The sequence below is a fragment of the Chitinophaga sp. RAB17 genome (genome assembly GCF_052114225.1).
Lineage (GTDB): Bacteria > Bacteroidota > Bacteroidia > Chitinophagales > Chitinophagaceae > Chitinophaga.
In genome coordinates this window covers 403701-455171 of sequence record NZ_JBFREI010000005.1, presented here as the reverse complement: position 1 = coordinate 455171, position 51471 = coordinate 403701, and the positions used below count along the sequence as shown (strand labels likewise).

Genomic DNA, 51471 nt, shown 5'->3' with positions numbered 1-51471 from the left:
CCGGCATGGAGCGCAGGAAGTAGTTGCCATTGCGCTTATACCCAATGAGAGGACCGAGTTTTCCCGTAAAGGGAATGACAGACATTTGTTTTGCCATGGGAGATTATTTTGATTACTATAAATATAACATAATCCGGGGAACCTGTTTCCGGGACGGATGGAAGATTATCTAATGTGAGTGTACCGAGTATTGTATAATGTTCAAGGATAGTTCGATGGATATTTGCGAATGGCAAATATGAGTGTATGGGCATTTAGATAATATTGAAAAAGGATATGATGATGGTTACTTTAAGAAACTATCCAGATATCCCAATATTGTTTTGGTCTGCATCATCAGGGTGACATGCCCCTGCGAAGGAACAATGGCCAATTGCGATTTGGGCATTACTCCAAAATCAGCACATATAGCACCTCCCAGCAGTTGATATGTTTTTATTAACTCAATTTTATCCAGGCCATCATTGTCGCCAGAAATCAGTAATACAGGCGAAGTGATTTTCGCAATATTTGTTTCGCCCAGGTTGAATGTTGTATGGTTATAAGCAATCATCTGCTCCAGGAAACTGGTCCATTTTGTTTTGTCTGGTGCTACTGCATCATATGCCGCTTTCATGGGACTTTTCGTAAATAATTCAGGCTTCATACTTTTAAACGCATTGGTTACTTCGGGCATCCAGCCACTACTTTTATAAGTGGATGAAATGATCACCAGTTTTGTTACGCGTTTAGGGCTTTGTATTGCCAACTGGTACGCCACGCAGCCACCAAAACTATAACCTGTAACAGCTGCACTGTCCACTTTTAAGTAATTCATTACTCCTTCCACATCACTTGCCAGGGTGTGATAGTCTAATTTTCTGTCTGAAAACGGTGTGTGTCCATGCCCCTGTAATTCGATGGCAATTACTTTTCTTGTTTTTGACAATTCAGGTATTAATTGTCCCCAGTTCATCCCAATGGTCATAAAAGCACCATGCAGTAAAACGATAGGTTCGCCCTGACCATATACTTCGTAATAAACTTTAATGCCATTAACAGGTACGTAGCCACTGTCGGCAGGTTTAAGCTGTTGCCCGTCAGACTGAAATGCGGTTAAAAAAAGGACCATAATTATTAATACCTGTTTGAACACATTAGATGTTTTAAATACTCTTTTCATAAAACGTTGTTTAAATTATTTTGAACTTGTTGACACTACAAAGATGACAACCATTTCAGGATTTGACGCTGGGGGATAACGACAACTTTGGGGGTGAATTCCGACAATACATCGCTTTTTTAGGCACCTGATATTTTAAGCTACCCAAAAATGCTATCAGGGGTTCTATTAAAAGCCCTCCCTTTCCGTTGTGATGGATAATCGTAAGATGATCCCTATCGGATAACGGCGTAGCTTTGGGCTTAAATGCCCCTTTTCTTGTCGCAGATGGCCCTCACTTTGATGGATGTATTAATTTATTTTTGACCTGTATATGAGCACATCAGCATAGAAAAATCAAAGATTAAAACCGATCAAATGAGAAATATAATCTATGGTATCAATCTGACTGCAGATGGTTGCTGCGATCATACCCAAATGAGTGGCAGCGAAGAGACCCACGAGTATTTCACGGACCTCATGCGGGATGTTGACCTGATCATCTATGGACGTAAGACCTTTCAGTTGATGGTTCCTTTCTGGCCTGACTTCGAAAAAAAGCAATCCGGGACGAAAGCGATCAATGAATTTGCGAAAACATTTAACGCCATTGACAAAGTTGTTTGTTCCCGGTCGTCAGACAACTTCGAAGGTGTTACGAAGGTTATTCGTGAGCACCTCGCAGCAGAAATTCTGCAACTGAAACAGGAATCAGGAAAAAATATTTCAATTGGTGGTGTAAGTCTGCCTGCGGAATTGATAAAGCTTGGGCTGGTGGATGAATATTATTTTCTTGTTCATCCTGTGATTGCGGGGCAGGGGAGACGGTTGTTAGATGATACCGTTCTTCCCCATCAGCAACATTTAATACTAGCAGACTCGCGGGTGCTTAAATCAGGATGTATATCTCTTCATTACCTGAAACAATAATAGCGGGGGCCATTTCGGCCCGCAACGTAAACAAAAAGCCTTCGGATTTTATCTGAAGGCTTTTTGTTTTATATCTGCATACTAACAATTTTATTAGTATGAAAGAAATTGTTTGCGCAACCAAAAATAGATAATAAAGGTTTATTTTTCCGTATGAAAAAGAAGTTATGAAGAAAATAGGATTTTTATCGTTCGGGCATTGGTCTGATCATCCAGCCTATAAGACCCGTACAGGGAGTGACACATTGCTTCAATCTATTGATCTGGCTGTTGCTGCCGAAGAAATTGGTTTAGACGGCGCCTATTTTCGTGTGCATCATTTTGCAGCTCAGTTAGCATCCCCATTTCCTTTGCTTTCGGCCATCGGTGCCAAAACAAGCAAAATAGAGATTGGAACGGGTGTAATTGATATGCGCTATGAAAATCCACTGTATATGGTGGAAGATGCCGGAGCTGCGGATTTAATTTCGGAGGGGCGATTGCAATTGGGAATCAGCAGAGGTTCGCCGGAACAGGTAATTGATGGGTGGCGCTATTTTGGATATGAACTAGCTGAGGGAGAAACTGACGCAGATATGGGACGCCGTAAAGCGTTGGAATTCCTGGATAAGTTAAAAGGTGTGGGATTTGCCCGGCCTAATCCGTACCCGATGTTTCCGAATCCACCAGGCTTGCTACGCCTGGAGCCATATTCGGAAGGACTGCGGGAACGTATTTGGTGGGGAGCCGCTTCTAATGCTACTGCTGTTTGGGCTGCTGAAAACGGGATGTACCTTCAGAGTTCTACGCTGAAGTTTGATGAAGGTGGCAAACCTTTTCATATCCAACAAGCCGAGCAGATCAGGTTGTACAAAGATGCCTGGAAAAAAGCGGGACACAACCGCGAACCGAGGGTTTCTGTGAGCCGGTCTATTTTCGCATTGGTAAACGATCAGGATCGCTATTTCTTTGGGAAGGAAACCAATAAGGTCGATAAAATCGGCATGATTGAAGCGGACAAACGCGCCATTTTCGGAAGAAGCTATGCTGCAGAGCCAGATCAACTCATAAAGGAGTTAGCTGAGGACGAAGCTATTCAGGAGGCAGATACGATCCTTTTGACGATACCCAATACATTGGGAGTTGATTACAATGTACATGTGTTGTCTTCTATTTTAGAGCATGTGGCACCCGGATTAGGTTGGCGTTGAAGTAACGTTAAAATTGGTATCAGGGATTTAACCGGAATCCCTGCGTTTCCACAAAAAAGCGATACAAAATTCATGATTGAATTTTGTATCGCTTTTTACTTTACACTGGTAGCCGCTGCTTTTTCATTTTAATCTTTCTTAGTTCCAGCAATCGTTTCGGCCAAATACTGAAATGCCAGGTTGCCCTGATTATCCATAATAATAAACCACCGACCCACACAAACCATGCGTGTTATTTATTCACCTCCCCACCCTGGTAGCTACTTAACCATTGAGCACCTGCGTTTTTAGCAACTCATTATCCGAACCATATGTCATTGACGTGATGACCCCGTGCTGAGAAATAATCACCATTGGTATATTCAGGAAACTAAAAACCAAGGAAGCATTCTCCCTATCCACGGATATTTTCCAGGCACCACTTACCGCAAGCACCTCAGTAAAAATCTTAGGACAAGAAAGGTTGGAAATGTTTGCATTCAGGACCTGCATATTATTACTTACTTTTAATGAGAAAAAATCTGTTCTGGCATTAACAATTAATGGTGCGAGAATATTGATTTCCCCATTTACAACTGTTCTTGCATTTAACGTTAGCTGGGAAGCCATGTCCTTTCCAATGGTAACATTCCCTGGCAGATTGCTATTACCTGTTACTTTGAGTGTTGTACCTGACGCCCCCAGGCTTACATTTCCCAACAATTGCGCATTACCGCTTACCTGCAGTGTGTCTGCCTGGATCTGTGGGTTAGCAACAATGACGGTAGTGGTAAGATCCTTTATCACCGTTTCTCCCTGGGAAACCACAATGGCACGTAACAGGAAAGTAACATCATTCGTAATGGGTTTGGATGTCCACTTGCGTACATTGGTAACATCTACCACTTCATTGTTGTAATACATCGCGTATTTCGCCTGGCTGGAGCCTTCCCAGGTAAGTGTGACGGTTTGGTTATCCTGTACCAATGGTATCTGCGGCGTGAAGTTGCTGAAGAAAAAGCCATAGGGAAATTTGGTGACGGGAATATTCACAAAACGGTCGTCTGATCCTGCCGCTGAAGAGGAGGCTGTTTCAATGATACCAATTTGCACCGTACCCACCACCTGGCTAACGGCGATATTGAAAAACTGAAACACAACACCCTCCGTAGTGATAGTCACCGGCTTACCAGAAACGGGCAGAATATTGAATACGCCCGGGCTGGCGGGTGTAATACTCCAGACCCGCTGGGGATCGGCATTGTACAGGATCGATTCCAGGTTGTTCGTCAAATCCGGTGGAATGGTCACCTGTATACTTTCGAGGTTAACGGCGGCGTTACCGCCGTTGGATACTACCAGGATGAGTGCCGCATACATCGTATTACCATTCTGAGGACCGGCCTGTAACGGATCGGGTGTAGTGTTGATAGCGTAATCAAGCAACGTGATTGTTGAGTCGGATGTTTTCATGATGATATTTTTTATAGGTGAAAAATTGCGTATTATTTATTCACCGCCCACCCTGGTAGCATCCGTTCCACTACTTTAGCCATTGAGCACCTGCGTTTTTAGCAACTTATTATCCGGACCATACGTCATTGACGTGATGACCCCTTGTCCGGAAAGCATTAAAAGAGGTTTATCCCCGAACGAAAAAACCAGCGCATCATCTTCTGTATTTACAACGATGTTCCAATTGCCAGATCTGCCAGTAATTCGCAGGTCATTTATGTAAGCAGTCCTACTTACAGTCAGTGAGTCGAACTTTGCCATAACGCTGGAATAAAATGGTCCGTAAACATTCAGGCTTCCATTTGAACCTATGTCCAGTGAACCTTTCACTGTTGTCCGGGAATTGATATCCTTTCCAAGGACAGCACCTCCTATCAGATTACTGAGACCTAACACGGTGAGTGAAGCAGTTGGTGTTCCCAGCTTTACACCTCCCATTAAATTGGTAAGACCATTTACCTGCAGCGATGATGCGTAGATCTGGGGGTTGGCAACAATGACGGTAGTAGTGAGATCTTTTACCACCGTTTCTCCCTGGGAGAACACTACTGCGCGTAACAGGAAAGTAATATCACCTGTTAATGGCGGAGAAGTCCATTTACGTACATTGGTAACATCTTCCTCCTTATCGTTATAATACATGATGTATTTCGCCTGATTAGAGCCTTCCCAGGTAAGCGTGACCGTTTGATCCTCCTGCACTAAAGGTATCTGTGGTGTGAAGTTGCTGAAGAAAAAACCATAGGGGAATTTGGTGAGCGGGATATCCAGGTTACGGTCTTTTAACCCTGCCTCGTCCGTAGCAGCTAATTCTGTGATCCCGATTTGCACTGTACCCACCTGTTCATTAACGCGGATATTGAAAAATTGAAACACAATGCCCTCTGTAGTGATGGTCACCGGTTTACCGGAAACGGGCGTAATGTTGAATACACCCGGGCTGGCAGGGGTAATACTCCAGACCCGCTGCGGATCAGCGTTGTATAAGATCGACCCGAGGTGATCTGTCAGCTCCGGCGGAATGGTTACCCTTAAACTTTCTAAACTTATAGCCCTGTCACTGCCGTTGGATACTACCAGGACGAGTGCCGCATACACCGGATTACCATTCTGGGGACTGGCTTGTAACGGATCCGGGGTAGTGTTGATGGCATAATCAAGCAAAGTGCTTTTTAAGTCGGGTGCTTTCATGACGATATTTTTTAGTGGTGAAAAATCAGGTATTACTTCGTCACCGCACCTTTTAAGGTCAGGAGGCCTTCCCTCATTACAAGTGGAACGTTACTAAACTGCGCAGTGCCATCTGCCGGTGTTATGGTATATGTGTTCCATTCATCAGCGGACAATTGCTGCCAGCTCCAGGTGCCTTTCTTTAGTGCAGGCGCCGGAAATACAATGGACGCGTTATCCGTATCAGGTGCCGGAACAGCAGGGCTGACGAGTACACTCAATAAAGGTCCTATGTGAAAACTGAGATCCATGTTGGCAAATGCAGGCGTAACAAATTCCTGCGGAATAGTAACATCGATCACCGGTAATATGCCGGTGGTAGCATGCACGAGTGTACGCGGATCCATCAGCAGACTGAGATATGCAGGCTCGTCATCGAAAGACAGTTTCAGGGAATCACCATTACCGATGGCCTGTATATAAGTGCCGGCAAGTGTTCCGGCCGGAACACTATCTGTATAAAAAACATCATAACCGGCACCAATAAAATAGCCGATCAATCCATCGGTGCGTTGTACTGTTTCACCCAAACGGATGTTGAATTTCCAGGCAGGCACCAGGCTGATGTCCGGTTGAAAAGTGAAGCGCCAGGACGGATCGGTATCTATAACGGCATTCAGTTCAAACTGTACCCGCAGTCGCACCATTGCCACGGGTTTTCCAGCTAATAACATCAGGCTGGTATCTGTAGAAGTATGTGCCCCGTCAATATTGATGGCTGCTTTATCCAGTGTAGCCAACATAGCGGTAAAGGCGTCTGCTCCTATCTGTTGCATATTTTGCAGCATCAGGCCCAGGTGATTCAATGCAGGTGTATTGATAAGATCAGTAATGGTTTGATATACGCTGCCCACCGCAGGTTGCCAGTGGACTACCCGCTGCGCCTGTTCATTATACACCAGGCTCACCGCACCGATGATATTTCCCGGGGCATCGTAACAGGCAATACTTTGATCCAGGAAATTATGCAGCAGCCATGCACATATAGGATTAGTGCCGGGTGTGAGTCCTAAGATATGCGCATCACTATCTGCTGCTACAAAGTCCAGGTTTAGTCTTGCGGGTTGCAGCAGTCGCGGTGACAACTGTCCAAAACGATAACTTTCATCGGGCAACACCGCGTGTTGCGGTGTTAATGCCGGCGCCAGTATGGGGCCTGTTTTCAGGCTGCTCTGCAAGGTGGTTACATCACAGATCTGTCCGAATTTATCGACAATAGAGAGGCGTTGCACGGTGAACTGCCCTGCTCTCCAGGGTTGAAAACCGGAAGGACCAAAGTCGCCGAACCGTGGTGGTTGAGGGCTTCCCGGAAAAGGAACATAGTTGGCATTGTTGCCAACGAGATCCTGCATCGTGATATGATCAAAATATTCCTTTTTATCTACGCTGGGTGATACATTCGGCGTAGGTACACGCAGTTTCATATAAGGCGTAAGGCCCACAAAAGACTGGGAAAGAAAATCCCATCCATCTACCTGGGAAATAAAATCATTCAGCTCGGGGAGATAGGTGTTGTTGGGATATTCATCGATCATTCTTTGTAATTGCGCACGGAAATTAAAGGACGCCTGTGGGGTCATGAAGATCATGCCCTGATACTCTTCTGTTTTACTTAGCGGATCAAAACCTTCTCCATCCCAGGTATACTCGTTACCATCAAAATTCCACAATGGGAGTCCTCCATTGTCGTGGTTGATGGGATACCAATTGATATCCCATAGCATCACCAATGGCTGCCAGGGCTGTGTCCAGGTAGTTAGAGAAAGATCAGGACAAATGCCCAGTACATTTTTTCCGTCCAGCATATCCTGGTACACTGCATTGATGGTAGCGGGATCCGTAGTACCCAGTGCTGCCTGTGTGATCATAGTAGCGTTGAGGGGATCTAAGAAAAAACATTCCTGCAACAGATTTTCCATCTGTGGTGGTACCCGATTGATATCTGCGGGAATGGGAATGATGCTTTGCAGCATGTTCACGGTAATATCTCCGCCATTATAACTAATGCCTGTTACGAGCTGGCTCATGAAGCGGCATACCAGTGGTGCGGTGGGCGACAAAGGCAAATCATTTTTTATACCCTGCAACAATACCACGGGATCATATGCGTGGGCAAACGGACGCTTTGCATATTGCTTCAACGTTCTGGTATCCGGCAGGTCTTTACCCGCCGCATAGCGCAGTATAGCGGCCTGCAGCTCTTCTTGTGTAACGCCAAAAGGAATGGCCGTTTGCAGTTGTGCTACCTCCTGTAACTGCTGGTAAACCCTCGATATCAAACTGGATGGGAGATTGGGATTCAGTGCATCCTGGAACTGCTGTTTGGAAGTGCCTTGCGGATAAGGGTTGATCAATTTGTTGGTGATCACAAAATTATATTTCCACCAGGTTTGAAAAAGATCATACTGCAGGTTATTCAACACGATAAGTGCCTGCTCATATGTTACCTGCGCCTGGTTTAAAACAGCCAGCCATTCCGCTTCCTTTACTGCTTCCGCCGGATCCAGCGCCGGGGCTATATCGCCGGAAGTAGCAGCATTCACAATATCCCAGCCATATCCGCCATAGGTATATCCATAAGCAGCCGCTTTTAATTGTTGTTGTATTTCAATGGACGCATTGGGCTGATCCAACAATGGCAGCAGCGCCTGCTGGAAAGCATCGATGAGGCTTGTGTAAGTTTGATCCGTGGTTTGATGATTGATCATGGCGGCTAATGCATCGGCGGCTGTATTACCTATCGCCACTTTCACCTGACTTCCGTCCGGGATGTTGGTGGGGGCCGGTCCGTTGATATCCCATTTAATGCCCCATACAAATCCCTGGTAGATGCTCCAGTTGGCCACATCATCAGTGGGTGTTGCCAGCTGCCAGCCGGCATCGTCCATGAATGCCTGAAAGCTGCTTCCCTGCTGCCAGCTACCGGTGATATCTGCCGAGGGATCGCTATACCATCCTCCAACAAAATAACTGATATCATCCGTAGAGGGTACATTATCCAATGGATCAAAAATGCTGAACACATTCCAGCAATAAGGCTGATAAGATGCAAACATATTATTGCCGGGAGCAACAGCGGTGAGAAATAGTGATGGAGGAGGAGATGTTTCCTTATAATTATCCAGCGGCACTACCTGCCCCACAAAAGTTATTTCAATCTGATTGGTGTCTGGATTCAGAAATGGTGAACCGCCGGTGATTGGATCGTTATTATCCAGCGCATCACTTTCCACTACCCATGCTGTGGTTTTACGATTGGACAGAGGGCCGCTATAACGCACCACCAGCCAGCGATTGGGCACCAACGGAAAATTCATGGTCCCATCATCTCCCTGTGTTCCATTCCGGATAATATCGGGTAAGGTCCAGTGCACCACAATGCCGGTTTGTGGTATGATCACCCCTCCTGTAAAAGCTTTGGGTTCCGGTGAGGAATATGTTTTCAGGGCAGGGTAGGCGTATTGCCATTGCTTGATATTGATGCCTGTTAAGGATAATACTTTTCTGTTTACCACGAATGCTTTTGCATCAATCGGCACGAGTAGTGGGTTATTAAAGTTCATGGTTATTTTTTTTACCCGTGAGGGATGCGTTGAATACAATTTGTTCCGGCGTTTTCACCATTTCGATGGTGAATTGAGAAGACGTTAAGGAGGTGGTTTGCGATAAGGCGGTTGTCAAAGCCGGGATGAGGCAACTATGATCATCTTCGTTTTGCGGCACTAAGTTCAGCACCAGTTTGCCGATATCATTGGTCACCGGGCGCATGAACTGCCGGAGATCTCCTGTTTCGGGGAACAAAGGCAACTGCAGTGGCGCACCTAAGTTGCTGCTATCAAGACTGCGTAATGCGATTTTCCATTCATCTTCTACTCCATAACTTAATCCCTGATCAGGTTGACTAATAGTTACCTGGTCCGGTATATCTTTCCATAACAGCAAGAGCATATTGGCAGCGAGATTTTCCATACGCGCGATGTCTACCTGCTCCTCTTTTTTTGTTGCTTCTACCTGGATAGATGGCCAGCTGGTCAGCAATGCAGACCGGAGAATCATACCAGCTACGGGCAATGCGGGCGACACGTCCTCTTCCGTTTTTACTTTCAATAATTCTTTTCTGCGCTTAGCTGCTTTTTGTTTTATGCGCGTTAGCAATATGGGCGCCAGCCATTGATGGATCTGCTGATCTGTTTTACTGAAGATGCCTGCGCTGAATGCGCCTTGTAGTAACATTTCTATCCAGTTGTCATCTATAAAAAAGAAGCGGACACTTTCTACCGGTAACATGCGCTGATCCGGCACCAGGTGATTAAATGGTACGCCTTCCAGTAATGCTAACTTAGCCAGCCAACCGGCGGCCGGTGTGATCTCTTCCTCCAGCTGTGCGGCGATTGCTTCCTGTATGGACGGTTGCTGCAGGAACCAGGTAAATCTTTCTGCCGGATCTGTGGGGATAGCTGCATCCGGGAAAAGTGCGTTTGTATTTCTGGAAGATACCGGAGTAGTTTTTAAAGGCGTATCAAAGGCCAGGGCCAGGTCGTTTTGCAGCTGTGGTAATTTTTCCAGGAACAACTTCCTGGAGATACCCGGTATTATTAAGCCGGCAGCATCCTGTATATGCGACAAATGCGGCATGAAAGATCGTTCGATGATCCGCGCATTGAGTTGGATGACCTTATTTCTCATCTGCTGTAAAGTGCCTACCAACACGGGATCCGCCAATGCCATTGCCCTGCCTATTGTCCATGCGGCGCTATAGCTGTTATCGAAAATACCGGTGGTCTCATCGTATATCATGGCAGCGGCAGGTTGCAGATACCCGATGATATCACCCGGTAAACGCACTGGGGGGAATGGCGTAAACGGACCACGATACCAACAAAAACTGGCCGTGCCGGTGATGGTTTGATAACTTAAAGCAGTGTATCCGTCATTGATACGATTGGCGGCAGCATTCCCATTCTCCGTAACCGGAATACGCAGTAGCAAATTATCGGGATGATCACCGGCAGATGTGATGAGCGCTGTGGCCAATTCTGCGAAAGTCTGGCCCGGTTGCACGGCACTGATAAAGCTCCAGGAAGCCAGGCTTACCAGCTGCACTGCGGCAATTTGCACCGGCCATTCAGGATCGTCTGTCAGATAGTCTGTTAAGCCTTCCAGAGAAACCAGTTGTACATAATTCATAGCGCCTGCGCCATCGCTGATATTACTGGATTGAGGAAACCTGTTGGCCATCACTTCTGCGAAACTATTATTGAGTTGTTCATTATTGATCGCCTGACTGGTAGGATCAATGATGCTCCAGCGTGCTAATGTGGACAGTTCATTTAATCGTGGTGTTACTGCCTGAAATACAGCAGTAGAAATAATGATGGTGTTCACTGCACCGGACAATATATCATCGGATAGGAAGGTGCGGTCGATCATTGGTTTTAAAATCCCATCTGTGGGCTGCAATAATTCTGCTACGGTGGTAGTCACCACCGGTGATTTAGTCTTCGGGTCAATGTTGAGTTCATTTTCACTGAACACCAGTAAGGCCATCCAGGGAATGGTATTATCTTTTGTAATCAGCCGTTCCCAGGGCAGGGCGGTGTTCAGGAAGCTGATCACCGGCAGCACCTGGCTGAAATCTCCATTGGCATTATTGCCTGGAAACATCGCATGGATCTCCTGCGTATCGATACTGAATTGCGGCGCCTGTACATCAAACGCCTGTTTATTGGATTGCTGATAATTATTGGTATCTGCAGCAGGCAGGGAGATATTGACTTCTACTTCGTAATGCCCTGCGGGCAAACCTGGTAATTCATTGTCGTAGAATTGCAGGTATCCCAGTCCATCGATATCGGTTACCTTATGCATAACTGGTGGTTTTAATGATCAATGGAATGGCAGCAAAAATGCTGGGTACAGCCGTGGCGTATTGTAACATACTATCATTTGTGCCTGCATCAATTCCTAATTGCTGCAGGGTATCAAACAAGGCATTGCGTATAGCCGTGGTATCTGTGGAAGCGATATCTTGGCTGATGATGGAGATAGTGTTATCTTCCTTCTCCGCCGGGGTACCCACTGGTTGTTCCTGTGTGTTGACAGGCATTATACCGGCGATTAAAATTACATCTGTCAGATTTTTCACTGCATCTATCCGGCCGGGTGAAGCGCCAAAAATTGTGGCCGGCGCTTTGAGCTGGTAACCGGTGAGTTGGTTGTACAACAACTGCTGATCTTTTTCCGGCATCTGGTCCTGCGGTCCCACTCCCCACATTGCCAGAGGCAGGTTTTCCTCGTTGGCTGTAATCTGCCATGTGCTGGCTTCATCGAGGACGTCGAGTTCCACTCCTTCCTTGCGAACGATGAGGTTCAGGATGGAAGGCAAATTCTTTCCCTGGTCAGGGTTACCGTTTTTGCGGTTATCCTGCATGGCCCGGATGTTAATATTATCGCCCTGTTGCAGGATAGTACCATTGGAGTTCAGGGTAAGACTGGAGTTGGGCAGGGCAGAAGAGATAGAAAAACTGAATGCGGAAGGTCTTACTACCCAGGCCGCGCCGCTGTTGAGATCTGTATTACCATTGGCAGAAAGCCCGTTGATTGGCAGGATCTTTAACACACTATTACCGGCAGGCAGCTGTTGGAGGAAATCGTTCCAGCTGATAGGACCTGGATTACCACTGGCGTTAGCACCAAAGGAAATAGTAAAGGAGATGACCGTCCAGTTGACCCTGACCGTGCCTCCCGTTTCGGGGCCATACAGGTGCAACATGGCTCCCAGCGAAGCTTCTACGGTTACATGGGTAAACAGTAAATTCATGCGGTAAGAAGCGCCTACGGTGATTCCAATGGCTACATCGAAGTGGAATGGGTTCCAGTAGATCAGCAAATTTGCCCAGGCTTTGAACCATGCTTTCAGATCACCATCGTGAAAGGTGACGCTCAGTTCACCGCCGGCCATGATCGCCGCAGGGGTTAATGCAAAATAGGCGGCGCCGGTAATACTGATGGTTGCATCCATCGCCCAGCTGAAACCTACCCGCGCAATGGCCGGATAATAATTGGGAGGATCGAAAGCTGGATGATAACCACCTACTGTAATGACGAAGTCGCCTGTATGATCACTGGGGGAGAACCAGGCATAAAAAGCAAAACCGCCGGTGAGTTTACAGGATGGATCCAGCACATAGGAATTAGCGCTCAACACTGCCGATAAAGCGATGACGCCTTCGGTAGGATCTACCACCACTTCTATCTGTAATTCCACATAACCGTAGGTAACAGGACCTGTAATGGGGAATCTTGCACGGGAGAGCCCCAATAACGCAAACTGAAAATGATTGCCGAATTGTGCTATCAGTAATGCGTTGGTAAAGACCAGTTCAAACGAAGTAAATTGCAGGCCCGCCGCCAACCAGTATTGCCCGATGTTATCATCTATCCATGGGGTGCCACCGTTTGTTCCCATTAATATGCTCAATGCTTCATCGGGTGAAGCGTTGTTGCCACCGATCTTCGCAGGATTTTGTGCGCCTGCTACCAAGGGGAAATTATTGAGTTCACCGAGGCCGGGTATACGCAGTGCGGAGTTGTAACCAAAACCGGCAGCTAAACCTGTAACAAAGAAAGCCGGCACACCACCCAACGTGCCTGTTACCTGTGCAAACAGGAACATAGATGGTTTTGTGGCGGTGTGGGTACTATCCGTATATATGTTGGCGTAACTGCCCATCGCAGATAGGGAGAAGTTAGCGATGCGGGCTACGGCGCCACCGGCAAACTGCCATTCCACATCTCCGGTGGGCGGTATTTTCATCAACGTACCGCCCAGTTCAAATCCAGCTGTTTTATAGTCAATGCCAATGCCGCTGATGGTAAAGTCCGGAGTAAAACTATCCAATGGAGAACCAATGCCGGCGCCATTCAGGTCGATGGTTAAACCACCTGCCTCGAAGGATGCATCCAGGAGGAACCATAGCACCGGATCTGCGAATTTGATACCTATACGACGGAACATCAGCGGCCCCACTGCCTTTTGTATGTTCAGCCAGGTGGTACCATCCGACTGTTTTGCAGGGGTGGTGGTAACGGGTACGGTGGCGTTGCCGGCAGGTTTACCGGTGGTAGTGGTTTGTGCAGGCGGCTGGCCGGAATCGGATTGTCCGCCAACACCGGTGCTTACCGGGATGATATAACCACCTACATTAATACTCATTTCAAGGTCCACCGTGGACGCCATTCCCTGTGAAGGAATAGTGGGCAGTGCACCGCCCAGATGCTGCGATAAATCGCTGATGATGCGGTTTAGTTCATCTACCTGTTTTTGGGTGATGATGGCGGAAGTGATCATCACCTGCATGCGTTCTACCTGTACCCGCTCTATGGCTGACAAGGGTTTCCCGATTAATGGAATATTGGAAAGATTAATGGTCCTGTCGATATTCAGTCCTCCGAAAAAGACGAATTGATCACTGTCGACTGGTTTAAATATCAGGAGGTCTGCTTTGCCATATGCGGCTGCATCTGCTGCGATGGCGAAGATGCCGGAGCTGATGTTATAGGATAAGGTCACTGCTTTCAGCTCCAGCGCAAGAGCAGCCGGTATTTCCAGGTTTTCAAATCCAAGGGCATCGGCCAGGACCTGTAAGTCCACGGTGTTTACCTCGTCTTTCCAGGTACATGAAATGATGATGTCTTTTTTGTCATTATCATTGGTAATTTCCCCGATTATTTCGCGATCGTTGAGGATAAAAGTGACGGTGATGTCGTATTTAATTCCATCACTGATATCGATCATCAATGTTACTTTAAAATTAACGGCCGCACTACCTACGGTGATGGCGCCATTCAAATTGTACTCCATTGTTTTATTCGGCACATCCATATTAAAAAACATGGATCGCATGGAGAATATAGAGAGGGCCTGGGTAACCGCAGGTGATAGGGTACCGCCGCCAAAGGCAGATATGATGGTTTGCAGCCAGTCGGCAGCTGTCATTTTCTCATCTGTGTAAAGGCCCATTGCCAGCTGAAGTCCGGGTAGTTCGATGTCTCCTTTAAAAAGGATTTTTTTACCATCCTGGCCATATAGGGTGAGGTTGCCCATCAATGAAATATTTGAGTTACTAAACTCCCCAAAGGGATCAATCAGTAACCACATCACGGAAAAGTTATCCATGACGAGCTTATTGGGAATGATCTCCCAGGCGCTCAGAGTGCCTACTGCCAGACTGGTACTCATCACGGAGAAATCTCCCAGGCTGACATCGAGCGCATAAGACTGGATGCCGAAAGTTTGCAGATAAGGTTGCAGGATATTCGCAGGATATTTTTCGAAGAATTTATCCCAATTCTTACCTGCCATCCATTCACCCATCTGATTGATGCTGGTCACCAGGGAGCCCGGGGCAGGTGCTATCAGCAAAGTAATATTCGTGTTGGAAGTATCATAATCCAGGATGAAAGTAGCTTCCAGCACATCGTTTCCATCTCCAAAAGTGGTGTTGACAGCCAGCATTATTTCTCCCCAGGGAGCGACGATGTTATCTGGTCCTGTTTCGTAACTCATGGCCATTATAACAACGGGTTGAGATACGCTCAAAGCCTGGAGGTTAAGTGGTGGAATATCTTCAATTGCACCGTTCAGATTAAATAAAGGACCATTTTTAGTTTGTGTGATCAGTCCCTGGAAAACGGATGTTTGAGGTGAACCATTACCAAACATGGCTAATAACTGCGCAACTGGTCCCAGTACATTCGTTAAAGAAAAACCGGCGTAGAAATTAAGGCCCTGGTAAGTGCCTGGCGACAGATCGAAGCTACCATAAATAAAAATAAACTGAGGGTTCACAAATGATATGAAATCGAAGGGCCATCCCAATAACCTGGGAAAACTATTACTGAATACCCAGTTGCTGCTACCAGCCGCTGTTTGTGTTAAGTTTACTGTTAGCTGTACCTGGCAGGCGTCATCTACTTGTGTAAAAACAACGGTAGCAGTATTAGCGATGAGATGTAGAAAGGAATCAGTGACATTGACCGGCAATGCGACCGGAAAACTAAAACTGTTGCCGCCCGGATGCTGTGGAATATCTGCGGGATTTGCCTGCAACAGGATATTACCCTCCCTTCGCAACAGATCATCCTGCACGAGGGTAGCAAATGCGGAACCGCTGTTGAGCAGGGTATCGTCTAATACAATCATGCCGGTTTTTACCGCTTCGTCATACAGCGTTTGAGCAATGCTTGTTAACGACATGGAATTCATTTAAAGGATAGGAAAAGGGTTCCTCAAATTTCTGCATACAGTGCAAGATGGTCGCTGGTGCCCGGGCTGGGACCGAGATATCCAAAATTCAGGGGATGTCTGAAAACTTCATCCTGTTCATCTTCATCGTCAATGTCCATTATTTCTTTCATTGGTGTGGTCAAGAGGGAGTCCTCATCCACTCTATCTGCAATTTGTGCATCCAGCGTAATCAGCGGAATTAATTCTTTAGAGCCGGGCCTGAAAAGGACATTATCTAAAAGCTCACCTGGCTTTAAGTAGAGGGTTGGTGTAGCTTCCTTTGCAGACATGTTCATTGTAGTGCCGATGGAAGTCTTATCCGTGAACATGGCCACCAGTCCTGCATCTTTTACAAATCCCTGGCCGTACAAGTAGGATTTTTTAATGTTGAAATCACCTGCCACCAACATTATTTCATCTTTCGCCATTTTATACTCCTTAATATACGATGTCAGTTTAGCGAATGCCTCTGTTGAAGTATTATTAGGCGGGAAATGCAGGGTAATTAAAGTAATCAGTCTTTTTTGCTTCTTCTGTTCTCTGAATTGTACGAGGAATGGACACCGGGAAGATATGGAGGGGAATTGTATTTCTTTGAGGTCTTTACCGAGAAATTTATACTGGCCTGCGAAGTAATTGTTAGGCGGCAACCCCTTCTGCCAGTCGCCCGGGTAGGGGCCTGCAGGCCCTATTGGTTGGGCGACGGTATCCGGATTAATATTTTTCGGGTCTGTCAGGGGCCAGATATACGGCCCAACAAAATCAAGTTTGTCACCCCGGAAAAATATGGCGATCCCTTCGGTATAAGATTTTTCACTGACCAGTTGGGCATACCCGTCTTTCTCATCTACCTGTACCTTGTTCACCAATCTTAAAGGAGGTATTAAATACCAGTTTTTATCTTTTACTTTCAGTTGCTTTAATAACTCAATGCATCCCAATTCACCATTCGTATTAATCAGGCTACCTCTGGGGCCCTGGCCGCTTATTACTTCTATTACTGCAAATATATCAGGCTTATATTTCCCGACATTGGAGAGAATGTACTTTACTTTTTGCGCGGAGTATTGGTACTTAACTCTTTTGGCTCCGGTTCCAAGGGACACCCAGTCATCTGCTTGAGGAGACATCTTATTGATGGTAAAACCCTGGAGGTTCCATACGAGTAGTTTCGTGGACATGGCACTTTGAGTTTGTGTGTGGCAGTTATTTGACGAGTTAGATGAGGAATAACGTTGAAATGGAAAAATGGTTCATTTGCCTGTCCAGGTGGTCATGAAAATGAAAAAATCAGGAGTATCTTAATTTGAGTGTATGGTTTTTTGCAAAAATCCCAATAAAAAAACTGACAATCAGATCATTGCACAAAATTCATGGCATTAAAAAATGAGACGGAGACGACCGGCGTTTTACTGGCCGCCATCGTAGTGGACAGTCGGTGATGAGCATGCTGAGTAGGAAACCAGGTAACATTACGGGAAAAATTGGTTGTACATGACAACTTTCGATGTAGATCCTTTGTCAGCGCCATTTCCGGGTGATTTTGAAAGGAGTTGATAGCTTATTATTAAACAAAAAAGCGCATTCATAAATACTATTGTTTTACTATTGTGATCCTTATACCAAAAATAGTTTTAATGAAACGTGTTTTCCTATTCCTGTGCTTAACAGTTCCTGGCATTGTTGCCCTGGCCCAAAAAACGTCTATTAATTGGGGCGATGAATTTAAACTTCGTAAAGGCAGTACTGATCTGAAAGTAATATTTGCAGACAACACCGGCGCTTATCTTCAGGAGGGCCATATGGCTATGAAAAGCTACTTTGTAGTTGGCGCCAGCTTCAGAGAATCCGGCACACTCGTAAAGGTGGATAAGAATTTAGCGGAAGTTTACCGCAACGATTTTAACAGGGAATTGAGAGGTAAAGAATTTGAACAATTTTTTGCCTGTCAGGATAAGTTGTTCTTGTTTGCATCTGATTATAGCAAGCGGGATAAAACGCTTACTATTTATGCTTCTGCAGTGGATAAGAATTCCGGAGACCTCACCGGAGAATGGAAAACGGTGACCGTCTTTCAACTAAATGAGAAGAGTGATGATGTTAATTTCAAGATTGACTACAATGTGGATAGCACAAAAATCCTGATTGTAAGCAGTATGGAAGGAACGGAAAGAAACGAATACAAGATCCAGGAACTGGACCAGCAGCTCAAAGCTACGGCCAAACCTCTTATCATCCGGAATGAGTTTGAGCCTAAAAAATATGAACTGGAAGATGTCTTATATACGAACGATCGCAGCGTAGTACTGGTAGGGCGTATGTACGAGTATGAAGAAGGCAAAAAGAAAAAAGAGAAGTTCCTGGACTTTACGAACTATAATATTCGTATTTACAACGACAAAGGGAAGCAAAAAGCAGAAGTCAATACAGGTATCAATGGGAAATGGCTCTCCAACACCAAATTAGTACAGGAAAAAAATAAAGATCTGGTCCTGGCAGCATTTTACAGCAATGTAAAAAAAGGTAAAACGATTGATGGATTACTGGTGCAAAGGATCAATGTGGCCGATGGGAAAGTAGTGTCGACCAGCGATAAGCAAATTAATAATTCAATGTTATCAGGTGATCAGGACAAAGGAGATGATGACGATGACGATAAGGAAGACACTAAAGAAGATAAGAAGAAGAAAGAAGAATTGAAGAAAATGCAGGAGGAAGGAGAAGGTTTCTCGAAGTATATGCAATTCCGGAAGATCTTTTATACTGCCGACAATGGACTTGTTATTCTTGCGGAGCGGTACGATCATTATGTAACCACCTCCCAGAGTTATAGTTCCGGTGTTAATAATATGCCTGGTCAATGGAGATCAACCACCAGTTCCATCTACCTCTCAGGCGATCTGATGATGTGTAAGGTAGATGCCTCCGGCAACATTGGATGGTTACAGATAGTACCTAAAAAGCAACGCGAAGAAATAGTAGTGGGTTCCTCAACTACACCTGCGGGGGGAATGTCATTCGGCATGAGTTACTTCAGGGATCAGGGCAGACCTTTTTATTCGGGCTTTGGTGCCCTTCAGGCGAATGGAAATATTCAATTGTTGTTTAATGATAACCGCAAAAACATTTCCGTTACCCAGGCTGGCCAGAAAGCAAAGTCGATTTACCGCTTTTCTAAATCTGATTGTTTCGTCTTAAATATTGACGAAACTTCCGGGAAAGTTGACAGAAAGGTATTTTTCTCCAACACTGACATTCCCACTGCTATGCCCCGGTTAGGAGTTATTATTGGAAATGATATGTACCTGGTTGGAAAAACAGACAGGGCATTGAGTAAGTCTAAAGTGGCTGTAGGGAAAATTACTATAAAGTAGTGTAAATAAACCTTAAAGCCCGGCTAATGAAAGTTATCAGGGCTGTGTTGTATAGTTCGTCAATACATACGCAGCAACACTTCCGCAAGAAAGCGACACAAAATTCAATAATGGATTTTGTGTCGCTTTTTCATTTGTAAGATGTGTGTAGCAACAATATGTATCGTTTTTTTATGTTTAATTATCTCTGATGACGTGTGCAGTACCTGATATACTATGCGAAAGGTTGTACCCCATACCCATGCCAGTCATGACGATTTCGTTATAGGTTCCGCTAAAGCTAACATCAATATACTGACCAACAGCACCAACATTTACCAGGTTATAAGTAATATTGAAGGTATTGAATACGGGATTAATATTAGTGCTTAACCCGTTTCCATATATCTGGAATCCCGATAATGTACTATAAGTGCCTGGTGTTATACTATTGCCCTGGATATCAATATCATTCATTTGCCCTGGTGTACTACCATTAATCGAGAATGAATTACCGGTTGCGGCAACGGTAATGTTTGTGGCAATGACTTTAACTGCGCCACCATCTACAGCATAAGTAATGGATTCTGCACTGGTATTACAGGCGAGAATATTACCTATATTGGTTGTTGGGGATGTTATGCTGTAATTTAATGTTCCGGTATTTTGGTTGTTATCTAAATCCTCGCCGAAAACCGTTACCGGATTAGTATTGCATACAATGGTCTGGAAGCTAAAGGCGCCATTATTGATTAAGGTTAAAAAAGTTTGCTGTCCGTAATGAATGGAAACATAACCATTTGTTACATTGGTATTGTTGCATTTTTTTAATGATCCGCTTATCGTGGTGGCTTGTGAAGCTGGAAAACTTAGAACAATATCCGGCAAAACATTACTATTGGCGGTAAAGGGGCCAATATTCTGAGTATAAAGTACATTGCCGCAGATGTCGTAGAGCTTTAAGGTTAAAACTTCATTTTGTGGAACAGCCCCGGTCACTGTTCCATTGAACAGGGTATAATCTGCATATGATGCATAGGCTCCTCCGGTTCTAAACAGTATCGTTTTAACATTTGCCAGTGGGTTATTGGCCGGATCGACTACTTTAATCTGAAGTTGTACTGGCGGGGTGACCAACGGTATATCAAAATTCCACCAACTGAAATGGGCCACATCCCCGACGTATTTATTGCCAACTTTGTTTGCTATCCCTGCTTCCTTCCAATAGCCCAATGTTTCGTCAAAATGCCACAGTGGAATTGTTGGGGGCGCCGCGCTAAGCTGCGCAGCAGTGATGTTCATCTCAATCTGCGCCGTATTGGTAATTTGCAATTTCTGTCCTGCGGCACCCAGTAATTCCACATTCATCATTCCATATGTTTCGAGCAACTTAGCATTGCCACTTGCATTTTGAGCGTATAGCATACCAGGCATTTTAGCAAACAGGTTATTATCTGAAGCCTCCAGTGAATTGACAATCACACTTACAGGTCCGGCATATGCGGTACCTGTTTCTGTTTTGAAGCTGCCATCAAATGTAATTTTGGTGCCATTGGACAAGCTCACATTACTGACGGTACCAGCATTTACCGTAGCCGTGATATGATTGGGCAACATCATGATTTTAACGGCATTGGTGCTTATTGATGGCACCAATGCCCTCGAACCTTCAATAAATCCGGTTTTCAGCGCCCGAACGTAAGCAAAACGTTCGTAAACACCGGCATTTTTGATGATAGCAATCCCGCCCGAATTTGTTTGGGCGGTAGACGTCCCAATTGTAACAGTAGCACCGGAAACGGGGTTATTGGTAACATCCACCAACTGTACCATGAAATCTCTGGAAACTGCATTTCCAAAATTTTTGGCAAAATCACTGGCAGAAACAACCGAATCTATCACTGGGGAGTGAGGATTGACGCTGTTATTTTTCTTACAGCTGATTGTGGACAATAGCAGGAGGGTTAAAATGGGGAACAGAAATGAGTTTTTCATAACTAATTTGTTTAAGAAGATTAACTATGGATATATCAACAGGTTTGACGAAATGTTACCCCCCCCTTTAAATCAGACATATACGGTCTGTTAGCCTCCGGCATCACTAAACATGCAATATGAAACAGATATCTCCCCTGATACCCGGTATGATGGGGAAGGACGGACAGAATGATAAATTAAAATCCCCGTTGCATTGGCGTTACTTCCCTGAAATACATCAAAATATCCGGTCGCCGGGGAGGTTAACTTTTGTTATTTGCGCATTATCAGATAATTTTACCGGCTATAACTATATCAACATGAGGATAGCGATTAATGGTTTTGGGCGTATTGGCAGAATATGTTTGCGCATGTTATTGCAAAAAAAAGGAATTGAAGTAATAGCAATAAATGACCTGGCGGATACGCCAACATTGGCACACCTTTACACTTATGATTCTGTACATGGGCCATACAAAGGCGAAGTAAGTGCGACTGCGGATGCCCTGATTATTGATGGAAAATCAATCCGTGTTTTAGCAGAGCGTGATCCATTGAAGTTACCCTGGGCCGAACTGGGGATTGATATAGTGATTGAATCTACCGGCAAATTCACATCTAAAGCCGCTGCGGAACAGCATTTGCAGGCCGGCGCCAAACAGGTTATTGTATCAGCGCCATCGCCGGATAAAGATATTCCTACTGTAGTATTGGGGGTGAACGATCATTTAATAGATCTTACCTCACCTGTATTATCCAATGCCTCGTGTACTACTAACAATGTAGCACCTATGGTAAAAGTTTTGGATGATAACTGGGGGATCGTAGATGCCTATATTACCACCGTGCATTCCATGACCGGAGATCAAAACCTGCACGATGCACCACACCGAGATCTTCGCAGAGCCCGTGCAGCATCGGCATCCATTATCCCTACCTCTACCGGCGCCGCCAAAGCAATCACCACTATATTTCCGCATTTAGCCGGCAAAATGGGAGGGGCAGGTATACGCGTGCCTGTTTTAAATGGTTCGCTTACCGATTTTACCTGTATCCTGAAGAAACAGCCCCAAAGTGTAGATGAAATTAATGCCAGGTTTAAGGAAGCTGCAGACACTTTCATGAAAGGAGTGCTGAAATATACAGAGGCCCCTATCGTATCTGTAGATATCATTGATAGTCCCTACTCCTGTACTTTCGATGCTTTATTGACCTCTATTGTAGGGGATTTAGTTAAAGTGGTGGGCTGGTATGATAACGAGTTCGGATATTCTAACCGGTTGGCCGATTTAGTAGTGCGTATAGCTGAACTTAAACATTAGACCGGCATTAAGGATTGTTTCCGCATGCTTTGCTTAATTTTTTCCCTGTGCTGTCCGCCCCAGGCACTCAGTTCACCTATCACATTTTTTAATGTCCGGCTATACTCGGTTGCCTCATAAATGATGCTTACCGGGGTAGTCGGATATACGTTTCGTGTGACAAAGTCATTTAATTCCAGATCTTTTAGCTCTTTAGCCAATATCCTGGAGGATATACCCGTGAGTTCATGCTGAATCTCGTTAAAGCGCTTTGATGATTGCACCAGAGACAGGATCAAAGCCAGCCTCCATTTTCCATTAAGCACATACAACGCATCGAGGACGTTTTTGAGCGAGCCTGCACATTCTTCCTTGCCTGGAAGCGGCTCATTTATCATCATTTCCATAACCCAAAGGTAATTACATTACCTCAATGTAACCGCTTCCCTTCAGGTAAGTCCGAACTTCTGACTACCTGCCAGCCATAATTTTGCCTTTGATAATTCGAGCCAAAGAAACCTTCATCATTAACACAAAAGGAAGTCGGGCGATCTCGGAATTTAAAATTGATCATATTGTTAAATACGTAATTTTTTATGAAACGCATCCTTCATTTAATCTCAAGCCTACAAGGTAAAGGATCGTACAGCATTAAGCTGGGTCAGGCTATCGTTGAAAAAATTCAGGAAAAGTATCCTGGTAGTACACTTGAAGAATTAAACCTGGTTGATATCGACATTCCACATCTTAACCCCGCTGTTCTTCGTACATTCTTTATTCCCGGAGATCAGCTGACCGAAGAAGAAAAAGAATCCATTCGCTTTTCTGACGAGGTAGTGAAACAGTTAATGGCTGCAGATATCATCGTAATTGGTGCGCCGCTTTACAACTTTACCATCCATACATCGCTAAAGGCCTGGATTGATCATATTACCAGGGCCGGAATCACTTTTGGGTATGGGGAAAATGGTCCTGTTGGAAAGGTAACAGGAAAAAAAGTTTATGTAGCCATGTCTTCTGGTGGCGTTTATTCAGAAGGTCCTGGTAAAGCCAACGACTTTGTTGCTCCTTATTTGAATGCGTTCCTTGGCTTTTTAGGCATGACAGACCTGACGGTATTCCGAGCTGAAGGATTAAAAGTGCCGGGAGTGAAGGAATATGCTATGGAGAAAGCCATTGATAGTATAAAGATTGATTAAGATCTTCTTTTAATTAACGGGAAATGACTAAAAAGTGAAAAGCCTGCAGACTCATCTACAGGCTTTTCATATTGTTGTTTGGCCTATTTCATGAAGCGGCTGTTATTCAGAGGGTAACTTATTTTTTAACATAAGAAAATGGCAGGTTATTATAGCTGCGTGCCAGTACCGCGATGTTTTTTTCGTCATCTGTCAGATCATGAATAGCTGTTTTCAGGTAGTAGTCTACCGGGTGCATCATCGCTCCAATAATGGGTTTGGCAAAACCGTAGAGGCCAACCTGCTGTTTGATGGCGGCGGGTACAATGGTTAAAGGGTCCTGCGCGTTCCATTTAGCGAGACAGGTAACCATACGGGTATGCTTCCCCAGCGTGTTACGCACCGCTGTAGTCGTCTTAATATCACCTGCTTCATTCAATATCCAGTCTACTTCCTTTAGCATGTCTGATCCGGCAATGTCCCTGCTGGTAAGCTGACAGGAAGTTAACCAGATAATACATTCCGGGTTTGCTTTATTTGCGGTTACTTTAATTCTCTTCCAGCACCTGTCAATTGCTTTACGGCGAAATTGCAATACATTTTCCCGTGTTACTTTCTCTTTCCCTGGAAATGGTTGCTGCATGAGTTCCTGGTACATTACCTGTTCGCAGTCCATCCATTTCAAAGGAGGGTATGGTTCCATTGTTGTTCCCGGATTCCATAGCCAGTCGATAAAAATACCATCTATACCGGTTACTTTAATGGCGTCTTCAATGGAAGCGCAGAGGTAATCAATATAGGTGGTAGTGTACGGAATATGAGGATCTGCAGGAATTCCATAACTCAGCTCCGGATGATCCAGTCCCCATTTTGTATTGGCGCCTGCACAGAAATATCCAAATACCTTGATGTTTTTTTGATGCGCAAGTTTTACCTGTTCTGTTAAAAAATCATATTTTAACCCTGGTTGTTCAGGTACAATACCGCCTTTATACCATGCATAGCCGTTACATGAAACGGCAAATGACTGTATCACATTGCAGCCTAAATCTGCATACCAGTTTACATGTTCTGCCGGATCCGCATCGGCCCATAACCCTGGTTTGGCGAAGGCGTTGAGCCCACCTTCACCCCAGTTAAAATCAATGTTAAAGGCTTTAATAGGAGCAGCGGTCAATGGTGCGCTGGTTGCCTTGGAAAAGGAAGACAGGGGACGGGATATCCCAATTATAAAAGTACCTATGCCTACGGCAGCGTGTTTGATAAAATCTCTTCTTGAACGATCGTTGGAGGGTGCAGTTATTTGATTTTCCGACATACTTACCAGTGTTTAGGATGAAATAAAATGGAGCGTAGTTTTACTACTTTGAACCTGATCTTTTTTCTATCTCTTTAATACTTGCAGTAATCATTTTCCCAACAGGCTGGTTGTTGCGGTAAGTGATCATCCGGAAGGTATCTGCCCCTTTGGGGATATTGAGTGTATCCGTATATTTTGAAGAGAAGCGATCAGGAAAAGTACCATCAAACGTATAGTAAATATCCAGGTCATCGAGCTCTTTGACCAGGGTGATTTGCATGGGTTTATCTGCCGATTTCTTTATGGGCCTGATAGTGGCGTCATATACAGACCGTGCATAGTTCACGTTAGCCACATCATAACGGGCTAAGTTAGCTTCCATGCGATGAATAAAGCCTTCCCAGTTCCTGGATGTTTTTTGAGACCAGAACACTTCCGATAAAGCAAACGCACGGGGCCAGGTCATGTATTCTGCGTGCCGATAGGTAGGCACAGATTCTGTCCACAGGTTGCCCTGTCCACCCAGAATTAATGACTGATCAGTTAGTTCCGCCGGAACAGGCTCAAAGTTATAACAAGTGCGTAAGGTGAGCATAGAATAGGTAGGTGGTTCGCCTGCAGGATCTCCCTGGTAAAGATCCAGGTAGCAATTGTGATCAGGAGTCATGATAACCGGATGATTCATTTTTGCGGCATTAACGCCTCCCTGGATGCCACGCCACGACATGACAGTCGCCTCAGGAGCCAGTCCACCTTCCAGTATTTCATCCCAGCCGATCATTTTTTTTCCTTTGGAGATAACCATCTTTTCCATGCGTTTAATGAAATAGCTCTGGAGTTCTTCCACCGTTTTGAGTTTTTCATCCGTCATTCTTTTTTTGCACTTTGGACAATTCTTCCAGAAGCCCTTGTAACATTCATCTCCCCCGATATGGATATATTGTGCGGGAAACAGCGTAGCCAGCTCCGTTAGTACCTTATCCATAAACGCAAAGCTTTGTTCATTTCCCGGACATAGTGCGTTGTCTTCTTTTGTATAAAAGACATTCCCAACATTTACGTTAAATGGACCGCCTGTGCAGGAAAGGTTAGGGTAGGCCGCTAAAGCAGCCAGGCTATGGCCTGGTACGTCTATTTCCGGTATAATGGTTACAAACCTGTCTTGTGCATATTTCACAATTTCCTTCACATCGTCCTGGGTATAGAAGCCTCCATAGCTAACCGGCTCATTTTTAGCCCTGGGTTCACGTGTCCACCAGGTACCCATTCTTGGTGCACGCCATGCTCCAATGCTGGTTAATTCAGGGAGACTTTTAATTTCAATTCTCCAGCCCTGGTCATCTGTAAGATGCCAGTGGAAAACATTCATTTTGTACTTAGCAAGTTGATCTATGTATTTCTTTACTGATTCTTTCGGAAAATAATGACGGCTTACATCCAGCATCAGTCCCCGCCAGCCGAACCGGGGGTAGTCTGTAATCTTTACACAGGGAACAGTCCAGTTTTCCTGTTCCACCTTCACACTGCTTTCCACCTCTTTGGGTAGCAATTGAATCAGCGACTGCATCGCATAAAATAGACCAGCAGGTTTATTGGAAGAAATGTCGATCCTGGTGGGGGTTACGTCCAGTATATATCCTTCATTGCCCAGTGTTGGGTTGTAGGTACTGTTGATTGTAAAATGAATGCCGCTGTTATCACTTTCTGCCTGGCGCAATTGATACCCGGTGGGCGCGTGTAATACAGCTGCAAACAGATCGGTAATACCTTTCAGAGATGCGTCTGCTACCAGTTTGGTGGCAGAGGTAATATTGAAAGAGCCGGTCCGGTTTTCAACTTTAACGGGTATGGGAATCAGGTTGATCTCCTGGTTCTTCCCGTTTTCAGTGTTGGCAGCAAAGGAAGAGAGTAACTGCAACAGCATTCCTGTTGCCAGGATTAAAATTTTCTTTAGCATGAGTGAGTATTGTTCAATGTTCTAAATAGCAACGGGCTTTTACATTTTCAACATAGCCGGCCAATAAATTACGATATTTTCAGCATATTACTGATACTGTGCCGCAGTGGCAATTCTTAATTTGTCATCCTTATACCGGCTTTCCATTTAGTAATAAACAAAATACCTATTATGAAAAAACACACCCTATTATTCGCTGTCATCATGTTTGCCATTACTGCTGTAGCAAGTGCACAATCGGTAATATCTACTCCTTCATTAACCGATCAACCAGTATTAATGCCAGCTACCAGCAGCGCTTTTGTTAATACATTTTTATCGCTGGACACGAGGCCGGTTGCTGGTCCGGCTGTCTTTACTCCTTTGATATCTGAGTTTACATGCTCGGCCAGTGGCAGGTTCCCTAATCCGGATAATTGTCATGACTATATTTTCTGCATAAAAATCGCTGGAGGAGGATTTCAAAGAAGAGATTACACCTGTGCAGCCGGTTCTGCTTTTGATGTAAATGATAAAGTATGCAGGCCAGAGGCAACGGCGAGCAACCCGTATCCTCCCTGCAATCATTAATAACCCTGACGATTCGCAAAAAAGGGATGATCTTATGATCATCTCTTTTGTATTTATGGTTTTTTAATGCTGGTCATGACTCCCTGTTTTAATGGAAGTTTTGTCGTATTATTATTGGGATCTGACTTTCATCGAGACTTTAAGTATCACAACAAATGGATTTAACCATTAAAATACTGTCGCATCAGGATATTGATGATTTTGTGGCGTTGTTAAGTGTTTTTGAAAAAGTTTTTGAAATACCGGCTTTTGTTAAGCCCGATAGGAATTACCTGGAGCGCATATTGGGCAACCCTGGTTTTTTGGTGGCGGTGGCCGTTGCGAATAATGCGATCGTGGGAGGATTAACCGCCTATACACTTCATCAGTATTATGTAGAAAAGCCGTTGGCCTATATATATGATCTGGCGGTTTTGAACGATTTCCAGCGAAAAGGTATTGGTAAAGCGCTTATCAGTTTCTTAACAGAATATTGTAGGGAAAAAGGTTTTGAAGAAGTATATGTTCCGGCACATGCTGATGACGACGAGGCGCTGGACTTTTACCGCCGAACCAACTTTACAAAAGAAGAAAGTGTTGTACACTTCTCCTGGGTCTTGTAACCTGTAATAAATTTCCTGGCCCGCTTATTTGTCTATCTTTATAGAAGACAAAGATCATTACTGTTGGAAACGAACATCACCTTTAAAACTCGAAAACCTTCTCCGCAACTATCCGATTTTGTGGAAAGTTTTTGGATGCTCGAGAATACTGCCCCGCAGCAAAAAGAGATTGTTGTTTTACCTGATGGAAGGTTTGATATTATTTTTTCTTACTCTGAAGAAGAGTCCTTTCGTGCTATCCTGAGAGGGCTGGATACCGAACCGGGACAGCACGCTATTCCTGCTAAGCAGGTGATGTTTGCCATCAGCTTTAAATTATTGGCCATCGAATACCTGCTTAATTTCAAAGTGGCTGCTGTATTAAATGGCGCTCAAATACTACCGGACAACTTCTGGGATATTACAAAAGAGGATCTGGCTGATTTTGACAGCTTATGTGATAAGGTTGTTGCCAGGATGCTGCCCTTAATTAAACCTGACATCGACAGCAGGAAGAAAAATTTATTTGACCTGATTTATACTTCCAATGGTGCCTTATCGGTAAAAGAATTATCGGAGAAGGTATTTTGGAGCAGCAGACAGATCAACCGCTATTTTAATGAGCAATTCGGCATTTCTTTAAAGGCATTCTGCAATATCTTACGCTTCCGGGCATCACTGAACCATATCAAAGAAGGCCGGCTTTTTCCGGAGCAGGGCTTTACCGATCAAACTCATTTTATTAAAGAGGTTAAGAAGTTCTCCGGGGTGGTGCCTAAGGAGTTATCCAAAAACTCAAACGGCCGATTTATACTATTATCTGCCTTGCCTAAGGAGTAGTTTTGTATCGTCAAAACAAATCAGGCATGAACATTCAACAGCAAAAGATAGCAATTATTGGCGGCGGGCCCGGTGGTCTGACCTTAGCACGCCTTTTACAGCTTAAAGGTGCGGATGTAAAAGTGTACGAAAGAGATATTAATAAAGACGTAAGAATTCAGGGTGGTGCCCTCGATCTGCATACGGAATCAGGATTGGCTGCCTTGGCAAAAGCTGATTTGATGGACGAATTTAAAGCCAGTTACCGGCCGGGAGCAGAACTGGTCAGAGTAGTAGATCAGGAGGCAAAAATTTATTCAGATCAGCATATTGAAGGACGCAGGGAGAATTTTGGTGACAAAGAGCACCGCCCGGAAATAGACCGTGGGCCGTTGCGGGAAATTTTACTCCACTCATTACAGCCGGATACCATTGTGTGGGATAGTCACATCCTGGCAGTCAGCCCGATACAGGATCAATGGAAAATAGTGTTGGCTAATGGGGATACCGCCATTGTGGACCTGGTGATTGGGGCAGATGGCTCCAACTCAAAGATAAGGCACTATGTAACGGATATCAAACCACTTTGGGTGGGTATCACCATGCTGGAAGGCGCTATTAAAGATGCCGCGAAAACAGCCCCTGTTATTCACCAGCTATTAAAAGGCGGGAAAATATTCGCCTATGGCAATGAAAAAACGCTGATCGTTAGCTCAAAAGGAGACGGTAGTTTTGGATTTGCCCTCAGTTTTAAATCAGAAGAACACTGGGCGAAAAACAGTGGGATTGACTTTAAAGATCACAAACAGGTATTGGCGTGGTTTAAAAAGGAGTTTGCTGAATGGAGCAATGTGTGGTGGGAGCTGTTTGAAAGTGAAGACACCCTTTTCATTCCTCGTCCGCAATATTGCATGCCTTTAGATCAAAAATGGGAAGCCAAACCAAATATTACTCTCCTCGGCGATGCCGCTCACTGGATGCCTCCCTTCGCAGGAGAAGGCGTAAATATGGCCATGTTGGATGCGTTACAGCTCAGTGAGGCACTCACGGATCCTTCATTCACAGATACCAGAACGGCTATCGCCCATTATGAAAAGCAAATGTTTGCGAGGTTCGCTAAAATTGGCAGGGACACGATGTTCAATACCAAATGGATGCATCAGCCCGGCGCGTTAAAGACGATGCTGAATATGTTTAGCGACAACAAGCTTAAACAGGCGGTATTTGTAGCAAGGTACCTGGTGAGCGTCACGGTTGTTCCATTTATGCAAAAGATGATAGGGCGTCCTGCCAGCATTTGATATGCTGGCGTGGATGGAGCTATTCTTCTCCGGTTTCTATCTCCATAATATGATTATAGGTTTTTTGCCAATCTTCTGCTATAATAGCCTCGTTATTCAATGCCCGGTGTTCCTGGTATTTCGCCCATAACTCCAGAAATGCCGGTTGATTCACTGTGTAACACCAGGATTTCATTTCAATAAAATAAATACATTGACTGTAAAACCAATCCATTCCCTGCATGGTAATGTTACGAAGCGGAATAAGTGATGTATCCATGATCCGGAGATTCATCTGGAAATAAAGTGTCCGCAGACCTTCCGGATACTCATCATCAAAATGTACCTGATGAAAGATCAGATCGTATAATGTCATGATATACCGGATGAGATGAAAATCGGAAAAAATGGCCGGTTGATCAGGAAGTGCGATGGCATATCGCATCATTAATTCCAGCAACGCATCATGGTGTGTGGCATGCATGTAAAAATATCCCTCCGCTCTGAAAAATTCTGCCATCATTTCCATTGATGCAATGTCATTTGCTGCAATAAGCTGCTCCACCAATGATACCAGTACGTGAACAGGTTGTGTAATGATGTAAGATGTTGATTCTTCAATCGGTATCGGCTCCGGGCAATGAACATATCTCGGCGTGTTCATATATTCTTTAATGAGTTGCAGCATTTCATCCGGTGTGCGGGTATTTTCCATTTGCTTATTTTAGTAATTCTCTTCTTTAACACCTTCTCTTTACGGGGTATTCCTTCTGCAAATCAAATGCACGGGTTATTTGTAATTTAATCTACGTCACACTCATCCCATCCATTACCCGCCTGCAAATTACAATTATTACATATTCAATTAGAAATATACGTATTCTTTTAGATGTATTTTATTTACGTATTGGTAAGCCTTTTCAGGTGTAATGCCATCAAAAAAAAGCTAAAATGGACAAGGAATTGGAATAAATTACTTCAGAACTCGAATTATATGCGAAGTACAATACCCTCAACCGTCTTCAGAATTCAGTAACAGAAGTTTACGATTATTTTCCTAACCAATTTAAAATCCAATTTACTATGGTAACAGTAAATGACATGACTGCACTAAGTCTTGAGCCCCTGTATTGCCCATTTGAACCCATTGATGGCGGTTTTTCCAGCCACATGGAAACAAAAGTAAAAGAATGGACAGATGAATACCGCTCCTTGCCGGACCACTTAAAAGCGTCATTTAAAAAGTCTGCTTTCGGGGAATTGACCTGCCTTTTTTTCCCGCGGGCATCCCGGCAAATGCTGGAAGCAGCGGGACGTCACATTTTGCTTTTTTTTGTTTTTGATGATTTACATGGATTTGGAAAAAACGCCCATGAAATTCAGGGCTACTGCGAAGAAGCCATTTTAACGCTGGAAGGCCATGCTATTAAGCCGGAGAATGATGTGCTACACCAGTTTGAAATATTACGCGCCGAGTTACTGGCGATCTCTTCGCCGGAATGGCTGAACCGTTACATACATGATGTGAAGAAATTTTTTGATTCCATCATTGCCAGCTCTTATTTCAATGCTACCGGACACTATCCCACGGTGGATTATTACATGATTCTGCGGGAAGACCTGGTAGGGCTATTTCAGCTGATGGGCTGGGTGGAACTGTCTGCCGGCGTGATATTACCTCATCACATTTATAGCCATCCGCACAACTTCCGGTTAAGGAAACTGGCCACCCGGATCATGGCCTGGGCAAATGATTATTACTCCGCCGCAAAGGAGTACCAGGACAACGAGTACATGAACCTGGTGCTGGTGATTAAGGATGAATATAAGAAGAACCTGAAAGATGCCTACAACATGGCAGCACAGATTCACAATGATGAGATGAAGGCATTTATAGCATTGTGTGATACACCTCCCGATTTTGGAGAGGAATATAGCTACCATTACCAGCTGTATATGGATAATTTAAAGCAGATGATCCTGGGGAATAAACTCTGGTCAGAGAGAACATACAGGTATGCAGAGCAATTTGAGAGTATTAAACCGTTTCTATTAACATCGTATTAACAGGATAGATGGATTTTTTTTATTACTTTATCTACTCCTAGGCGGTTAGGAGTAGATTTTTTTTATATACATAAATTTAAATCCATGCAGCCCTCCACCAATTCCCTCATCAATTTCTTTACACCATATTTTGAAAAATCCATTAAAGTAGCCAGAGCCGTTTTAAATAAGCCGGTATTTAACATTGGTGTCACAGCCGCACTTTCAGACCATCAGCAGCGAAATGTAAAGACGATTAATATCATCTCTTTTATTACCGCTTTCTTTGCTGTCTCAGGAACTTTGCTTTTTTACTTTTGTTTTATTCCTGACATTAACATTGTGCTTGCCGGCTTCATTGAAGCAGGCGCATTTGCATGGGTGGTGGCGCTGAACAGAAATCATCATTATTCCTTAGCTGCCTTACTTTTTTATTTATTTCACAACGTCGCTATTGTTTACTTCGGTTTGAAGCTGGATGGTGATGCCGGCGTACAACAGGTAGGCTTTTTCATGGTAGGCTTATCTTTTCTGCTATTTGAAAAAAGACATGAAAGGATTATCTGTATTTCCATTACCGCCATTTCACTCATTGGTATAGAACTGAATCAGCGACTGGGTTTTATTCATCCTTTCCAGATGGTTAAGGATAATAAGTTCTCCGTGAGAGCAGTGGTATTTCCGATTGGCATTACGTTGAATGCCATCGTTATTTTACTTTATGAAGATTATTACAGGGCATTATTGCGCATCATTTCAGTAAAGAATGAAGCTTTAGAGAAGGCAAATTTATCTAAAAGTATTTATGTCCGTGAAACTTCTCACGAGCTGAGAACCCCGCTCAATGCTGTATTTGGCATGGCGCAGTTACTGTATGAGGATAAACAGACAATTCAGAACCCGGACACCCTGAAAAGAATTGACTGTCTGTATGCCGCCGCATTTCAGACATTACGGATTGTCAATGATGTGCTGGACCTTTCCAAGATAGAAGCAGGGTATGAAATCGATAATTTATTTGAGAAAATTCCCCTGAAAAGTTGCATCACCGAACTGGTTAAAATTCCCCAGGAAACAGCCAACTATGAGGATAAGAAGATCCAGTTGGATTTTGGAAATGATCTCCCCGAATATATCAGCTTCGATAAATTATCACTCACAAAGATTTTCAATAACCTGCTCTCCAATGCTATTAAATATACCTGCAAGCAGGGCACTATCCATATAAAAGTATACGCTGAAAATTATAGAATTTATTGTGATATTACCAATCCGGGCGTTATTGTTCCCCAGGAACTGGACAATCTCTTCAAACCCTTTTCAGGCGTAAAGCGCAACAGAATTGAAGGTACCGGATTGGGGCTGTTTATCACCAAGTCGCTGCTGGAGAAATTGGGAGGAAAGATTGAAGCGAGATGTGATGATGTCAATACCATTTTCTCTTTTTATTTTCCGCTGGTTATTTCAGAAGCAGAAGTAATCTCCAAACCTGTAAATAAATATAATTTCAAGGGATATAAGATACTTGTTGTGGAAGATAATCCTATGAGCCTGTATCTTTTAAAATCCACAGTAAAGAAAAATGGGGCAGAGGTGTTATGTGCAGAAGATGGAAAGGAAGCATTGCGGATCATTCATGAAGAACACCCTGACCTGGTGATAACAGATTCCGATATGCCGGTAATGGGCGCCGTGGAAATGCTGCAGCTGCTTCGTGCTGATCCCCAATACAGCAAGTTGCCGGTAATTGTAGTTACCGGCAGGGTATTTACCCAGGAAAAGGAAGATATTTTAAAGGCAGGCGCCAATGAGTGCCTTATAAAACCATATCAGGCTAATGATCTATATTCATTGATGGATCAGCAGCTAGGAGAAAGATCGTCTATTGTCTGAGTAACTAACTTACAGGGTTTATTGCGTTTCAGATTCATTATCTGTTCTGAAAATATGCACATCCTGTTGAGGAAACGGGATTTCTATTTTATTTTTTCTAAACGCTGTAGTGATAGCAGCAATAACATCGCTTTTAGTACTGATACCGTCTCTGAAATGGCGCACCCAGAAAAACAGGTTGATATCAATGGAGCTATTGTTGAAATCCTGGAACAGCACTACCGGTGCCGGTGCAGCCAGTACCCGTTCATCTGCGTTTAAAATCTCCACCAATATACTTTTTGCTTTTTCCAGATCCGTGTTATATGACACGCCCACCACCAGGGTCATACGTCGTTTGTTACCTCCAAGCGTCCAGTTAAGCAGTCGGGAGTTGAGAAGATCACCGTTAGGAATCACCATATCGGGGCCATCCCAGGTGGCAATGATGCTGCTTCTGAAACCAATGGATTTCATCGCGCCGGTTTGCCCGTTGACTTCTACAATATCTCCAACATTTACCGGTTTCTCAAAAGCAATAATAAGCCCACTCACGAGATTGTTCACAAGTGTTTGAAGGCCAAAGCCAATACCAACGCCTAATGCGCCCAGTATAATAGCGATCTTGTCCATCGGTATACCTGCGGCGGCAAAAGCAAACAATACGCCTATTGTGATGATAGATATGCGGATTAATAATAGCCAGCTGCCAAGACCAGTTCTCTCGTCCTTTTGATTAGGAGCCGATCCCAGCCGCCTGTCGGAGGCGAAGAAGGAGACCAATCTCGAAATTATAATTGAAATGGCAATGATGAAGAAAAGTATCAGCAGGTTATTTATCGTAAATGAGTAGTCTCCAACATTCCGTTCCTGGGATAGAAATGTCCGGACAGGATCGGTCATCAGTTTAAATGCGTAGAAGTTTCGCCCGAATAAAATAAACCAGCCCAGGATCAATAACGTGTAAAATAATGGATGCGCCCTGGTGCCGATTTTTTGAAAGTTTATATAAAGCAACTTCTTTTCCGAGCCCGAATAAACAGTGTAGGCAAGTGACAATGCTTCATTGATCAATCGTACGGTCCATAAAAATAATATGGCAATGATTACATTAAAGAAACCGCTGGTCAGCAGAATCTTTGACAAGTTATACCTGCCGGAAAAATTGGCAATAACAGCGGCGAATTCCAGTATCGTCATCAGTCCAATGGCGTAGATGATCCAGTTTTCTTTTAACTCGTCCCGATGACCTTTTTTAAGGGTGAATATGCCAAAGGCCGTACCGGCAAGCGATAAGGCCAGCATGTACCATCTTTCAATCCGTGATGCCTGTAAAATCAGGTTATCTGCACCCGCTGCAAAAAAGAGCACCATTATTGTAAGCCAGAAGAACATCCAGAATCTGCTGATAAAGTTCCGGAAGATGATCGTGAGCGCGATAGCAGATAAGCTCCAGCAGGTAGCGCTGAAAATGAAAGGAGGAGAAGAGAAAATGAACTGAAACAGACTTGGTATAATAACTACTGCCGACAAAACAGGATAGCGTAGTACCAGTTGTCCACTAAAGTCGGCAGACAGCAGGTTATGTGCGCCGCACATCTTTTTTAACGATCTTAAATATAGTGCTATAACGATCATAAGCAGCATCACAATGATGATCTGCGTGACATTGGCCGCTGCGTAAAATCGCCCGGTGAGCAGCCCCTTCATTTTTGAATAGTAGCTGATCTCACTAAATGGTCTTGAATAATCTGTTTTTTCCCACAAGGCAGGAAACTCCCTGTTAAAAGTGCGGTCTGAAATATAACGTTGATAGCCTTCAATTTCTTCCAGTCTCGCAGCAAGATCGAATACCTCGGTGTTCAGGGGGTTCTGAATCTCCTCTATGCCTGTTATTGTTGCGGCCAATAAACTATCTACTGGTCCGATACCATTTGCCAGGACGGAAATTTTTTTGATGTAACTGATTAATCTTGCGGAATCATCGGGGAATTGAACGATGGAAGGATCTGTGGAAAGGGAATCTATATTGTACCGGAAGTTGACAAGGGCACTATGATGTTTATCGATTACGTTTTTTAAGTTCGTGGCTTTTTTCTGTAATACGAGCAGTAGATTATATGAAGTAGTGAGATTCCTGTATGAATGTGCGGTTCCTCTGTTGGTAAAAATTCCATCGCCTGCAATGGAGGACCATTTTTTAATATTTTCCAGCTCAGTCCTGATGCCAACTGTGTCGATTCCACTCCGCAAATATCTCTTGGCCTTTTCCATCATCTTTTTTGTTGCGTCCATTATTTTCTCCTGCTTCAGCGCAATTCTTTCTTCGGCAAACGTAGTAATGTACTGTTGGTTGAGTTTTAACCCCGCTTTTTGTGCACGCTTTACAAAGCTCAGTTGGGGGGTGTCACTAACAGGCACCTGGGTATTTGCTATGGTGGAATCATGCTGGTGGTGGCTGGTATCTCTCTGCTTTGCTGTGGCACAAACAACTGTTAGCAACCATATGACTACTAATAGCACCCGTTTAAAGTGTGTCCGGAGAGATGGTCTGTTTGTTCCTGGTTGAAGTGACAGCAAAGTAGCAGATATATTCATTCCTTCAATTTTTCATTAAGATAAGAAAACCGTTGATTTAGTGGTGTGGATCGCTATTCCCCCTTTTGAATACTTTTTCTGTATTCTGAAGGACTCATGGAAGTAATATTTCTGAAACACTTATTAAAGTTGACCAGGTTATTGTAGCCACTTTCAAAGCATATCTGCATAATGGGGAGTTCATTCTGGCGGAGTAATTTGCATGCATGGGATACACGGATTTCCTGCAGAAAGTGCACAAATGATTTTTGTGTGCGTGCTTTGAAGTAACGGCAGAACGCTGTGGGGGACATTTTGGCTATTCCGGCAATTGTATCCAGGGTAATTTCCTGGTGGAAGTTGGTGATCACATATTGATATACATCATTAAACCGGCCGGCGTCTTTACTGGTGAGTGCATTTTGATAGGCATTGCTGGCGAGATAGTCGTAATCTGCCGATTCTGAAAGGAAGTCTATCATATTCAGGAAGTGGGAAATCTTTTTGAGTCCTTCCGATGCTACAATGGCGCTTATCTTTTTTACGAGCAGGGCGTGTGCATGGCCTCTGAAGCGAAGGCCACGACAGGCGTTGGTAAACAGTCGTTCTACGGCTTGCGCTGCTTCTGTACCTGCTACCAGGTTTAATACCATGGAAGGTGCGAAATAAAGTACAGTGGCTTTAACCCGCAAATGCCGGTGTTGCTGGAAGAAGACATTGTCGTTTTGCCAGATGTGCGGCAAATTCGGCCCCATGAGTACGAGGTCTCCTTCTTCGAAATCATCTACATGATCTCCTACAATTCTCTTCCCATATCCCTCTTCAATCAGTACCATTTCGCAGGCATCATGAAAATGAAAGTGAGAATCAAGGTAGGATTTGTCTACATACTTAACACGAAGCTGCCGGTCTGTACCTAAACCGGTATCCATTAATCTCGCTTTCATCACCTGTATTATAATATTATTGATGGAATTTTATGTATAAAAATGGATTTGTGCAAATATAGTTAATGTTTTAGATAGAATCGTTAACCTCTTACAGGGATGTTCTGGCTATCTTGCCTGCTCCAAATGCCAGGTAATGAAACATACATTAAAGAAATAATTAAAGAAGCATAACGGTAAGCACATTATGAAACAACTCATAAAACTAAGTTCCATTATATCTATGCTGACATTGCCGGCGGCACTGATGGCTCAACAGCAGTATATGGCTGCCGGTCGTCAGGCATTGGCACCTGTGCCTGTACAGACCACCGGTGTGAAACAGGCGGTGATTAGTTTAAGTGGCGTCTGGGATATTAATTTTAATGCCATGTCGGCTACAGGCGGCTGGAAGCAGATACAGGTACCCGGAGAACCTGCTATGCAGGGATTTCCTGTTAACCACGACCAGCCTTTCTTTTACCGGAAGAAATTTACGGTGCCGGCAGATGCTGCCGGGAAAGACCTGGCCATCCGTTTTAACGGCGTATACAGCTATGCCAGAGTATGGATAAACGGACAATTACTGCGGGAGCATTTTGGCGGCTTCACGGCCTGGGAATGTAATATTACGCCCTATGTAAAGCCTGGTACAGCTGCCGTGCTGGTGGTGGAAGTAACAGACAGGATAGATGATATCTCTTTTGCTTCCGGCTACGCGCATCATCCTATCGGCGGTATCCTCCGGGATGTACAGCTGATTGCCAGACCTTCCGTATATCTTAATCATTGTTATACCTACACCGACCTTTCTGCCGATTTTACTGCAGGCACGCTGCGTATGGATCTTGGAGTTACCTCGCCTAAAGAGCACCTGACAGTGGCCTATACACTCACTGCTCCGGATGGCAGGAAAACGGCAGCAAAAACGATTCCTTATCCGGCGGGAGGGATGATCCACGAAGCAGTACAACTGCCACAGGTAGTCACCTGGAATGCGGAAACGCCACACCTGTATCAGCTGGACATTACATTGTTACAGGCAGGTAAACCCGTTGAAACCATTAGCCAGCAGGTTGGTTTCCGCAAAGTAAATATCAATAATAAAAACCAGCTGCTTGTTAATGGTATGCCGGTGAAGCTCAGAGGTGCATGTCATCATGATATGAACGCGTTGCTGGGACGTTCTACGAACCGGCAGCAGGACAGCCTGGATGTTATCCTGGCGAAAGGCGCTAACCTTAATTTTATCCGTACTTCGCATTATCCGCCTTCTGCTGATCTGTTGGAATTCTGCAACAGGTACGGCGTGTATGTGCAGGAGGAAACAGCGATTTGCTTTGTGGCGCAGGATCGTGGAGGTGCATATAATAAATACAGTAACACGCAAAATGATACGGCGTACACTTCCCGTTATCTGGGTCAGCTTAGTGAAATGATTGACAGGGACAGGAATAATCCCGCCATCATCATGTGGTCAATAGGTAATGAAAGTGGCTATGGTACCAATTTTCAGCGGGAATATGATTTTGTAAAACAGATAGATACCAGCCGTCCTGTTTCCTGGTCATGGCCATACTCTGCACTGAAAGAAAACAAACGTTGTTTTGACATTGCAGTAGCCCACTATCCTGTATACGATGGTAAAGGCAGCGATATGGGAGGGATAGACAAAGGCATGATGCACCCTGATTATCCATTGCTGAGTGACGAATGGATACATGTGGCCTGTTACAATACAGACCTCCTGCGTTACGACCCCAACCTCAAGGATTACTGGGGCCGCAGTATGGATACAGCATGGCTCAATCGTTTTGATGTACCCGGAAATATAGGTGGTGCTATCTGGGGAATGATAGATGAAACTTTTCATATGCCGGGTAAGGTAACCGGCTATGGCCCCTGGGGCATAGTAGATGTATGGCGCAGGGAAAAGGCCGAATACTGGAATACAAAGAAGGCTTATTCGCCTATCCGCATCAGCCGTATGGATTTTGAGTCAAATAAGACCGGCGATATATTGCAGATACCGGTGAAGAACCGTTTTGATCATACCTCGTTATCCGCCATCACCTGTAAGGTAGTAACAGACGGAAAAAGTACTACGCTGTCATTGCCCGGAGTGGCGCCTCACGCGAGCGGTACCATCGCATTGCCTACGAGTGGTATGGCCGGACAATCTGCCCTGTTGCAGTTTTTTGATGCTGCCAGCCATCTGCTGGATGAAGAAAAGATTACCTGGGGCAAACAATCATTGCCTGCCTTTACGCCGTCACAACAAAAGTATACCGGCAGCGATTTAATAACGGGTATGCCCATAGTAGTAGTGAACAGACCGGAACATTGGGATGCATTTAAAAATACCAGAGGAATTTTCTCCGATACCCTGCGATCTGCCACCAGTGAGGTGAGGGAAGCCGGCGATTATAAAACCTATCAGTTCAGGGGAATGTTAGGGAAATATCCGGTGTCCTACACGGTGAAGCAATTTACATCTGGATTGATGGAGATAAAATATGAGGCCGACAGTATACCTGCTCATACCTGGGAAGTTGGGATTAAAATTCCGGTAGCTGCCGCATTGAACCAGATCGAATGGAACAGGAGAGGATACTGGACTACTTATCCCAAGGATCACCTGTCTGCCACCAGTGGTATTGCAGAAAAGAATACAAGTGAGATCACCGCATATCGCACCCGACCAGCGGGGGGCATTGCAACAGATATGACGGATTATTACCTGGCTTCCGCGGGAGAAGGATTAAGTGCTGCCACCAGCGCTTCTGAAGGCTATCGTGCAAAAAAGGAAAACATCTTTACATATACGCTTTCACAAAAAGGAATGCCGGGCAGCATACATGTGATCTCCAATGGTAACCAGGCTGCAAAAATGGAGATAGACGCAAATGGGCAACAGTGGCTGATCGTATCGGATAAATGGGATTACTGGAGCCTTTCCTGGGGCAACTTCCAGGGAACACCTAATAAGTCGCAGCATGTGAGTGGCACGGTGCAGTTAATCATAGCACCATGACGCGTCCCCCGGATGCATGAAATAATAAGCTTTTTTACGCGGGTTTACTGAGTTATCCCAGTAGTCCCGCGTAGTTTTTATATCAACGTTATGAAATTAGAACTGATAGATTATTGCATCATTGTATTGTATTTCATTTTCGTCATCGGCATTGGGCTGATGCTCAAAAAGAAAGTGAAAACGGGCAATGATTTTTTGATGAGTAACCGCAGCATTCCTCTCTGGATTACCAGTCTTGCGTTTATCTCTGCCAATCTCGGTGCGCAGGAGGTATTAGGGATGGCTGCCAATGGTGCCAAGTATGGATTGTATACAGTTCACTTTTATTGGCTGGGCGCCGTTACCGCCATGATTTTTTTAGGAGTTTTTATGATGCCGTTCTATTACGGCAGTAAAGCCCGCAGTGTGCCGGAATACCTGAAACTTCGTTTTGATGAAAAGACCAGGACCTTTAATGCCATCAGCTTTGCAGGGATGACGGTATTTTCTTCGGGCGTGTCTCTTTATGCGTTGGCTATGCTGATGCAGGTAATGCTGGGATGGGATTTTGATTTGTCTATCTGGCTGGCGGCAGGGATTGTGCTGGTATATATTTTTCTCGGTGGTCTTACCAGTGCAGTATATAATGAGGTGTTACAGTTCTTCCTGATTGTACTGGGCATAGCGCCGCTGGTATTTATAGCCATGCAGCAGGCAGGCGGCTGGGAGGGCATTGTAAAACATGTGGACGATGCTAAGTTACACGCATGGAAAGGGCTCTCTTCTCCCGAAACGAATCCGATGGGAGTAGATGCCTGGGGAATAGTTTTCGGGTTGGGCTTTGTGCTGGCCTTTGGTTACTGGTGTACGGATTTCCTGGTAGTGCAGCGGGCCATGATCAGTCGCAACCTGAACGATGCACGGCGTACGCCGGTAATAGCGGCTATTCCAAAGATCTTTATGCCACTGATAGTAATACTGCCGGGAATCGTTTTGCTGGCATTGCAAAAACAGTTTACAGGTTTTGCGTTGCCGGTGAATGCTTCCGGCGACACAGACTATAATATGGCGCTTCCGGTGTTATTAAAACAGCTGTACCCAAGTGGTATGCTGGGTGTTGGCGTTACTGCGCTGATTGCCTCTTTTATGAGTGGTATGGCTGGTAATGTCACCGCTTTTAATACGGTATGGACATTTGATATATACCAGACGCATATACGACCCAATGCATCAGAGAAACATTATTTGTATGTGGGGAAGTTTACAACATTGGCGGGCATTCTTGCATCTGTGGCAACGGCCTATGTAGCAAAGGGGTACAACAGTATTATGGATTTGCTGCAGCTGGTATTCAGTTTTGTAAATGCACCGCTGTTTGCCACATTTTTCCTGGGGATGTTCTGGAAAAGAACTACCGGTCATGGTGCTTTCTGGGGATTATTGGCGGGCACTGGTACGGCGGCATTTGTGCATGGTATTTCTGTTGCGGAAGGTAAGGGTGGATGGATTGCACCTTGCTTTACCTTTCATTCCGGCACGGGGCAGGCATTTACTATTGCGTGGATTGCGTTTGTGGTATGCTTTGTAGTGACGGTGATAGTGAGCTTGTTGACAAAGCCGCATCCGGAGAAGGCACTTGAGGGGTTGGTATATAGTCTGACAGAACGTATTCGTGATCCGGAAAAGCGTTGGTATAAAAACCCTCTTTGGCTGGGATTAATTGTGCTGGCAGTAACGATTATTTTTAATATCATTTTCTATTAATGAAATATATGAACAGATTTCTGGACCTGCGTTTTGTGATCGGTCTTTTCTTTTTTCTGACCGGATGTCTGCTACTGGCATATCAGTTTTTTCATGGAGAGGGAAGTCTCAATCTATGGTGTGGGGCCCTCTTCGCGTTATTTGGGTTAATGATGATGTTATTTTCGAAAAAAGAAAGGGAGGGATGAGGAGGCGAGCGTACTTATAGGAATAGGTTTTTGGATAGGAGTGATTTGCAGTGGGTGCCCTTTGGGGCACCCTTTTTAATTTTTTCCATCTACTGCGGCAATGGGAGTTGAATAATTCTAATATCATCGTGGTAAATAATCCGGGTGGGCACATCACCATTTGCCAGGGATTCACCAGGGCGATATAGTCCCCACTTTAGATAGCCGGATACGGCAGCGGGATTGTCGGGCAGCCATGTCTGGAAATTATGTATTTCCCAGATAAGCGAATAATCGGATTGGTTGGGCAGGCGCATATAAACTTTGTAATAGCCTGTAGCCGTATCTGCCCATAACACGTCAATCCGGAAGTCGAGCCATTGGTTGATATATGGTTGGTAGTTAGACAGAATAGTTGTTTGCAGGTCGTTGTTAGGCGCCCTGAAAGCGATGGTATTTCGTTTGGTCATCAGGTAAAACGCAGGGTTACCACCGCCACCTAGTTTGCCCTGGAAAATGATATCGCCAGCTTGTGAGTTGCCTGTTACATAAGGTTGCCAGTCTTTTAGCAACAGGCTTACTTCATACCTGCGTTCATCTCCCGGGTGGTGTTTGCCTTCAGGAATATTTGCGGTGGCGCTTTCGCTACGCCAGTGATTGTCTGAGAAGTAAGCGGAATCCCCCAGCACCACTTTATGTGCAATGGCATAATTACCTGTGCGGCCTGGTGATATGATGTAGGAGGCATCGGTGGCGGTAGCATTGGTGGTGTTAAGATCAGGTATCCCGGAATTGATGGTACCTGATTCGTAGTTGACGACAAGCAATGTATCGCCACCGGAGTAGGTAGTCTGGCCGGCAACATGACTGCCGGCAGTTGTTTCTTTGACAGAAAGACTATTCTCCATTTGCTTGCTACACGCGGTGGTTGCCAGCAGGGAACTGATAATAGCCATCTTTGATGCGTTCAGAAAAGGGACTGATTTTTTCATAGTTGAATTGTTTTAAGGGTTCAATCATAAAACACGCTTTACATCATAACTTTTTCTGTCGATCGTTAATTTCAGATTTATTGTTCCATTTGAATAATTGTTGCCGGTATTTTCTTTGATACTTACCTGTGGGGCTGTTTTCCCTTCGTAAGGAAGAAGAATGGTAATAAAAACGGGTGCATCATTCATTGTTTTGTGCTGGCCGAAAACAAATGCAGGACGCGTTATTTCTTTGCGATAGGCATAGGATACTTTGCCTTCTTCATAGGAAAGAGAACAGTGTTGCTTTCCCAGAGATTGTATCAGCAGGTTGTTTTCATCCGGGAAGGTGGTATAAACTTTATTGTTCAGGGTATCTAAAACAGGATGGCTATCTTCTTTCAGCTGGAAGTGTACGCCCAGATTGCCAGCTGCCGTTCCGTTTGCCTGATCGATTATCAGAAAGAATTTGTGATCTATAAACAGCACACTTCTTTTATGGGTGAGATGATCGTAGCTGGGGTTGGTATAGGTTAGTACCTCCGGGTTGGCATCCGGCTTCCAGTTCAGCAAAGTGGCGTTGGTGATGTTCATGTTTTTGTTGTCCAGGGTCAGCGTCTGATGCACACGAGTCTGTCTGTACCAGTTTCTCATCTTATTAATTTCCTCATCTCCGCTATAAACATAACAACCTGCATCCGGCATAAAATTTCTGCCTTTTACCCATAGTTCAAATGTACCATTGTCGGGTTGCGCATGGAATTCGCCCGGAGGGCTGGCTTTCAGCACCAGGACGGTGGATCGCATATCCCATCCGTTTCTGAAGGTGTAGAAGCCGGCTTTGGTAAGTCCCTGCGATAAAAAAGAGGGCTGTTGGCCTTTGTTGCCATCAGTAGCGTAGTATTGGATGACGGGATTTTCCGGGAAGGCTTCGTACCAGGATTGGTATTGTTTGAGCATAGCGTTTTTAGTTACCAGCCAGGAGTCGCCAAACATAGGAAAGGTATAATCAGGAAAAGAAAAGTTAATAGTGGCGAAGATCATATGTTCGATGGTCTTTTTGTAACTGGTAGGGAAATCATCTTCACCTCCGTTGAGTTGAGCCATGCGTAATGCTTTCAGGAAGATATCGATGCTGGCGTTATGATAGGACGGAGAGAGTTCAAACTGCATCCCATCTTCATATACCTGTTTTTGAATCTCCCGGTTGAGTACTTCGATCCCGCTTTTTTTCCAGGCTGATGCATTTTTCAGTTCAGGAAAGAAACAGCCGGCGTATATCATACGTTGCGCCTCAAACAGGAGATGGTTACCTACTTTGGTATAGTGATCGGGGATGTATGCTGCCTGCTGGCTATAGCTGTTCAGAAACTCCAGTAAAAAACGGGGTGTGAATGATGTGGCGCTGACGAATAGGTTGAATGTACCTGTCAGGCTTTGTAAACGTTCAGATATTTCCAGTGGTCTCCAGGCAAAGCTGTCGTTTTCTGCTGACAGCCCTAATGGGTTTTTTCTTACCCAGTCGTCAAACTGGAACACCCATTCTTTCGCGTATTTTTCATCGCCGGTAGACCAATAGGCCAGTCCCATGGGTTGCCACCAATATACCCGATGCAGTTGCCAGCGTACTTCGTTGTCTTTTACAGGCCAGTATTGCCAGTTAATATCTTTCCCGTAGTCGTAAAATCCATATCCTTTCTGAGGTTGAAACTGGTGAAGCAAGGCTTTGTCTGCTTTTTCCAACACCTCTTTGGATATGGGTTTACCGGCGTAGCTGGCTTTATCTTGCAGGTTATATTCCGGATGTTTTATGTTTGTCCGTTGGCGGTAATAGGTAAGTAATTCCCGGGCGGCCTGATCATATTTGCCTGTTGTTACGAGTTGGCTAACGGTTTCCAGGCCGGGGTAAGCCAGATTTAAGTTGCGAAAGCTGGCCGCTGTTAACGCGGTATCTTGTGCGCTTGCTGTGAAAAAAGCCAGCAGCAGGCAATATAGCGGGATGATTTTTTTCAGGTACATATTTCTCAAATAAGTTTTTTAATCTGGCCATATCTTTTCAATGCTTCCAGGAAATAGTAGTCGGCATACTCGATAGGCGTATCAATTTCTGAATTATACAGAAATGCACCAACACTATGTTTTAAAAGGAAGAAATGATTTTCGCCCGGACCCGCCAGGTAGGTGGGTGAGGATAAGGATTGCAGGATATCTTCTGCATAGTTGAAATATTCCTGTCCTCCGGCTACCTCGGTACTGAGTTGCAGCAGTGCAGAGGCAATAACCGCTGCCGCAGAGGCGTCTCTGGGGGCGCCATCCAGGGCATTGTGCACATCGAAGTCCCATGCGGGTATTTTATCTTTCGGCATATGGGGATGGTGCATAATAAAGCTGGCAATATGTTTTGCCTGTTCCAGGAATTTCGGGTTGCGGGTATATTGATAACACATAACGTATCCATATAATCCCCAGGCCTGTCCTCTGGCCCAGGCAGATTCACTGGTGAGTCCCTGGTGAGTAACTTTTTGGAATACTTTACCAGTTTCAGCATCATAGTCCACCACATGGTAAGAGCTGAAATCCTTTCTGAATTGGTTTTTCATGGTAGTTGCTGCGTGGGTTGCAGGTGCAATGGAGTAGGCGGGTTGATGGAATTGGCCGGCAGCCCAGAAGAGATATTCCAGGTTCATCATATTATCTATAATAACGGGATAGTGCCATTCTCCCATATCCCAGGAGCGGATGGTGCCAGTTTTTTTATTGAAACGGGCATACAGATGCGCGGCGCCTTCTTGTAATACCGGCAATAAGGAACTGTCGCCGGTGATGCGAAAGGCATTTCCATAAGAGCAAAAAAGCATAAATCCCAGATCATGGGTATTGGTAATATGTCTGACAGTGTCAAGCCCAAGTGTAAACTTCCGGGCCTCCTCTTTCAACGCAGTGTTGCCGGTGAGTTCATATCCGTACCACAATGAACCCGGAAAAAAGCCGGTTGTCCAGTCCTGCACCGTTGCCAGTTTCACAGTACCATCAGGTCGTACCGATCTGGGATTCATCCCTGGTGAATAAATTCCGGCGGCTTTGGTGAGCTGGTAATTAATGGTGTGAATCGTTTTTTTAAACCAGTCGCTTCCATCCTGTGATGGGGTTGCAATCGAAGTTCCGGAAAGGAATAAAAAAATGGCAGCCGTTATGACGCCAGGTCTGGTTATCATATCTTAAAAGCTTTAAATGAGAAATTGAACAATGAACTAAAGATAGATTGTCAACCAGAACAAGGCTTTCACTATTGTCCAGAAAGATTTAGAATTTGTTGAATGCACGTATTTCATCAAAATTGATAGCATTTTGAACAATATTGAAAGGGATTTTTGATAATCCCTGATACATTCGTACCTGCCAACTATTCCGGCCAAAATGTAGAAAGTCAACGAAGCCGTCAGTATAAACATCCTGCATTCATTCCACGACTAATGATTGACTGAAAAAACAGGCTCGTTGAGATAATTAAATAATTAAAAAATAAAGGATGAAAAGACTTTTGCTTTTTTTGATGTTTTTAGCGGGTGGCTTCACCGCATTTGGACAGACCACCATTCCTATTAAAGGAGTTGTTGTCAATGCTGCCGGGGAGCCGTTGATTGGGGTGTCTATCCAGGAACGGGGTACTAAGCGGGCAACGATGACACTGGCGGATGGTCACTATGAAATTTCAGCCGACCCAGGAGGTATCCTGGTATTTACCTACGTTGGTTTCCGAAAAGCAGAAGTGGCCGTGAATAGGCGCGGTGTGATAGATGTTACCTTAAAGGATACCGAAAAGGGGTTGAATGAAGTGGTGGTCATCGGATACGGCACGCAGAAACGAAAAGATATCACCGGTGCAGTATCATCTGTAAAAGGAGCAGAGCTGGCCAAAATTCCGGTTCAAAACGTAGCCTCTGCACTCACCGGCCAGATTGCCGGCTTGCACGTTACTGCAGACGATGGTACCCCTGGTAGCGAACCAGCAATTGCCCTGAGAGGAGGTGGCTCTATTACGCAGGACAATCAACCCCTGTATGTGATAGATGGTATTCCCCAAACAAATGGACTCAATTTCCTGGATCCAACAGATGTGGAGAGCATAGAAGTGCTGAAAGACGCATCAGCTACTGCCATTTACGGTGCCCGCGGAGCCAACGGGGTAATCCTTGTTACCACCAAACAGCTGAAACCCGGCAAACTGGCGGTATCCTATGATATGTATTATGGTACGAGGAAGATTACCAAAGAATTGCCCGTGCTGAACCCATTACAATATACCCGATTGATGTATGAGAAAGCGATTGATGATCCGCTGAAAATACAGGAGTTCGAAAATACTTTTGGCACTTTTAACCAGTTGGACAGTCTTTACGCCAACAGGGAGGGGATTGACTGGCAGGATCAGATGATGGGCCGCCCAAGTCATAACCAATACCATAAAATCAGCCTGTCAGGTGGTAGCGCTGAAACCCGCTTCAACCTCTTTTATTCCCACAACGATGATGAAGGCATCGTAATGGCCAGCGGCGCTAAAAAAAATGTTGCCAAGCTGGCGGTATTACATAACATTAATAAGAAAGCGCGTGTAAGTGCTAACGTAAACTATAGCGATCAAACTATTACGGGCATAGGCACCCGGGAAGGCAGCACCAAATTAAACCAGCTGCAGAATATCATCCAATACAGGCCTACCTATGGTAAAAGCGGTACCGATGATGATTTCCTGGGGATGGATAATGACCCCTCCATTGATGTAGGTGCACTGCCGCTGCAAAATCCGGTCACCAACGCCGTTTCCCAGCTGAGAGCATCCTTCAACCGGATTTTAAATCTGAATACTACACTGGATTACACTATTGCCAACCATCTCACCTACCGTGGGCTCGTGGGATTGAGGGTATCCGGTACAAAAATGAATACTTTCAATGATGCCCGTTCCCTGCTGGCAAAGCGTTCAGGTGGCCCATTTGGGTCTATCGGACAATATGATGAAAGTGGCTGGAACTATTCCAATACCCTCACCTACGACAATACATTTAAAAGAATTCACCGGATCTCCGTATTGATCGGGCAGGAACAGTTACATACCGACAGATCAAATTTTGTGGCGGCAAACAGTAAATTCCCGGCGGTTAACCTGGGACTGGATGACCTCTCACAGGGAACAACCCCGGTAGTACCTACCTCGTATGCAGAAGCAGAGGATATGTTGTCTTTTTTTTCCAGGGCGAATTATTCCTTCAGAGACAAATATATCCTTACCGCTACCATACGTGCAGATGGCTCTTCCAAATTTGGTCCGCATAACAGATGGGGATATTTTCCGTCCGCTGCTTTTGCCTGGAGAGTGATCGAAGAGAAATTTATGAAGAGCGCCACCTTTCTTTCTGACCTGAAACTGCGTATCAGTTATGGCACCGCAGGCAACAACCGTATTAACAATTACCTGGCAAATAGTCTGTTGCAATCCGGTATCTATCCTGTTAATAATAGTAATGCCACTACTGTTGGTGCATCTAATCTTCCTAATCCAAATCTCAAATGGGAAACCGTACAATCACAAAATGTAGGATTGGATCTTGGCCTCTTCGGTCAGCGTATAGTCCTTGCTGTAGATGCCTATAATAATAAGACAAAAGACCTGCTGCTGAATGCACTGATTCCATTTACCTCCGGTTTTGCCAGCCAACAGATTAATATTGGGGCTACTTCCAATAAAGGAATTGAAATTGCCCTGAATACGGTTAACATCCGTAAAAACAGTTTCGAGTGGACCAGCAATTTCAACATCGCTTTTAACCGCAATGAAGTGCTGGCGCTAACCAGTGGCGAAAAGGCCAGATACAGTACCAGTTGGTATGACCAAAACGACTATATCGTTAAGGTAGGCAGCCCTGTTGGATTGATGTATGGCTATCAGTCAAATAATCTGTATACAGTGGACGACTTCACCTATGACGGAAACACTAAAATGTATACGCTGAAACCCGGTGTAGTGGTGGATGCCAACAATCCTGCCCGGCCGGGTAATCTGAAACTGGTGGACCTGAATGGAGATGGTATCATTACACCTGCCGACAGGACTGTTATTGGCAACGCTACTCCAAAACATACCGGTGGTTTCAGTAATACTTTTAGCTATAAAGGAATTGATCTCAGCATCCTGGTTAACTGGTCCTTTGGAAATGATATCTATAATGCTAATCTTCTTAATAACAGTCTTACCTATCTATCCTACCAGAACACGCTGGGATATTTTGCCGACAGATGGATAACGATTGGTGCAAACGGGCAGAAGGTAACGGATCCCGCTGCACTGGCAGCTATGAATGCCGGCAAAACTATCCCTTCCTGGAATGGCGCAGGAACCGCCATCCGATTATATGATAAGATGATTGAAGATGGTTCTTTCCTGCGTGTTAATAATATCAGTCTTGGTTATACACTACCCAAAGCGTGGGTGTCCAAAGCTAAAATCTCCAACGCCAGAATATATGTAACAGGAAATAACCTGTTTGTGTGGACGAAATATACCGGATATGATCCGGAAGTAAGTACAGCCAATACTTCAAGACTTACGCCCGGAGTGGATTTTGGAGGTTATCCGAGAGCCCGTTCCTTTATTGCCGGCCTGAATATTTCGCTTTAAAAAATTGAAAAAATATTCCATTATGAATAAACTAATTGTTTACCGTGCAGGAATCGCCAGACTGGTGGTGCTGATATTTTTGTGGGGTAGTTTACCGGGATGTAGTAAAACACTGGAACAGCAACCCAAGTCTTATTTTTCTACTGAAAATTTCTTTAGTACTGTAGATGAGGCGACTATGGCCGTTTTGGGGGTATATGAAATGATGGCCAACTACAATACTTATGGGTTCCAGGTGAGTATGTTGTATGATATGGATTGCGATATTTCCCAGGTGTCTGGTACCACATTGGTTGATTTTCGTGCGGTTGCCCACTATGCCGTTACACCGCAACATAATTATATCACCGGCACATGGCAATATTTTTATAAGGGGATTGATAGGGCCAACCTGGTGATTCAGAAAATACCGGAGATGTCACTTTCCAAATCGGGAACAGAGGCTCAGAAAGCGGAGTTGAACCGCCTGCTGGGAGAAGCCAGGTTTCTGAGAGGATTTTATTATTTTGAATTAGTAAGGTTATATGGAGATGTGCCCATGAAACTAGGTCCTACCCAGTCTGGTGAAGAACTACAGCTGCCCCGTACCAATCGTGATACCGTGTATGCGCAGGTGATCCGGGATATGACAGCAGCCATTGATTTGTTGCCGCCAACAAAAACTACGGTGGATGAAAGAGTGAGCCGGAATGGTGTAAGGGGTATGCTGGCAAGAGTAGCTTTGTTTTCCGGTGGCTACTCTTTAAGGCAGAATGGAAAAATGGAGCGCCCTGCTAACTACAAAGATTTTTATGTCCTCGCGCAAAAGCAAACTGCTGAAATCATGGCCTCAGGTAAAAATGCACTGAATCCGGGTTACGAGCAATATTT

General features: G+C 44.6%; 33 protein-coding genes (1 of these 33 cut by a window edge). 16 read left to right on the top strand and 17 right to left on the bottom strand.

Annotated features, from left to right (window positions below; genetic code table 11):
* Positions 1 to 286: 286 nt before the first annotated feature.
* Positions 287 to 1162 carry an alpha/beta fold hydrolase gene (locus AB4Z08_RS19645; protein WP_441575472.1) on the bottom strand — a complete coding sequence of 292 codons (876 nt, stop codon included), beginning with the start codon at positions 1160 to 1162 and terminating at the stop codon, positions 287 to 289.
* A 357-nt stretch (positions 1163 to 1519) separates the two neighbouring features.
* On the opposite strand from AB4Z08_RS19645, the gene AB4Z08_RS19640 reads away from it, so the two are divergent.
* Together AB4Z08_RS19640 and AB4Z08_RS19635 are read left to right on the top strand one after the other, a co-directional pair.
* A complete protein-coding gene (locus AB4Z08_RS19640; RefSeq protein WP_441575471.1) occupies positions 1520 to 2071 on the top strand; it encodes a dihydrofolate reductase family protein in 552 nt (183 codons plus the stop codon).
* A gap of 167 nt (positions 2072 to 2238) precedes the next feature.
* Entirely contained in the window at positions 2239 to 3261 is a 1023-nt protein-coding gene (locus AB4Z08_RS19635) for an LLM class flavin-dependent oxidoreductase (protein WP_441575470.1), read from the top strand.
* A gap of 264 nt (positions 3262 to 3525) precedes the next feature.
* Here the strand turns inward: AB4Z08_RS19635 and AB4Z08_RS19630 are convergent, their stop codons facing one another.
* From AB4Z08_RS19630 to AB4Z08_RS19605, 6 genes are all read right to left on the bottom strand, one after another.
* Positions 3526 to 4713 (bottom strand): hypothetical protein, encoded by a 1188-nt coding sequence (locus tag AB4Z08_RS19630; protein ID WP_441575469.1) that lies wholly within the window; start codon positions 4711 to 4713, stop codon positions 3526 to 3528.
* A gap of 75 nt (positions 4714 to 4788) precedes the next feature.
* The gene (locus AB4Z08_RS19625; protein ID WP_441575468.1) at positions 4789 to 5946 is read right to left on the bottom strand and encodes a hypothetical protein; all 1158 of its coding nucleotides are present in this window, start codon (positions 5944 to 5946) and stop codon (positions 4789 to 4791) included.
* A gap of 32 nt (positions 5947 to 5978) precedes the next feature.
* A complete protein-coding gene (locus AB4Z08_RS19620; RefSeq protein WP_441575467.1) occupies positions 5979 to 9548 on the bottom strand; it encodes a hypothetical protein in 3570 nt (1189 codons plus the stop codon).
* Positions 9538 to 11853 carry a hypothetical protein gene (locus AB4Z08_RS19615; protein WP_441575466.1) on the bottom strand — a complete coding sequence of 772 codons (2316 nt, stop codon included), beginning with the start codon at positions 11851 to 11853 and terminating at the stop codon, positions 9538 to 9540. Before AB4Z08_RS19615 ends, AB4Z08_RS19620 begins: the two co-directional genes overlap by 11 nt.
* Positions 11846 to 16243: a DUF6603 domain-containing protein gene (locus AB4Z08_RS19610; protein WP_441575465.1), complete on the bottom strand. Its 4398-nt coding sequence runs from the start codon at positions 16241 to 16243 to the stop codon at positions 11846 to 11848. Before AB4Z08_RS19610 ends, AB4Z08_RS19615 begins: the two co-directional genes overlap by 8 nt.
* Positions 16244 to 16275: 32 nt before the next feature.
* Positions 16276 to 17454, bottom strand: a complete 1179-nt coding sequence (locus AB4Z08_RS19605) for an endonuclease/exonuclease/phosphatase family protein (protein ID WP_441575464.1) — start codon at positions 17452 to 17454, stop codon at positions 16276 to 16278.
* Positions 17455 to 17910: 456 nt separating this feature from the next.
* Here AB4Z08_RS19605 and AB4Z08_RS19600 point away from each other — a divergent pair, with 456 nt between their 5' ends.
* Positions 17911 to 19647, top strand: a complete 1737-nt coding sequence (locus AB4Z08_RS19600; RefSeq protein ID WP_441575463.1) for a hypothetical protein — start codon at positions 17911 to 17913, stop codon at positions 19645 to 19647.
* A 177-nt stretch (positions 19648 to 19824) separates the two neighbouring features.
* Here AB4Z08_RS19600 and AB4Z08_RS19595 read toward each other — a convergent pair whose 3' ends face one another.
* Positions 19825 to 21621 carry a hypothetical protein gene (locus AB4Z08_RS19595; RefSeq protein ID WP_441575462.1) on the bottom strand — a complete coding sequence of 599 codons (1797 nt, stop codon included), beginning with the start codon at positions 21619 to 21621 and terminating at the stop codon, positions 19825 to 19827.
* 119 nt (positions 21622 to 21740) lie between these two features.
* Here AB4Z08_RS19595 and gap point away from each other — a divergent pair, with 119 nt between their 5' ends.
* On the top strand, positions 21741 to 22925 hold the full coding sequence (gap, locus tag AB4Z08_RS19590; protein ID WP_441575461.1) for a type I glyceraldehyde-3-phosphate dehydrogenase: 1185 nt from the start codon (positions 21741 to 21743) through the stop codon (positions 22923 to 22925).
* Here gap and AB4Z08_RS19585 read toward each other — a convergent pair.
* Positions 22922 to 23311 (bottom strand): winged helix-turn-helix transcriptional regulator, encoded by a 390-nt coding sequence (locus AB4Z08_RS19585; RefSeq protein WP_441575460.1) that lies wholly within the window; start codon positions 23309 to 23311, stop codon positions 22922 to 22924. The genes gap and AB4Z08_RS19585 overlap by 4 nt on opposite strands.
* Before the next feature lie 189 nt (positions 23312 to 23500).
* Between AB4Z08_RS19585 and AB4Z08_RS19580 the strand changes: the two genes are divergently transcribed.
* On the top strand, positions 23501 to 24103 hold the full coding sequence (locus AB4Z08_RS19580; RefSeq protein ID WP_441575459.1) for an FMN-dependent NADH-azoreductase: 603 nt from the start codon (positions 23501 to 23503) through the stop codon (positions 24101 to 24103).
* 118 nt (positions 24104 to 24221) lie between these two features.
* Here the strand turns inward: AB4Z08_RS19580 and AB4Z08_RS19575 are convergent, their stop codons facing one another.
* Both AB4Z08_RS19575 and AB4Z08_RS19570 read right to left on the bottom strand, forming a co-directional pair.
* A complete protein-coding gene (locus AB4Z08_RS19575; protein WP_441575458.1) occupies positions 24222 to 25400 on the bottom strand; it encodes a twin-arginine translocation signal domain-containing protein in 1179 nt (392 codons plus the stop codon).
* Positions 25401 to 25443: 43 nt separating this feature from the next.
* Positions 25444 to 27339: a beta-N-acetylhexosaminidase gene (locus AB4Z08_RS19570; RefSeq protein ID WP_441575457.1), complete on the bottom strand. Its 1896-nt coding sequence runs from the start codon at positions 27337 to 27339 to the stop codon at positions 25444 to 25446.
* A 171-nt stretch (positions 27340 to 27510) separates the two neighbouring features.
* On the opposite strand from AB4Z08_RS19570, the gene AB4Z08_RS19565 reads away from it, so the two are divergent.
* From AB4Z08_RS19565 to AB4Z08_RS19550, 4 genes are all read left to right on the top strand, one after another.
* Positions 27511 to 27909 carry a carbohydrate-binding module family 14 protein gene (locus AB4Z08_RS19565; RefSeq protein WP_441575456.1) on the top strand — a complete coding sequence of 133 codons (399 nt, stop codon included), beginning with the start codon at positions 27511 to 27513 and terminating at the stop codon, positions 27907 to 27909.
* 155 nt (positions 27910 to 28064) lie between these two features.
* Positions 28065 to 28511 carry a GNAT family N-acetyltransferase gene (locus tag AB4Z08_RS19560; RefSeq protein WP_441575455.1) on the top strand — a complete coding sequence of 149 codons (447 nt, stop codon included), beginning with the start codon at positions 28065 to 28067 and terminating at the stop codon, positions 28509 to 28511.
* 63 nt (positions 28512 to 28574) lie between these two features.
* Positions 28575 to 29330 carry a DUF6597 domain-containing transcriptional factor gene (locus AB4Z08_RS19555; protein WP_441575454.1) on the top strand — a complete coding sequence of 252 codons (756 nt, stop codon included), beginning with the start codon at positions 28575 to 28577 and terminating at the stop codon, positions 29328 to 29330.
* Between the two features lie 26 nt (positions 29331 to 29356).
* Positions 29357 to 30610, top strand: coding sequence for an FAD-dependent oxidoreductase (locus AB4Z08_RS19550; protein WP_441575453.1), 1254 nt, complete (start codon positions 29357 to 29359; stop codon positions 30608 to 30610).
* Between the two features lie 19 nt (positions 30611 to 30629).
* On the opposite strand, the gene AB4Z08_RS19545 is transcribed toward AB4Z08_RS19550, so the two are convergent.
* Positions 30630 to 31304 carry a hypothetical protein gene (locus AB4Z08_RS19545; RefSeq protein ID WP_441575452.1) on the bottom strand — a complete coding sequence of 225 codons (675 nt, stop codon included), beginning with the start codon at positions 31302 to 31304 and terminating at the stop codon, positions 30630 to 30632.
* 368 nt (positions 31305 to 31672) lie between these two features.
* Here AB4Z08_RS19545 and AB4Z08_RS19540 point away from each other — a divergent pair, with 368 nt between their 5' ends.
* Together AB4Z08_RS19540 and AB4Z08_RS19535 are read left to right on the top strand one after the other, a co-directional pair.
* A complete protein-coding gene (locus AB4Z08_RS19540) occupies positions 31673 to 32656 on the top strand; it encodes a terpene synthase family protein (RefSeq protein WP_441575451.1) in 984 nt (327 codons plus the stop codon).
* Positions 32657 to 32740: 84 nt separating this feature from the next.
* On the top strand, positions 32741 to 34528 hold the full coding sequence (locus AB4Z08_RS19535; protein WP_441575450.1) for a response regulator: 1788 nt from the start codon (positions 32741 to 32743) through the stop codon (positions 34526 to 34528).
* Positions 34529 to 34546: 18 nt separating this feature from the next.
* On the opposite strand, the gene AB4Z08_RS19530 is transcribed toward AB4Z08_RS19535, so the two are convergent.
* Positions 34547 to 37105, bottom strand: coding sequence for a mechanosensitive ion channel family protein (locus AB4Z08_RS19530; protein ID WP_441575449.1), 2559 nt, complete (start codon positions 37103 to 37105; stop codon positions 34547 to 34549).
* Between the two features lie 53 nt (positions 37106 to 37158).
* Positions 37159 to 38031: an AraC family transcriptional regulator gene (locus AB4Z08_RS19525; protein ID WP_441575448.1), complete on the bottom strand. Its 873-nt coding sequence runs from the start codon at positions 38029 to 38031 to the stop codon at positions 37159 to 37161.
* A 187-nt stretch (positions 38032 to 38218) separates the two neighbouring features.
* Here AB4Z08_RS19525 and AB4Z08_RS19520 point away from each other — a divergent pair, with 187 nt between their 5' ends.
* From AB4Z08_RS19520 to AB4Z08_RS19510, 3 genes are all read left to right on the top strand, one after another.
* Positions 38219 to 41044: a glycoside hydrolase family 2 TIM barrel-domain containing protein gene (locus AB4Z08_RS19520; protein ID WP_441575447.1), complete on the top strand. Its 2826-nt coding sequence runs from the start codon at positions 38219 to 38221 to the stop codon at positions 41042 to 41044.
* Between the two features lie 90 nt (positions 41045 to 41134).
* Positions 41135 to 42787, top strand: coding sequence for a sodium:solute symporter family protein (locus AB4Z08_RS19515; protein WP_441575446.1), 1653 nt, complete (start codon positions 41135 to 41137; stop codon positions 42785 to 42787).
* 8 nt (positions 42788 to 42795) lie between these two features.
* A complete protein-coding gene (locus AB4Z08_RS19510) occupies positions 42796 to 42975 on the top strand; it encodes a hypothetical protein (protein ID WP_441575445.1) in 180 nt (59 codons plus the stop codon).
* 89 nt (positions 42976 to 43064) lie between these two features.
* Here the strand turns inward: AB4Z08_RS19510 and AB4Z08_RS19505 are convergent, their stop codons facing one another.
* The 3 genes from AB4Z08_RS19505 to AB4Z08_RS19495 are packed head-to-tail and all read right to left on the bottom strand — an operon-like array spanning position 43065 to position 47140.
* Positions 43065 to 43946, bottom strand: a complete 882-nt coding sequence (locus AB4Z08_RS19505) for a heparin lyase I family protein (RefSeq protein WP_441575444.1) — start codon at positions 43944 to 43946, stop codon at positions 43065 to 43067.
* A gap of 24 nt (positions 43947 to 43970) precedes the next feature.
* Entirely contained in the window at positions 43971 to 45944 is a 1974-nt protein-coding gene (gene hepC / locus AB4Z08_RS19500) for a heparin-sulfate lyase HepC (RefSeq protein WP_441575443.1), read from the bottom strand.
* A gap of 5 nt (positions 45945 to 45949) precedes the next feature.
* On the bottom strand, positions 45950 to 47140 hold the full coding sequence (locus tag AB4Z08_RS19495; RefSeq protein WP_441575442.1) for a glucuronyl hydrolase: 1191 nt from the start codon (positions 47138 to 47140) through the stop codon (positions 45950 to 45952).
* Between the two features lie 314 nt (positions 47141 to 47454).
* Here AB4Z08_RS19495 and AB4Z08_RS19490 point away from each other — a divergent pair, with 314 nt between their 5' ends.
* Together AB4Z08_RS19490 and AB4Z08_RS19485 are read left to right on the top strand one after the other, a co-directional pair.
* Positions 47455 to 50601 (top strand): SusC/RagA family TonB-linked outer membrane protein, encoded by a 3147-nt coding sequence (locus tag AB4Z08_RS19490; protein ID WP_441575441.1) that lies wholly within the window; start codon positions 47455 to 47457, stop codon positions 50599 to 50601.
* Positions 50602 to 50623: 22 nt separating this feature from the next.
* Positions 50624 to 51471, top strand: the 5' portion of a protein-coding gene (locus tag AB4Z08_RS19485; protein ID WP_441575440.1) for a RagB/SusD family nutrient uptake outer membrane protein. 790 nt of this gene lie beyond the right edge of the window; the window shows 848 of its 1638 coding nt (coding positions 1–848); its start codon is at positions 50624 to 50626; its stop codon lies off the right edge, out of view.

Excerpts from the sequence above, each read along its gene's own strand:
- AB4Z08_RS19645 (WP_441575472.1), bottom strand. The coding sequence starts at position 1,162 with ATGAAAAGAGTATTTAAAACATCTAATGTGTTCAAACAGGTATTAATA.
- AB4Z08_RS19640 (WP_441575471.1), top strand. The coding sequence starts at position 1,520 with ATGAGAAATATAATCTATGGTATCAATCTGACTGCAGATGGTTGCTGC.
- AB4Z08_RS19635 (WP_441575470.1), top strand. The coding sequence starts at position 2,239 with ATGAAGAAAATAGGATTTTTATCGTTCGGGCATTGGTCTGATCATCCA.
- AB4Z08_RS19630 (WP_441575469.1), bottom strand. The coding sequence starts at position 4,713 with ATGAAAACATCCGACTCAACAATCACGTTGCTTGATTACGCTATCAAC.
- AB4Z08_RS19625 (WP_441575468.1), bottom strand. The coding sequence starts at position 5,946 with ATGAAAGCACCCGACTTAAAAAGCACTTTGCTTGATTATGCCATCAAC.
- AB4Z08_RS19620 (WP_441575467.1), bottom strand. The coding sequence starts at position 9,548 with ATGAACTTTAATAACCCACTACTCGTGCCGATTGATGCAAAAGCATTC.
- AB4Z08_RS19615 (WP_441575466.1), bottom strand. The coding sequence starts at position 11,853 with ATGCATAAGGTAACCGATATCGATGGACTGGGATACCTGCAATTCTAC.
- AB4Z08_RS19610 (WP_441575465.1), bottom strand. The coding sequence starts at position 16,243 with ATGTCGTTAACAAGCATTGCTCAAACGCTGTATGACGAAGCGGTAAAA.
- AB4Z08_RS19605 (WP_441575464.1), bottom strand. The coding sequence starts at position 17,454 with ATGTCCACGAAACTACTCGTATGGAACCTCCAGGGTTTTACCATCAAT.
- AB4Z08_RS19600 (WP_441575463.1), top strand. The coding sequence starts at position 17,911 with ATGAAACGTGTTTTCCTATTCCTGTGCTTAACAGTTCCTGGCATTGTT.
- AB4Z08_RS19595 (WP_441575462.1), bottom strand. The coding sequence starts at position 21,621 with ATGAAAAACTCATTTCTGTTCCCCATTTTAACCCTCCTGCTATTGTCC.
- gap (WP_441575461.1), top strand. The coding sequence starts at position 21,741 with ATGAAACAGATATCTCCCCTGATACCCGGTATGATGGGGAAGGACGGA.
- AB4Z08_RS19585 (WP_441575460.1), bottom strand. The coding sequence starts at position 23,311 with ATGGAAATGATGATAAATGAGCCGCTTCCAGGCAAGGAAGAATGTGCA.
- AB4Z08_RS19580 (WP_441575459.1), top strand. The coding sequence starts at position 23,501 with ATGAAACGCATCCTTCATTTAATCTCAAGCCTACAAGGTAAAGGATCG.
- AB4Z08_RS19575 (WP_441575458.1), bottom strand. The coding sequence starts at position 25,400 with ATGTCGGAAAATCAAATAACTGCACCCTCCAACGATCGTTCAAGAAGA.
- AB4Z08_RS19570 (WP_441575457.1), bottom strand. The coding sequence starts at position 27,339 with ATGCTAAAGAAAATTTTAATCCTGGCAACAGGAATGCTGTTGCAGTTA.
- AB4Z08_RS19565 (WP_441575456.1), top strand. The coding sequence starts at position 27,511 with ATGAAAAAACACACCCTATTATTCGCTGTCATCATGTTTGCCATTACT.
- AB4Z08_RS19560 (WP_441575455.1), top strand. The coding sequence starts at position 28,065 with ATGGATTTAACCATTAAAATACTGTCGCATCAGGATATTGATGATTTT.
- AB4Z08_RS19550 (WP_441575453.1), top strand. The coding sequence starts at position 29,357 with ATGAACATTCAACAGCAAAAGATAGCAATTATTGGCGGCGGGCCCGGT.
- AB4Z08_RS19545 (WP_441575452.1), bottom strand. The coding sequence starts at position 31,304 with ATGGAAAATACCCGCACACCGGATGAAATGCTGCAACTCATTAAAGAA.
- AB4Z08_RS19540 (WP_441575451.1), top strand. The coding sequence starts at position 31,673 with ATGGTAACAGTAAATGACATGACTGCACTAAGTCTTGAGCCCCTGTAT.
- AB4Z08_RS19535 (WP_441575450.1), top strand. The coding sequence starts at position 32,741 with ATGCAGCCCTCCACCAATTCCCTCATCAATTTCTTTACACCATATTTT.
- AB4Z08_RS19530 (WP_441575449.1), bottom strand. The coding sequence starts at position 37,105 with ATGAATATATCTGCTACTTTGCTGTCACTTCAACCAGGAACAAACAGA.
- AB4Z08_RS19525 (WP_441575448.1), bottom strand. The coding sequence starts at position 38,031 with ATGAAAGCGAGATTAATGGATACCGGTTTAGGTACAGACCGGCAGCTT.
- AB4Z08_RS19520 (WP_441575447.1), top strand. The coding sequence starts at position 38,219 with ATGAAACAACTCATAAAACTAAGTTCCATTATATCTATGCTGACATTG.
- AB4Z08_RS19515 (WP_441575446.1), top strand. The coding sequence starts at position 41,135 with ATGAAATTAGAACTGATAGATTATTGCATCATTGTATTGTATTTCATT.
- AB4Z08_RS19510 (WP_441575445.1), top strand. The coding sequence starts at position 42,796 with ATGAACAGATTTCTGGACCTGCGTTTTGTGATCGGTCTTTTCTTTTTT.
- AB4Z08_RS19505 (WP_441575444.1), bottom strand. The coding sequence starts at position 43,946 with ATGAAAAAATCAGTCCCTTTTCTGAACGCATCAAAGATGGCTATTATC.
- hepC (WP_441575443.1), bottom strand. The coding sequence starts at position 45,944 with ATGTACCTGAAAAAAATCATCCCGCTATATTGCCTGCTGCTGGCTTTT.
- AB4Z08_RS19495 (WP_441575442.1), bottom strand. The coding sequence starts at position 47,140 with ATGATAACCAGACCTGGCGTCATAACGGCTGCCATTTTTTTATTCCTT.
- AB4Z08_RS19490 (WP_441575441.1), top strand. The coding sequence starts at position 47,455 with ATGAAAAGACTTTTGCTTTTTTTGATGTTTTTAGCGGGTGGCTTCACC.